The organism is Tumebacillus algifaecis (assembly GCF_002243515.1).
Taxonomy (GTDB): domain Bacteria; phylum Bacillota; class Bacilli; order Tumebacillales; family Tumebacillaceae; genus Tumebacillus_A; species Tumebacillus_A algifaecis.
Window position 1 is genome coordinate 3,915,163 of sequence record NZ_CP022657.1, and the last position, 57,671, is coordinate 3,972,833.

The window sequence follows — 57,671 nt, forward strand, 5'->3', positions numbered from 1 at the left end:
CACGCCTTTCCCAACCGACAGGGCGAACTGATGCATTTCGACCCGATGCGCTGCATGTTGCTCGAACAGTACATTCCGGGCCGCGAAGTGTCGATCGAGATGCTGATCACCGAAGACCGCTGCATCCCTCTCCTGGTGCATGACAAGGTGGACATCTCCGAAGACGCGCGCTGTGTCTACGAAAATCTGGCCATCGTGCCGCCGGTGCGGTTCACACAAGAAGAATGCAACGCTCTGGAAGCTTGTGCTGTGCAGGCCGTCCAAGCGGTCGGATTGAAAAACACCGTCGCCCACGTCGAACTGCGCTACGGAGAAAACGGGCTCGGCCCGCAGGTGTTGGAAATCAACCCGCGCATGGGCGGTGCTTACATCATGGAAAGTCTAAAAACGATGGTTGGAGTCGATCACAATACGACCCATGTCGAACTGATGACCGGCACCTTTCAACCGAAAGCAACGTATGACGTTCTGCCAGAGTTGCACGCCATGATGGTGCTGTACGCCCCACACGGAGGTCTTTTTCAAGCGATAGATGGTATCGAAGAATGTCAAGCCTTGCCCAGCGTCCTGAAGACGATGCAACCCTTTCCTGTCGGCCACATCATCCACGGGGATGACGAAGAAGTCAGCCTCTTGCTCATCTGGATGAAGGGCGACTCAGCTCAGCAGATTGCAGAGACCGGACAAAAGATCCGCGAGATCGTCACCTTCAAGATCGACCCGAGCGATCAAGCAAATCAGCCTGTCACGTAAATCAAATCCTATACGTATTGGAGGTCTTACCGTTATGAACCGACCGCAAGCAATTGTCTTTATCGATCATGCGCAGGCCGTGCTCTTGACCCTTCGCGCCGCCTATGCCCAAGATCAGGGCTATCGAACCTTCCTCATCGCTCCGCCCTTCGAGCCCGGCCCACTCTCTGCCATGCAAAACTATGAACGGGACAAGCGCGACGGGAAACCGATCTATGAACGCATGTATATGACCGAAGATTTTGACATGGATACGCTGCGCTCCTACATCGCCGAAATCGAGCAAGAGGCTGACATCGCAGCGTTTATTACCGGCAATGGCCCGTTCTGCAAAGACGGTTTGGTCGGCGCCCATGCCGCGATCTTGGCCGAAGAGCGCGGCCTGCCATCCCAAGGCAGCGACGCGCTCTACCTCGCCAACAACAAATACTTGATGCGCGACGCCTTCCGCGCAGGCGGACTGAATACGATCGACTACGGACTCGCCGTCGATGAAGAGTCGGCCATCGCCGAGGCCGCACGCATCGGCTATCCGGTGCTGATGAAACCGATCAACGGAATCGCCTCACACTTGATCATGAAGTGTAAAAACGAAGACGAACTGCGCACCCACTTCCGCCATGCGATGGAAAAACTGCCCGGTTCGACCTTCCAATCCTTCTACGAAGGTGCACACTCCTATCCGACCAAGGATGGCGTGCTGATCCACTTTGACCCGATGCGCTCCCTGCTGCTTGAACAGTACATCCCAGGCCGTGAAGTGTCGGTAGAAGTGCTGATCACCGAGGACCGCTACGTTCCGCTGATCATGCAGGACAAAGCGATCGTCACCGAAGAGGAACGCTGTGTCTATGAGGACATCATGATCACACCACCGATGCGCTTTACCGAAGAGGAGTGCCGCGAACTGGAAGCCTATGCAGTTCAGGCAGCGAAAACGATCGGTTTGAAGAACTCGATCGCCCACATCGAACTTCGCTACGGAGAAAACGGCCTCGGCCCGCAGGTGTTAGAAATCAACCCGCGTTTAGGCGGCGGCTACACACACGAAGTCCTGCGCACGATGGTCGGCCTTGATTATGTATCGGCCTATATCGAACTGATGACCGGAACCTTGCAAGCAAAGGAATCGTATGAACGCAAAACAGAGCCCCACGGGTTCTTCACCCTGTTCGCACCACACGCGGGCTTTTTCGAATCGGTCGAAGGTCTCGAAGAATTGAAAGCTATGCCGGGTATCTTGAACACGATGCATCCGTTCGCTGTCGGAACCGTCATTCCCGGCGATGAAGAAGAGGCCATGCTGTTGTTGGTTTGGATGAAAGCTGAAACCTCCGAAGAACTCCTCGCCACCTACAAGCGGGCCAAGGAGATCATCAAATTTAACATCGATCCGACCAAAACTTCCGTACCGCTCACGTAGCTCGATCCGAAACATGAAAAACCCTCTCCACCGTGGAGAGGGTTTTTCTTATTGCGACACTTAGTGCAAGATCGTGGTGCTGTCCTCGTCGTGCTCCTGCACAGTCTCTTCCGCCTCGCTCACCCGTTCTGGTGGCAGGGGTGCCTCATCTGCGGCACGAATCACACGAATCGGGTTGCCGCCGACAAACGAGCCCGGTGCCACGTCACGATTGACTAGCGACCCAGCTGCCACGACCGCGCCGTCCCCGATCGTGATGCCGGGAAGCAGCGTTGAATTGGCGCCGATCATGACGTTGTCCCCGATGATCACGCGGCCGAGACGATATTCGTCGATCAGATACTCATGGGCGAGAATCGTCGTGTTGTAACCGATGATCGTGTTGCGCCCCACCGAGATCAACTCCGGATACATCACGTCCACCATCACCATCAAGGCCAGCGCCGTCTGATCTCCAACCTTCATGCCCAAAAACGTGCTGTAGAGCCAATTTTTCAACTTGAGAAAAGGTGTGTAGCGGGCGAGCTGAATCACCACGAAATTCTTCATCACCTTCCAGAAGCTGACCGTTTGATAGATCTGCCACAGGGCGTTCGTCCCTTCGACAGGATAGCGTACCGTCTTGCGCATAGGTCACCTCGTTTCGAGCAATATCTTTTGCAGTTCCTGCATGTCATGAATCATGTAATCCGGCTTGTGTTCGCGCAATCCGGCCTCCCCGCGCAGACTCCACGCCACGGCGGCGGTCTTCACACCGGCCGCCTGACCGCCGAGGATGTCATACGGCGAATCCCCGACCATCAACGTCTGCTCCGGATCGGCCCCTAACAGCCGCATCGCCATCAAAAGCGGGTCGGGATGAGGCTTATGCTTCTCTGTATCATCTGCGGTCACAAAGGCGTCAAAGTATCGACCGATCCCGACCAATTCCCAGCCCATCTGCGCGGTCAAGCGCATTTTGGACGTGACGATCGCCATTTTGATTCCCGCCTGATGCAATTTTTCCAACACCTCATTCACCTGCGGAAATTCGGTGACCAGCGCATCATGGTGCTCAATGTTGAACTTCCGGTATGTCGCGACCAGTTCCTGCGAGCGTCCCGGCACGAATCGTTCCATCTGATCGATCAGCGCCTCGCCCATATGCGGCAGCACGTGCTCGCGGGTGTATTGGCCTGGCACGTGCGTTTCCAACGCGTGTTCAAACGAGCGCAAGATCAGTTCATTCGTATCGAGCAGCGTTCCGTCTAAATCAAAGAGTACATAGCGGTATTTCATCTGTCTTTCCCTCCTGGTGCACTTGTACAGCTACATTTCAATTTGGCCTTTGGACACCGTCTGCCGTCCTGCTTGCCTGCGCCAAAGACGAGCCAGCAGGAAGGTCAGCACCAATGCGGAGACCAAGCGGATCGCGAGCAGGTACCAGCCGTTAACTCCCAGCGGCAGGAAGATCAACGTATCTTCGACCACAGCGTGACAGAGCACGAGAAATACCATCAGCAGGTAGAGCTCGCGTTTTTCCATCGGCTTTTCCCGCGTCGCTTCCAGAATCACGCCCGCGCCGTAAGCGAGCCCAAACCAGATGCCTGCCAGCATCGGAATCGCCGCATGTTCTGACAAACCGAGCATCCGCATCAGCGGCGTCATCTTCACCGCAAGCTTGTCGAGCACCTTGCGCTCTTTCAATACCTGAATCAACATCATCAGCGGAATGACGATCAAGGCCAACTGCCAGACCGCTTTGAAAATCGTCCCCCCAACTTCGCCAAGCACGGACAACAGCGGCATCTCCCAGAGATAGGCGAGATGCGTGTACGTGCCTGCTACGGCGCCGACCTGATTGCCGAGCGCCAGATGGAGCGTCACACCGCCGATAAACGCCATGCCAAACCGCACGAGGACCACGATGGCGCTGTTCAACCCCAAGCGCTTCGCAACCGCCGTTTCCACGAACAGGTTGTGGCAAAATGACAACATCACACAAAGGATTAAAATCTCCGGCGAGTTCAGCGCCAAGGAAAACATGGCACCGATCGCCGCGTATAAGTTCAATGTAAATCCTAATGCCAGCACGATGGCAGCTTCACCTGGCAGGCCGAAGAGCCCCATCAGCGGCGCAAACAGATGAACGACCCACTCGATGACGGGCGTGTGCTTGAGCAGCGAGACGAGCAACGTGATCGGCACAATCACTTTTCCCAGAATCCACGTCGTTCGGAGTCCCGTCAGCCAGCCGCGGTAGATAACGCCTTGCAACACCCTCACCCCACTGTACGTATAGCCTCAAGTAAACTTATGGCTCAATTATAACATAAAGAGACCCGCAACTTGCACGGGCCTCTTCACGAAGACTGCTTGTTTCTTACATATACGGGCTCGGGTTGATCTGCGCGCCATTGATGCGCACCTCATAATGCAAATGAGCGCCTGTTGACCAACCGGTGGAACCGACGCCGCCGATGTACTGGCCTTTGCCAACCGATTGGCCAGGTGACACAGCCATCGAACTCAAATGACCATACAGCGTCACAATCCCGTTGCCATGCGAAATTCGTATGCAGTTGCCATAACCGTCGCCTGCATCGCCCACATAGCTCACCGTTCCTGAGTTGGATGCATAGACGGCCGTTCCGGTCGATGCCGCGATGTCGATCGCCAAGTGCGGGCGACCGCCGCGGTTCTCGCCATAGTACGACGAGACGTACCCGCCGCCGACCGGATAGGCCCAACTGCCACCACCGATCGCTGTCACAGGACCGTTGTAGAAGCCGTAGGTCGGCTTCTTCTTCGTGCCCTTGGCGATGATCTCTTTGACCGGAGCGGCAAGTTCCTCTTCCTTCAGGATGTCCTCTTTGAGGACGATGCCATTTTTCTTGGTGATTTTCACAACCTGCTTGATCTTGCCTGTCTCGCCTTCCTGCACGACTTCCTCTTGACCTTCAAAGATCGAGCTATCATCGCGATACTCAACCTCATAGTTCTTGGTGATCTCGCGCGTCACTTCACTGATCGTCTGCACGCTGATCAGCGGTTCTTTGGCCACAAGATTGATCTCCTGACCTTCACCGATCGCGTCGATGTTTGCGATGTTCGGATTGGCATCATGCAATTGCTCGACCGACATCATGTTCTTAAGCGCAATGTCCCACAGCGAATCACCGCGCGACACTACGTATGTTTTCTGCTCGATGACACCTTGTGCGATCAATTGGAAGGCAGCTTCAAAAGAAGTGACCTTCTGCACTTCGTCCTGCACCTTAATAAAGTCTACCGTTTCCGCAAGGGAGACTTGCTCCTGCTCATTCGGATTGACGTATTGATCCTTCAATCTCGCGATCAGCTTTTCAGCCGTCTCTTGGTCTTGAACCGTCACCACATCACGACCATCGACGCGAACAACGACAACTTCCGCATACTCCTTGGTCGATTCGATGATCGCGTTGGCGACGTGAATCTCATTGGTCACACTCACATGCTGATGAACTGGCTGGAAGATCACTTCCGCCTTCATTTCCGTGCCGAGCGATTGAATTGTCGATTCGATCGACGCTTTATCCTCGATCACTCCGTAATACTGGCCATCTATGTACACACGATAAACATGCTCTGTAGCGGCAACTTTTTCCGAGAATGTATATACACCGACCGAAGTCAGCAACAAGACTGCTAAAGCGGCCATCGAGTTGCGAAGATGGAACGTGCCTTTTACCTCCGCGACACAATTTGCCTTTACCTGTTTCCAATTGATATTTTTGATGTAATTTCTGACTCCTGTAACGCTGCCAGCTACGATTTGACGACCGCGGTCGTTGAGTACTTCTGTCAGCTTACCCATGATATCCCTCCCCAGGAACGAACAACCGCCTAAAAATACGAACTTTAGTTCGCATTTACCCATTGCTTTAGACGGACATTAAAGATTATAAAACCCGATAGTCTGTATTCGACAATATCCTACACGTTCCTTCCGTACTTTTTGTAAAAAATATAATTTGTTACCTACTCATAAGAACCAGAAAACTCCCTCAATCGAGGAAGCTTTCTGAGTTCATCGTCTTCATCATCTTGTCTGACAAGTCTCGCGCCGCATTGTAACCCATCAGTTTCAAGCGCTGATTCATCGCGGCAACTTCCAAAATTACCGCTAAATTACGACCAGGTCTTACAGGCAATGTGAGCAACGGGATGTCGATATCGAGGATGTTGATCGTCTCTTCATCCAATCCCAAGCGGTCATAAGCGACATTGTCTTCCCACATCGTCAGTTTGATCACCAGTTCCAAATCTTTGTGCGTGCGAATCGCGCCTGCCCCGAACAGCGTCATCACGTTCAGCACGCCTAAGCCGCGAATCTCGATCAGATGGCGGAGCATTTCCGGAGACGTACCTTCCAACTGGGTATCGGCGATGTTGCGGATTTCCACCGCATCATCGGCGACGAGGCGATGACCACGCTTGACCAGTTCGAGCGCCGTCTCACTTTTTCCAATGCCGCTGGAACCGGTGATCAGGATGCCGATGCCGTACACATCGACGAGCACACCGTGCAACAGCGTCTCCTTGGCCAGCTTGCGGTCGAAATAGGACTGCAAGCGTCCGGTCAGCTTGGTCGTGGACAGCGCCGTGCGCAAGATCGGCAAGCGATTTTCCCGCGCAGCGTTCATCAGCGCTGCAGGAACTTCCATCGCCCGGGCCAAAATCAGGCATGGCGTCTGTTCATACGAGCAGAGCAGATCGGCACGCTCCTTTTGCTGGAGCGCGCTCATCCCTTCAAAAAAAGTGACCTCGGTGCGCCCCATCACCTGCACGCGCTCCGCCGGGTGATAGGTAAAAAATCCGGCCAGAGCAAGCCCTGGACGGTTGATATCTGAAACGGAGATCAGGCGGCTCATGTCCGCCCCTTCATTGATCAATTCCAACTCAAAGTCGCTGCGCAACTCTTCGATGGAGATCGTCTTTGGCATCATGCTTGCTCACCGTACGCGTTGCGGCCCCACTCGATCGTCTTCGCCAAGCCCTCGCGCAGCGAAGTCTTCGGTTGCCAACCCAGTTCGGTGACCGCCATCCGATTGCTCATCGTGCTGTGATAGATGTCACCGATGCGGGCCGGGCCGTGTACAGCTTCCAAAGGATAGTCGGTCAGGTCTTTCATCGTGCTGTACAGTTCGTTGACCGACACCTGAGTCGCGGTCGAGATGTTGACAGTTAGGTTTTTGTCGGAAGTCAGCGCGATCAGGTTGGCTTCGGCCACATCGCCGATATAGATGTAGTCGCGAGTCGCCCCGCCATCCCCTTCGATGTTGACCTGTTGGCCCTTGATCATCTGTTCCAAGAAGATTGACACAACGCCGCCTTCACCAAATCGCCCTTGGCGCGGGCCGTAGATGTTGGCATAGCGAAGGATCGTATAGTTGACGCCGTACAGCTCACCGTACATGCGAATGTAGTCTTCGTTCACCTTTTTGCTCAAGCCGTAAAACGAAAGCGGGTTGAGCGGATGTTGCTCATCGATCGGCAAGTATTCTGGCGTCCCGTACATCGCAGCAGACGCTGCGAAGATAAATTTCAGCCCAAACTTACGGGCCGCTTCGAGAACTTGAATCGTACCCATGATGTTGATCTGAGCATCGAGCCCGGGGTCCTTGATCGAAAGCGGCACTTTGATCTGAGCCGCTTGGTGCGAGATCGCTTCGATGCCTTCCGCTTCGATCATGCTGTGCAGAGCGGGGTCGTTGATATCCATCTCGTAAAATTTGGCTTTGGGGTGGAGATTGTCCCTTGACCCGGTGGAAAGGTCGTCCACAACTACGACATCATGTCCAGCCGCAATGAATGTGTCAACGATGTGCGATCCGGCAAATCCGGCACCGCCCGTCACAAGAATCTTCATCGTAAGTAATCCCTCCATCGTCCGATTAGATTTCCTTTTACAGGTATCATATCTTGTTTTGCCCAAAAACAAAAGGAGCGGGATTCCCGCTCCTTTTTCTCACAGACTAGCATAATGGTGCCGGAAGAGACGTAGATATAGCAACAAGCAACTAGTGTTCTGTTCCTTTGGAACCGCCCATCGTGCTCTCCACCGAGTGGGTGATTAGCTTTTGCGTGCGTTCTACAAATTCCTGAACCGTCTCTTCAGCTATGGACGAGTGATCGCCGACTTGCTCCAACGCGCCGAGCATCAAGTTGATCAAGCGGACCATCGATTCGGTATCATCTTCAAGGACGAGCGAAGTATCGTCATTGCGCATCACTTTCATATTGAGATAAGGGCCGCCGAACTCTGGCTTGGTGACGGCAAAGCTACACTTGTGCCAGCCGAGCGGATAGTGCACGCGACGGCGGTACGCTTTAAACACAGGGCCGTAGCGAGCGACCAAGTAGCGTAGAAACTGGACGGTCTGCTCGTCATATCCTGCATCGCGCAACTCTTCGATCTCCTCGTGTGTATCGAGCAGACGAAGCGAGGCCACGACAGCCTGAGCGATGTCCGGTCCGGTCAAAATCGACAGACCTTGTTCGATGTCGTGCGCTTCCATCTGGGAGCGGGACAGCTGTTCATGAATCACCGATTCCATCTGCGAACGAAGCTGGGGCTCTTCCTTGAGTCGTTTGGAAAGCTCAACCACGCCTTGATCAATATAGCGCACAAACTCTTGCGATAAACGCTCATGCTTCCAGGTTCCCATCTACAAACTCCTTATCTTCCGATCGTTTCTTCACAACATGCTACTAAAGTGGCGCGCAAAACGCAAGTGCCTCTACTTTTTACATTATTAATACTACTTTCCGAATAATGAGGTGTCAACGGAACATGATAGAGAAACTTTTCATTTTAATCGTTCTGCTCGGCAGTTCCCTACTGACCGCAGCGGTGCTGTATGGGCTAGCCAAACGAGGCCGCAACTTGAGCCGCTTCCGGGAGCGGCAGCAATTTTACAGCGACCTGCACCGCTTCAGCGTCACGATCGTCACCACTTTCGCTCTCTACCTGCTCTACACCCGCGTCCCACTCTGGGCGATCCTGCCCCTGCCTGACGCCATCCCGCTGTTTGCGACCACCGTCTTCCCGATGCTTGCGCTCTGCCTGCTCGCAGGCCGTTGGTACGTCGGCTGCACAGCGGCCCTCCTCCTGCAATGGTTCGTGCTCGCCGTGAACGACCAGGCCCATTTTTTCCTGCAAAATGCGGTGCTGTCCTTGATCGGGCTCGGCCTGTATCTGCTCCATCACCTCAGCAGTCGCTCTGCAAAAAAACGTCAGCATGAATTCTTACGTTTAATCCGCGCGTTGAGACTCAAAAAGCAGGCTTCCTAAAGAGCCTGCTTTTTGACTGACGCCTACGACTGCACCGCGATCTTGGCCTGCTCCTTGGCGCGCGCTTTGTCACGCACCAGAATCGGTCCGAGGAATTTCCCGGTCCACGATTCTTCGATCTTCGCGATCTGTTCCGGCGTTCCAGAGCCGACGATGGTACCGCCCTTGTCGCCGCCTTCAGGACCGAGATCGACCAGATAGTCGGCCGTCTTGATCACATCGAGATTATGCTCGATGACGACAACAGATTCGCCTGAATCCACCAATCGTTGCAACACGTTGAGCAAACGGTCAATATCGGCCGTGTGCAGACCGGTGGTCGGTTCATCTAAAATGTACATGGTGCGCCCTGTGCTGCGGCGATGTAGTTCGGAGGCCAGTTTGACCCGCTGCGCTTCGCCGCCGGACAGCGTGGTTGCAGGCTGTCCCAAACGGACATATCCCAGACCCACATCGAGCAGCGTCTGCATCTTGCGCGCGATCTTTGGCACGTTTTTGAAAAACTCGACGGCATCCTCCACCGTCATGTTCAACACGTCGGCAATGCTCTTGCCTTTATATTTTACCTCTAACGTTTCACGATTGTATCGCTTGCCTTTGCAGATCTCACACGGCACATAGACGTCGGGCAAGAAGTGCATCTCGATCTTGATGATCCCATCGCCTTTGCACGCTTCACAGCGTCCGCCTTTGACGTTAAACGAGAAGCGCCCTTTTTTGTACCCGCGCATCTTCGCTTCGTTCGTCGCCGCAAACACATCGCGCACATCATCGAAAACGCCCGTATAGGTGGCCGGATTGGAGCGCGGGGTCCGCCCGATCGGAGATTGGTCGATGTCGATGATCTTGTCGAGCAGCTCCAACCCTTCGATCGACTTGTGCGCGCCAGGTTTCGTCTTGGCCCCGTTCAGATGCATCGCCAACGATTTTTTCAAAATCTCGTTGACCAGCGTCGATTTGCCCGAGCCTGACACGCCCGTTACACACGTGAACAACCCGATCGGAAACTTGACGGAGATGTTTTTCAAATTGTTCTCTTTGGCCCCGTTCACCTTGACCCACTTGTCGCCAGGCTTGCGGCGCTCCTCCGGCACCGGAATGAACTTCCGCCCGCTCAGGTAAGCTCCGGTCATCGAATTCTCATCGGCCATGACCTGCTCTGGCGTCCCTTGCGACACGATCTGCCCGCCGTGCACGCCTGCCCCAGGCCCGATGTCGATGATATAGTCGCACGCGAGCATCGTGTCTTCATCATGCTCGACGACGATCAGCGTGTTGCCCAGATTGCGCATGTGCACCAGCGTGTTGATCAAACGCTCGTTGTCGCGCTGGTGCAGCCCGATCGACGGCTCATCCAAGATGTACAGCACGCCCATCAGCGACGACCCGATCTGCGTCGCCAAGCGAATCCGCTGTGCCTCGCCTCCGGACAGCGTGCCTGCCGAACGCGACAAGTTGAGATAATCGAGCCCCACATCGCGCAGGAAGCCGAGCCGCGCTTCAATCTCTTTCAAGATCAGCTTGGCGATCGTCAGCTCCTTTTCAGATAGGGAAAGACCGCCAAAATAGCCAAGCGCATCGATGACCGACAACCCGGTCACATACGAGATGCTCTCCCCGCCGATCGTCACCGCCAAGCTCTCCGGGCGCAAACGCTTGCCTTTGCAGGCCGGACACGGCTTGGCGCTCATGTACTCTTCGATAAACTCACGCACATAGTCGGACGTCGTCTCCCGATAGCGGCGCTCCAAGTTGGTGATGACCCCTTCGAATTCCATCTCCGCTATCTTCGACTGACCAAAATCATTTTCATACTTGAACTTGATCTTATCACCTTGACTGCCGTAGAGAATCTTTTTCAGCTTCTCTTCCGGCACGTCGCGAAACGGCAGTTTCGTATCGACCTCGAAATATTTGGCCGCCGCTTCGAGCAGCTGCGGGTAATAGTTGGAAGTCCGCCCTTGCCACGGTTCGATCGCATCTTCTGCCAGCGACTTCGACCAGTCAGGAATCACCAAATCCGGGTCGATTTCCATGTTCGTGCCAAGACCAGCGCACGTTTCACAGGCCCCAAAGGGCGAGTTGAACGAAAACATGCGCGGGGCCAGTTCGGGCACGGAGAACCCGCACTCCGGGCAAGACAAGCTGGAGGAGAACAGCATCTCTTCTCCGTCCACGATGCCCACGATCACCGTGCCTTCTGCCAGCTTCAGCGCCGTCTCCAGCGAATCGGCGAGGCGGGTCTGCACTTCGTCTTTGACCACGATGCGGTCAACGACCACTTCGATCGTGTGCTTTTTGTTTTTCTCCAGTTTGATCTCGTCGCTTAACTCCCGCAACTGACCATCGACGCGGACGCGGACGAATCCCTGCTTAGAAATGTCTTCGAACACTTTCGTATGCTCGCCTTTGCGGCCTTTGACGAGCGGGGCGTAGATTTGAATCCGCGTGCGCTCTGGGAGTTCCATGATTCGATCGACCATCTGCTCCACCGTCTGGGACGTGATCTCGATGTTCGGGTGGTTCGGACAATGCGGCCGCCCGACGCGGGCAAACAGCAAGCGCAGATAGTCATAGATCTCGGTGACCGTTCCGACCGTCGAGCGCGGGTTGCGCGAGGTGGTCTTCTGGTCGATGGAGATCGCCGGAGACAGCCCGTCGATCGAGTCCACATCCGGCTTGTCCATCTGTCCCAAGAACTGTCGTGCATAGGCAGAAAGCGATTCCACATAGCGGCGCTGGCCCTCTGCATAGATCGTATCGAACGCCAAAGACGATTTGCCCGAACCGGACAGTCCGGTCAAGACGACAAACTTGTCGCGCGGGATCGTCACATCAACATTTTTCAAATTGTGTGCGCGCGCACCTTTGACAACAATGTTCTCTTGTGCCATTTCCTTCCTCTTTTCCACGATGTATACGAACAAACATTCTCTAACTCCTATATTGACCCATTTTCTTCAAAAAAGCAACGGACGATAAGAAAAATCAAAAAAACCCCAACCTATAAATTAGGCTGGGGTCCTTATTGAATGATTATTTGGTCTGACCTAACTACAGATGTTGCCGCCACGGATGATCACATTTTTCATAAAATGCCACCTCGGTTAGCAAGTTTCGAATTGGTATCTTAATTATAGCTTACATCTCGATTCTTGACTAGCAGTATTTTTAACTTCAGGGAAAACCAATAAATAACACGGTATTAATATATCTCTTAACATTCGATGTCACCCTTCATTTAACCGATCGTTTCACCAGCTGGGGTCCCACTTTGTTATGCCTGCTTACCTGCTACCTCGATGCAAGCACTTGCCCTCTGCAACTGCGCTCCCCATTTCGGCAAAAAGAAAAACGCCGCAGGATTCCCTACGACGCTTTCAATTCCAAAATGATATCGCGCAACTCGGCCGCACGCTCAAACTGCAATGCTTTGGCCGCATCTTTCATCTCTTGCTCCAGACGAGCGATCAGTTGCTCTTTGTCCTTTTTCGACATCTTCTCTACATTCTGCTCCACCTTGAGTTGCTCTTTTGCATCGGTGGTTTTCACAGCTTCGATGACATCGCGGACTTTCTTGTTGATCGTTGTCGGAACGATTCCGTGGGCCGTGTTATATTCGATCTGGATGCCGCGGCGACGTTCGGTCTCTTTGATCGCAATGTCCATCGACTTGGTGATTTTGTCCGCATACATCACCACTTCCCCGCCTGAATTGCGCGCCGCTCGGCCGATCGTCTGAATCAACGAGCGCTCGGCGCGGAGGAAGCCCTCTTTGTCCGCATCGAGAATCGCCACCAGCGACACTTCCGGCAAGTCCAGCCCCTCCCGCAACAGGTTGATGCCGATCAGCACGTCAAACGCACCGACGCGCAGGTCGCGCAGAATCACCATCCGCTCCAACGCTTTGATATCAGAATGCAGGTAGCGCACTTTGATCCCCAAGTCTTTGAAATAGTCGGTGAGGTCCTCCGCCATCTTCTTGGTCAGCGTGGTCACCAACACACGCTCATCACGGGCGATGCGCTTGTTGATCTCTCCGACCAAATCGTCGATCTGCCCTTTGATCGGTCGAACGTGGATCATCGGGTCGAGCAAGCCGGTCGGACGGATGATCTGCTCGACGACAAGCGTGCTGTGCTCCTGCTCGTACACGCCAGGGGTCGCCGTGACGTACACGGCCTGCTGGAAGCTTTGTTCAAACTCGTCAAATTTCATCGGGCGGTTGTCCTTCGCAGACGGCAAGCGGAAGCCGTGATCGACGAGCACATTTTTCCGCGCTTGGTCGCCGTTATACATCCCGTTGATCTGCGGAATCGTCACGTGCGCCTCATCGATGATCAGCAAAAAGTCGTCCGGGAAGTAGTCGAACAGCGTGCTCGGCTTGCTGCCCGGCGGACGCCCTTCCATATGCATCGAGTAGTTTTCAATCCCGGAGCAAAAGCCGATCTCCGCCATCATCTCCAAGTCATAGTTGGTGCGCTGCTCCAAGCGCTGCGCTTCGAGCAACTTGCCGTTGTCGCGCAGCTCGGTGAGCCGCACTTCCAACTCGGCACGAATGCTCTCCATCGCATCTTTCAACTTGTCACCCGAAGTCACAAAGTGCGATGCCGGATAGATCGCCACATGAGCGCGCGTCCCGACGATCTCACCTGTCACCACGTCCACCTCGGTGATTCGATCGATCTCATCCCCGAAAAATTCGACCCGCACCGCCTGCTCGGAGCGTTGCACCGGGAAGATTTCCACCACGTCGCCTCGCACGCGAAACGTCCCGCGAGTGAAGTTGATGTCGTTGCGCTCGTACTGCATGTCGATCAAGCGCCGCAACACATCGTCGCGACCTTTTTCCATGCCGACGCGCAGGGACAGCACGAACTTGCTGTACTCGGTTGGCGAACCCAAGCCGTAGATCGAGGAAACGGAGGCCACCACCACCACATCGCTGCGTTCAATCAAAGAAGAGGTCGCGGAGTGGCGCAGTTTTTCGATCTCGTCATTGATCTTAGCGTCCTTTTCAATAAACGTGTCAGAAGAGGGTATGTACGCTTCCGGCTGATAGTAATCGTAGTAGGAGACAAAATATTCGACGGCGTTGTTAGGAAAAAACTCCTTAAACTCTGCCGCAAGCTGTGCGGCCAGCGTCTTGTTGTGTGCGATGATCAACGTCGGCCTGTTCACGTTAGCGATCACGTTCGCCATCGTAAAGGTCTTCCCCGACCCGGTCACCCCGAGCAACGTCTGATGACGGTTGCCTTGATGCAATCCATCGACCAACTTCTCGATCGCCTTCGGTTGATCGCCTTGCGGTTTATATTCAGAAACCAGTTCAAAGTTGCGCTGTTCACGAATCACTTCCATGTTCGACACTCCTTCCGAATTCCATTATACAATATCCCGCAAACAAAAAAGGCAAGATCTGGTGATCTTGCCTTTCCGCTTGCTCAGTTGTTATTGAATCACATTGTTCTTATCAAACGGAGAGATCGATGCTGCTTTGTGTTGGCGCAGAACGATCAGGTTGACACGGCGGTTCGAGGCGCGATTGGCCACGGTGTCATTGGGGCTGAGCGGCTTGGTGTCCGCATAGCCGACCGCGTGCAACCGTTTGTCCGGAACGCCTTTCCCTTCGAGGTCGTGCAGTACGTTGATCGCCCGCGCTGCGGACAGTTCCCAGTTCGACGGGAAGCGGGAATTGTTGATCGGCACGTCGTCGGTGTGACCCTCCACGGCGATCTCATTGGGCACCACTTGTAAGAACGGAGCCATCCCGCCCAAGATGCGTTGGGCCTCCGCTTTCAAGTTCGCGCTGCCCGATTCAAACAGTGCGGCATCGTTCAAGGTGATCTGCACCCCGCGCGCGGTGTCGATCACGTTGATCTGACCTGCGAGGTTATTGTCATGGATGAACTTCTCCACCTTTTTCTTCAAATCTTCCAAACGCTGTTGTTCCTGCTCCTGGGCTCGCTGTTCGGCAGTCGCCCCTTGCGCTTTTTCCTTGGAATCCTGTTCGCCGTCCTTCGTCGTTTTCGAAATGATCCCCGTGTTCCCCATCGAGTCGATCTGCACCTGATTGCTCGGATGGAGTGCCTTGTTCAAAGACACCGACAAAGAGTCAAATTTCGCTTGGTCGATCGAAGACATCGCGTACATGACGACAAAGAAAATCATCAGCACAGTGATCAAATCCGCATAGGTGATCAGCCACCGCTCGTGGTTCTCATGGCCCCCGCTATGTTTTTTACGTCGTCTCGACATTGGCTTCCCCTGCCTCCGCTTTCGGTGCACGCAAGTTCGGCGCCAGGAACGCCTTCAGCTTCTGACCGAGAATGTTCGGGTTTTCACCCGCTTGGATCGACAAGATCCCTTCGATCATCAATTCGCGGATCAACACTTCCTGTTTGGTCCGACTTTTCAGTTTGGTCGCCAACGGGAGATAGATGACGTTGGCAGATGACACGCCGTACAAGGTAGCGATAAATGCGGTTGCAATCTGCGGCCCGAGGTTCTCAACGTCAGACAAGTTCCCAAGAACGTGTACCAATCCCATTACCGTACCGATAATCCCCATCGTCGGAGCGAAACCACCCGCTTGATCAAACGGCAGTACCGCTTTTTCATGACGGGATTCGATAAATGAAAGCTCCGTTTCCAAAATGCTGCGTACCAGCTCCGGGTCAACGCCGTCCACCACGAGGCGGACACCGTTTTTGAAAAATTCATCGTCGTACGTCTCGATCTTTTCTTCCAGCGCCAAGATCCCTTCCCGTCGGGCCGTCGTCGCCAGAGCGACCAGTTCCTCAATCGTCTCCATCGGGTCACGCGGCTTGTAGGTGAAGGCGATCTTCAGTAATTTCGGGATCTTCTTCAATTCTTCGAACGGAGTTGCCAGCGTCACCGCGCCGAACGTACCGCCAAATACGATGATAGCTGCAGTTGGCGAGAGCAGTGCTGATAAGTGACCGCCTTCGAGGAGGAACCCGCCTCCGAGCGCCACCAAGCCCAGCAGTAAGCCAACGATCGTTGTGATATCCATGTTACGTATCCTCCCAGATCTGTTCTACAGTTTAGTGGTATGAAGATGGTGCTTGCTTTCCGCCCCCAACCAGGCGCCCCCACAACCATCGCCACGGAGAGATCGAACCCAACCGCACATACTGGCGGGCTTGATCGTCCGGCACGAGGATAATGCCTAGTTGATGATGATCCCCCATATAGATCGGCGTTGCGGCAAACCTCGGCTCACCTTCAGGAGTGAGCAGTTCCAGTTTGGCATACGCCGGATTCTGATTAATTGCAAAATGCAGCTCATACGGCGAGCTGACTTTCATGCCGTTGACTTTGACGATCGTCTCCCCGGACATCAATCCAATCTCTTCGGCTGGTGATTTCGGCAACACGGAGAGAATTTTCAACCCTTGCAGCGGACGTACATACAGCGGTTGCCCACTCTGCTCCTCACGCACTTCCCAGAGGATTAACAGTTCGTGAGCGATCGTGCAGAACAAAGCGGTCAGCCAAAGCAGCGGTGTAAAATAGGAACCGCCGATCGACAGCCCGAGCAAGATCACACTGTAACCGAGCAGATAGTTGGACGTCCGCCGCGCTGTCTTTTGCGGCGTTTTGGTCAGCGCAGCCCCAGAGAAACCAAGGATCGCAGGCACGGGCACAACCATCAGCCCAGCTCCGAGCGCACCAAGCGACATCAGCGGCCACCAGTCAGGTACCGCGACACCGGTCCCTGTTCCTGTCACCACAAATGCGCCCATCGGAATGACCCAAAACTTTTGCAGGATAAATCCGCCGATCAACCGCCCCCGCTTGCCTTCGACAAATACTGGAAGCGGCGCCTGCGCGCCATGAAAGCGAACAAGCAACGCCTCGACGAGGTGCAATACGGCAACCAGCGCCATCAGTGCAGGAATCTGTAGGCCCAGCAGATCCTGATAGATGTTGTAAAGCCACGCAGGACCGCCAGAAAACACAGGCAAAGCCTGCAAGATCAGGCTGACCACCGAAAGGAGCCCCCCGGCATAGGCAAAACAGACATAACGCACATTGAGAAGCGCCAACACAAGTGCGACCACCCAGACGTAGATCAGATCGACCGGAGACAGCACCACGCCGACCACGCTGAGCAACAGCGTTGCCAACACACCGCCGCCAATGCCAAACAGCAGCGAGCGCAGAAACTGGTCGGTGACCGAGGTGCAGCGCACGCCGAACATCCGGCGCTCCATACCGTTTTGACGCACATACTGCATCAAGACGAGCAGTAGTGCTACATAAAAAAGAGGATGTGCCACGACTTTGGCCAGGCCTGAGAAAACGGTGATGAAAATGGATAGCTCAGTCATACTCACACGCGCTCCTTTTCACGTAAAGAAAAACAATAATATACATTTAAAAAATACCCGAAGAGCCTTATGCTCCTCGGGTACAATACTTCGACATCATTCGCCTGCACTCCTGCTGTTTTTGCTTATGGAATCAATTTACGAAGCACACGTTGCGCCATCTCCAACTGCGTATCGTTTTTCTTCAATTTTTCGTGCAGAAGTTCCATCATTTTGGTCGTTGTCTTTCCTTGGATCGTCCCTGTCGCTTCGATGTTGTTCGCCTTTTGGAACGCGGTGACCGCTTCGGTCGTCTTGTTGTCGAAGAAACCGTCCACGCGGCCTGGGTGGAAGCCGAGTGCATCGAGCATCGTCTGCGCCGCTTTGACCTCATTGGAAAACTGCTCTTGCTTCAGCTCTTTTTCCGGGTCGATCGCAGGCAGACTGGCGTATGCTGGCAATTCTACCTTGTAGTCCGGCTCGATGCCGTTTTTATGAATCCAGTTTCCATCCGGAGTCAGCCACTTGGCGATCGTGTACTTGATGTCTGAGCCGTCCTCAAACTGCTTGGTCGTCTGCACGGTGCCTTTGCCAAACGATTTCGTGCCAACCAGCGGCACACCGCCCGATTCTTTCAAGGCGCTGGCCAAAATTTCGGCTGCCGAGGCGGTGCCTTCGTCGATCAGCACGACGATCGGCAGGTCGAAGGACTTCGCATTCGACTTGTAGGTATCTCGCTCCCCGTTGCGATACTCAACTTGCAGGATCATCTTCCCTTCCGGAAGCAGTTCATCCACCATTTTTACCGTCATGTTGAGCAGTCCGCCCGGATTTTGGCGCACGTCGATGATCAGACCTTTCATGCCTTGCGCTTTCAGATCTTCCAGCGCTTTGGAAAATTCGGTATAGGTCGTCTCAGACACCTTGGTGATCTGAATTTTGCCCATTTGCTCTGGCAACATCTCCGAGTAGACCGTCTCCAGCGGAATCGTGTCGCGGATGAGCGAGATGTTGATTTCCCCCTGTACGCCAGGGCGTTCGATGATCAGTTCGGCCTTGGAACCTTTTTTCCCGCGGATGTGCACGACCGCTTCCGATGCGGTCATGCCATCCAGCACTTTGCCGTCTACCGAGCGGATGCGGTCGTTCGGCTTGACACCCGCTTTTTCGGCCGGGGAGCCTTTGATCGGCGAGACGACAACAATTTTGCCTTCTTCTGCGCGAATCTCCGCGCCGATGCCCTCGAAGGAGGACTCGATGTTTTCATGAAATTGGGCCGCTTCTGTCGGCGCCATATAGGTGGAATACGGGTCGTCGAGCGACTTGATCATCCCTTCGATCGCCCCGTTCAGCAGTTGATCGCTTTTCGCTTCTTGGTAGAACGATTTTTGGAGCGTGCTGTACGTCTCCATCAGTTTTTGAAATTCGGGCGTCGCGGTCGTGCTCTCGGGAAGAGCGCTTGTCCCGTCGCCACTCGTCAAGAGTGCGGTCACTCCGCTGCTGATCACGATCGCTGCGATCAGCGCCAGAATTAAATAGCGGCCTCGTATGTACATCGTCTTCTGCACCACCTTGTCTCTGTTGTCTGCCAACAAATATTCATTTTATTATACTCCATCCGTTAGATGATAGTACAACACCCTTCCTGGGCAGGAAGGGTGTTTGCAAAATCGTAAAATTTTAGAGATACGTATACGGATCGATATCCTTACCGTTTTGATAGACACCAAAATGCAAATGCGGTCCGGTCGAGCGTCCCGTGGAGCCCATCTTGCCGATAATCTGACCTTGTCCGACCTGTTGACCGACCGAGACCAGCACGCCGCCGTTCATCAAGTGTCCGTACAACGTCCAAAGATCACCGCCGTGGTCGATGATGATGCAGTTGCCAAAGCCAGTTACCCAACCGGCCGTGATCACGATACCACCTTGTGCAGCCGAAATATCGGTGCCCGTGTTGGCCGCGATGTCCATGCCGTTATGACCAGCGCGCTGCCCGGTGAACGGGTCGATTCGATTGCCCCAGTTGGAGGTGATCACACCGCCGCTTGGCACAGGCCAGGAGAACGGACCGCTGAGCGCAGGTCCGTTGCCGCCTGTGTTCGGATTTTGCGGGTTCTGAGTGCTTTGCTTGCGACGTTCTTCGCTGATCTGCTGTTGGATACTATAGATCGCATTGATCGACGCTTCCTGAATGTTACGCTGTTCCGATTCGATTCGCTCCTGCTCTTCTTTGTTCGCTTCGAGCTGTTTGGCGATCTCCTCTTTTTTCGATTTCAGGCTATCGAGCTGCGTTTTTTGCTCAAGTTGGGTGGCTTGCATGTTGACGAGCGTGTTTTTCTCATCTTCCAATTTCTTTTTCATTTCTGCGATCAGATCGCGGTCCTCTTTGTTCTTGCGCAGGATGACCGTGTCTTGTGCAAAGATCATCTGCAATGCATTAAATCGCTCCAGGAAGTCGGAGAAGGAAGTGGCACCAAGCAGCACCTCAAGGTATTGCACTTCCCCTTTTTCATACATCAGCCGCAAGCGCTCTTTGAGCAACTTATCCCGCTCAGCTACGCGCTTTTCGGCCTCTTCAAGCTCGCCTTGCGTGCGCTCGATCTGCTGACCTTTTTTGTAGAGCTCGGTCTGCAGACGAGCGATCTCGCCTTCTTTTTCATTGATTTGTGAGGAGAGCTTTTCAATCTCCGAGGCGTTGACATTGATCTGCTTTTGAAACTGGTCTTTCTTCTCTTTTGCCGCCTTCTCTTTCGCACGGGCGTCGTCGAGTCTGTTCTGCTCATTTTGTTGCTGTTCTTGCAGATCATTGAGGTCGGCCACTGCGACTTGCGGCACGATCAGGGCAAGCGCAAGCGCAGAGGTGATCCCCCACGTAAGGCGTTTGTGAGACTTGAATTGCATGTTCATGGTCTCCCTTCCCAAAGCGACAAATGTTTAGCCCGCATCGGCTGCGGACAAACTGAAATCATCAAGTAAAAAGAGCATATGCTCGTGTACTTATGATTTTTCTATAGTTAGATGCGCAGGAAACGACTGATCGACATCACCGAGCCGATCATCCCGATCAGGGCCCCGATCGCAAGCAGAATGCCAGCGACGGTGAACATGAGCGGATCAAAATCGGCAAAACGAAAGAGCATGATACCCGGCACGCTTTTCGTCAGATAGTCATAGCCGATACCCAGCGCCAGAATTGGCAGAATTGACCCGAACACACCGATCAACAGACCTTCGATCAAAAAGGGCCAGCGGATGAACCAGTTGGTCGCCCCGCAGAGCTTCATGATCTCGATCTCTTTGCGGCGAGCGAAGATCGTCACCTTGATCGTGTTGTTGATCAAAAACAAAGCGGTGAAACACAGACCGATCACAAAAACGGCTCCGGCGTTGCGCACCAGCTCGGTCACATTGAACAGTTGATCGACCGTCTCATTGCCGTAATCGACCTTTTCGACATGATTCAACGTGCGGACTTTCGTGGCGAGACTGGCCGTTTGCTGCGGGTCCGACGCTTTTACCCAAAAGACGTCGGGCAACGGGTTGTCCTGTTCGAGTCCATCGAGCAGTTGACCGTTGTCAGCAAGCTTATTTTTTAAGGAGGCTAAACCCTCCTCTTTGGGAACAAATTTTATTGACGCCACACCGGGCAGATTTTTCAGTTGGCGCTCCAACTCGACCACTTGCGCCCGGTCCGTATTTTCCACAACCGAAACGCTCATCTCGACTTGGTTTTCCAACTGATACGAAAACTGTTGCACGTTGTAAGCGAGCAAGAGGAACACGCCGAGCAACAGCAGAGTAACAGTGACAGCAGACAGGGATGCGAACGTCATCCACGCATTGCGGGTCAAGTTCTTCAACCCTTCACGGCAATGACGGCCAAACGTGCTAATTTTCATAGCCGTAGACCCCCCGTTTCTCGTCACGGACGATCTGACCTTCTTCGATGGCGATGACTCGTCGTTTCATGGTGTTGACAATCTCTTTGTTGTGGGTCGCCATCACGATCGTCGTGCCGCGTCGGTTGATCTCTTCAAACAGGTCCATGATCTCCCAAGACGTTTCCGGGTCGAGGTTCCCCGTCGGCTCGTCCGCGATGATGACAGCCGGGGAATTGATCAGCGCGCGCGCAATCGATACGCGCTGCTGCTGACCGCCTGACAACTGGCTCGGGAGTGCATCCGCTTTATCGCTGAGCCCGACCAGTTCCAGCACTTCGGGCACGCGAGTTTTAATCTTGCGCTTCGGCGCTTCGATCACCTCTAGCGCGAACGCTACATTTTCGAAAATGGTCAGATTGGGCAAGAGTTTGAAATCCTGAAAGACGACGCCGATCTGACGGCGCATCAAAGGAATCTTGCGCTCTTTGAGCCGCTCGATGTTGAAGCCGTTGACGTAGATCGAACCGTTGGTCGGACGTTCTTCGCGATACATCAATTTAATAAACGTGGATTTACCGGCGCCGCTAGGGCCGACCACGTAGACAAACTCACCCTTATCAATCCGAACGCTTACACCTTGCAAAGCAACAGATCCGTTCGGGTATTGCTTCCAAACGTCGTGCATCTCGATCATCGTTTCACACCACTTTCTAGTCTGAGATTGTCGGCACGTGCCGCTTTGACGATGTCGAAAAAAGAGACAGTTGGTCATACACCACTCCCTCCTATTCGACGCGACCGTGTCAGTTCCTGTAATAAAATGCTGGAAACATAAGAAAAACACCCGAGGAGGGTGTTTTTTCTTAATAGGTTCATTCCGTTCCTAGCGCTCTTCGACCGTTTTACCCGCGATCACACCTGCATCTTCTTTTGAGCCCAGGCGCGTTTGGATAAACAGCACGACCCGCTTGATCCCAAGCACGGAGATGAGGATGCCGATCAGGACGAGGACGATCGTGCCGCCTGGCGGGATGTCTTGATAAAACGACAGCGTGAGCCCTGACAGGACGCCGAAGAGCCCGATCACGACGGCGAGCACGACGGCCAGCGTAAACCCTTTGCTGAGCCGAAGCGCGATCGCCGCCGGAAGCACCATCAGCGACGAGACGAGCAAGACGCCGACGATCGGCATCGAGACGGCGACGACCAGACCTGTCAACAGTGAAAAGGCGAGTGACAGCCAGCGCGTCGGGATTCCGCTGACCTCGGCCGTTTCTTCATCGAAGGTCAGCACGTACATCGGGCGCCACAGGAAAAAGAAAAAGAGCGCGCACAAGAGCAGCACGCCTGCCATCACCAGCAGGTCGGTCGAGTTGACCGCGATGATCGACCCGAACAGATAGGAGGTGAAGCTGCGGCTCACCCCTTGGTTCATGCTCATCAAAACGAGTGCGGTCGCGAGGCCCCCCGACATCAAGATCGCGATCGACAGCTCGCTGTAAGATCGAAATGAGCGACGCAACGTATCGACCAAAATGGCACCAAACAGCGCCGCAGCCATTCCGGTCAGCATCGGATAATAGCCGAGCAACACACCGAGCGCGACCCCGGCCAGCGAGACGTGAGACAGCGTTTCGGCCACCAACGATTGGCGGCGCAACACGATGTACACACCGATCACCGGAGCGATCAGTGCGATCATGCCACCGGCCAGGAAGGCATTTTTTAAAAAGCCGTATTGCAGCATTTCAAGCACTTATCTCACTCCTTCCGCTTGCTCTTGGCGCAGGATCGGCTGCTGATCATCATAACAGCAATATAAAGGAAGCGACTGCGGACGACCGCTCAGGTCCATGCGCTCACGGAACTGTTCCGGCGTGCCGTCGAAGCGAATCCATTTGTCGAGGACGAGCAGACGCGACAGACGCGGCAAGGTCTCTTCCAAGTCATGCGTGACCATCAGGACGGTGCGGCCATGCGCCTTGACCTGATGGTGAAGCAGGTCGTAAAACATCGTGCGGGCGGTGACGTCCATCCCGGTCGTCGGCTCATCGAGCACGAGCAGATCGGGCTCCAGCACCAGCGTGCGGGCAAGACAGACGCGCTGCTTTTGCCCGCCGGACAGCTCGCCGATCTTGCGCTTGCGGTGTTCCCACATCCCGACTTGGCGCAACACCTGCTCGACGCGGGCGACCTCCTCCTTGGGCAGAAAGCCAAACCAGCGTTTGCGGGTGAACAGACCTGAGCGCACCAGTTCATAGACGGTGCTGGGGAACCCTACATTAAAGGAAGCGATTTCCTGCGGGACGTAGCCGATGACGACCGGTTTGCCACTTCCGCTTTGTTTGTCGATCACAATCGAGCCGCGCTGAGGTTGCAAAAGCCCGAGCAAAAGTTTTAACGTTGTGGTTTTTGCGGAGCCGTTTGGCCCGGTCAGCCCGATAAATTCTGACTGACGAATCGTCAAGTTCAACCCTTCCAACACCGGCGTGGGCCCATACCCAAAGACTACCTCGCGCATTGCTGCCAGTTCCATCTGCAATCCTCCTCTCCTCTATCGAATCTAGTTTCGGTGTCAGCATGCGCACCCGAATCGCTTGCTCCGCACGTCTTCGCTGTACCACTGTTCTATGTGTACGCGGCGGAGCAAGCGAACAATTGCGCCTGCTGCTATTATTTGGTCAGCGCTTTTGTCAACGCCTCAAGATTCTGTTTCATCACGCCAATGTAATCAAGTCCGCTTTTCTTCTCCTCTTCGGTCAGACCTTCTAACGGATTGAGCACCGCCGTGACCGCTCCGACCTCTTTGGCGACCGCTTCGGCCACTTTTGGCGAGACGAGCGTTTCAAAGAAGATCGTATTCACGTTGTGCGATTTGGCGAAGGCGACAATGTCTTTCATCTCCGACGCGGACGGCTCCTGTTCCGGTGAGATGCCTGCGATCGGCACCTGTTTCAATCCATAGCGGTGTGCGAGATAGGCAAATGCGGTGTGCGACGTGACAAACTCTTTCGATTTCACCTGTTTCAAGCCATCTTGGAACGACTGATCGAGCGCTTTCAATTCCTTGAGATAGGCTTCCGTGTTCTTTTGGTATTCCGCTTGATGTGCGGGGTCAGCCTTTTGCAGCATCGCGGAGATTTCCTGCACTTCATGCTGAGCTAGTACCGGGTCGAGCCAGATGTGCGGATCGAAATTGCCATGATCGTGATCATGCGCATGATCGCCATCCTTGTGCCCTTCGTGTCCTTCTTCTTCGACGCCTTCCATCAGATCGGCGCCGTGCGAAGCTTCGACCACTTTCAGATTCTTGTTGCCTACCGTTCCCAGCACACTATCGACCCAAGATTCAAACCCTGCACCATTATATACGAAAATGTCCGCTTCGGAAATGCGCGCCACATCTTTTGCAGTCGGTTCCCAGTCGTGCGGCTCCGTACCGGCCGGAACGAGCACAGTGACGTCCGCAAGGTCGCCTGCTACTTTTTTGGTAAACTCGTACATTGGGTAAAAGCTGGTGACGACCTTTATTTTATCGGAAGTGGACGAGTTTCCAGGGCCGGAATTCGGCTTTTCAGCACATCCTGTCAGGATCAGTGAAGCGGCGACAAGACTGCTTGCCGTTAGTTTCCACCATTTGTTCATTTTGCAAACTCCCCCTAAAACGTAATCATTACGAATTCGATGTTTCCACTATACTCCTTTCGTATCCGTTTGTAAAACGTAATTCTTACGATTCTTGCCACAAAAAAGAACACTCAATCACTGTCACGCAGATTGAGTGCCTTTTTTTGCTGGATTTTGCGATTGCTTACTGATTGAGCGCTTCCTTGAGTACGGCGAGATTTTCCTCCATCACCTGCAGATATCCTTTCAGCTTATCCGGCTCCATTTTGCCCTCGTACGTGTTTAGTGTCTTCGCTTGGTAGCCCATCTGGCCGAGGAACTCCTGCACGCGCGGTGCGGCTTCCCCTTCAAAGAAGATGTTCGCAGCGTCATGTTTTGCAAAATCGACTTTGACCGCATCCATTTCATCAAATTTGTCCTGCGGGAATTCGTTGATGGCAATCGACGTCGGAACGTAGTAGTTCAGACCATAGCGTTTGGTGAGATATTGAAACGCCGGGTAGGGCGAGACGATTTCCTTGCGCTTCACTTTGGAGAGCGTGTCCGCATATTCTTGATCGAGTTGATCGAGTTTGTGTTTGAACTCCTCGGCGTTTTTCTGAAATTCCTCAGCATAAGCGGGTGCTTTTTTCGAAAGGGCCGTGGCGATCGTATCGACCTCGACTTTGGCATTTTGCGGGTCGAGGTAGTGCCACGGGTCAAAACGTTTCTTCACTTTGTCATCTTCGCTGGCGTCCGGGTTGTAGTAACGCAGCAAGTTGAGCTTGTCCAGACCTTGCGACGCGTCGATGACGAGCAGATCATCATTTTTGATCTTCACGGTCGCATACATTTGATCCCACCAGCGATCTTCCACACCGTTGCCGTTCAAGATCATGACATGCGCTTGCTCCAAGTCGCGCATCTCCTTCAGCGTCGGGGCCCATTGCCAGAAGTTCTGTCCGGGCGGCATGTACGTTTGCACGTCCACCTTGTCGCCGCCGATCTCCTTGGCAAAACTCGCTTGGGCTTGGAGTGTCGAGTACACGACCACCTTCTCGCCTTCTTTGACCGTTTTGCCGACTTTCGGACCGTCCGACTCCGAGCAGCCCACCGCCAACACAAGGCTTAGCCCAAGTCCGATCGCCATCATTTTCTGCACCATTCGTTTCATCGAAGTGACCCCCTGCATCTCTCTAAACTCTATTATTTATTCGAAAATTCGATCTCTTATAGGCATTGTATTATAAAAAACGACTGGAAGTCTATAAGGGTATTTTACAACAGTCTGAACGAATTGTGACTAACTACATTTCGCGGTACGATGAAGCTATGAAAAACAAGATGATTTGGACAAATGTGATCTGGGCAGTTGTATTGCTTGTGGTGTTGGGGTTTGAAGCGGGAAGTTGGCTGAAGCAATGGAACGCGAAGCACATCTTGGATGACCCGCTGTTGCAGCAGCAACTGGGTGGCGTGCAAATCGAGCAGGTGGAAAACGTCGAATATCTTGGCAAAGGAGGCTATCGGTTGCAGGCCGGAGCAAAGGAAATGATCGCCGTGCAGACCTATACATCGGTGATGAATTATCGGTGGGATGTGTACGAGTAGGAGGTGGGTGATTGGCGGTGGAGTGGGGGTTGTAGGAGGGAGTATGGAGTGAGGACCTTGGGCAGTCGCGTGGTGACTGGAATGTGAATGTGCCGATCTGGAAGTGTGGAAAAAGACCTTCGCCTGGGACTGTACCTTGGCGAAGGTCTTTTGATTTGATATGTGCTTTTAGTTTTCGATTGAGTGGGTTTGCCGTGGTTACAAGCGAAGAAAGTCATGAAGTATCGTAAAGTTCATTCCTTGTAGTCTCCTGTGTGACGGGTCTGTCATTGTTACAATCTGACCAAGACCGTAACGTTGCCAATCGTTTCCTTCTTTCAGTCCCCTAACTAACAGGTCTGCCATTGTTACATTTAGATTGGTCTTATTGCAGACAAAAGAGTCCGTGACCTTGCAGTCCCCTATATAACGGGTCTGCCATTGTTACCGACCGAATCAGGCACAAAAAACAAGGCGTAGCTAGGATTCAAGCACTCTTTGAATCGGACGGCGTTCTGCCTTTTTTCGAGGATCGGCTTTTTGCTTCAAAACAGGGGGGGATCCTCGAAACTGTGGTTTTCTTGAAGTTATTATTTCCCTCCTCAGTATATCGTATTCCTTCCTTGGACAGAATAACTAAGTTATCGTGTCACAGCAACGCGAGACATTCGGACGGCCTTCGAAACCGATCAAGAAGGCGATATTTTTTATGAGAACACTGCAACTCTCGAAAAATTTTTTCTGATCGCACGCTGGGTATGTTCTCAACAAAAAGACGACCAACAAAGGTCGCCGTAGATGATTCCCAACCGTCCAAGCCTTCCAGATGCACCTTCGCATCCGTTTCTGTACCAGTTTCGAACTCGTATCCACACCAGTAGTCTATTAGCTCTTCTCTCTCATTTAGTATTTGATGAGTATAACGATCTTCTAACCAAAGAGACTATCACTCTTGATGCCCTTTCAAACGCTGCTACAGTAGCAGTCGCGGTAAAGCACCAAGGAGTAAACCAGATTTCCTTTGGCACCAAAAAACCAATTCCAGACACAACCAACAAAAGTAGTGCCCATCGTATTACAGATGCAAGATACTTTAAGATCATTTGGTCTGTTTGATCGATTGCCAAAATGTAACCCACAACTTCATGAGACGAGATAACAACCATAATTGAAAGAACACTTGCAAGAAAACCGATTGCTATTGCTGAGAATGTTACCCCTGCTGACATCAGATTTGTGTAGGCGGTGTCAGCGACCTTACCATTTGTAACCATGTAGTAGGCGATTAAACCAGATACAACACCAACGATCCAGGCCTCTAACTTCTCTAAGAGACTGAGGCTCATTTTGTCAGTACCTCCTCATCATCTGATCAAAAAGAGAGCATTAATTTCCTCCTCCCGTTCGCCCCACACTTTGATTAGCTCTCTTGACATGCGATCGTGGGTAAGCGGTTCTTTTCGGCTAACATCTAATTCTACATTTTCATGGATACGATCTTCAAGAAGATCGATCCACTCAAGTCGTCCTTTGTAGTCATCCTCTTTTGCCCTTACCTTAAATTTTCCAATGTAATCCTGTTCCTTGACAGCAATGCGCGCTGCTTCCTTAATCGCGTTAACGATCATACTCGCATTTCTTTTCCTTCCCATTGACAATGTAAGGGACATTGTCTCTGATCCCGTGTCTTCAAGGTTATCAATCCACTTGTTCAGCACTTGATTTTTCCTTAATTTCGATGCGATCTCCGGATTGTCAGGTAAAGCCAACCTAACATCTACTTTTCGTATGATCTGTTGACGTTCCAATTTTTCAAAAGCATCTTCCCCAACGATTGCTAAGAACTCTAACAGGATCTCCTTAGTCAAACCTTTGCTGTCCTTATATAGCTTTCGCATGTATTGATTGAATCCTTCAATGCGAACGCCATAGTAATTCCGTTGGTATAAAATAACATTTGTGTTTTCGTTGTACATAAAACTTGTTTCCTCACCAATTCCTTGGTCAGGATTCAATCCGAGATCTTCGAGCCCAGCTTGACCTTTTGTTGCTTTTTTCGGAAGGAAATCCATTCGGATCTTTACAAGGTGTCCAAGCCAATTTCCATCGGTCAAGCGTTCTATTTTTTCAAGTCGGATCGGGTAGTCCTTCACATTAAACTCACGATCCTCCAGATTTGCGGCTTTGGCTACCTCCAGCATTTTCTTAAACTTTACCCCAGAAGGCAATGAAACTCTGTAAAAGTCAATCAGAATCGATCTGTTTGCCATATTCGAGTTAACACCTCTTGTACAATGATTTTCTATAATAATACAAGTTAGTTAACCACGAAGCAATGATCATTTTTGTTTATGAATTTTATTCTGACAAGAACTGCATACTCATACTAAATTGCTCAGTGTCAGCCCCAGTTCCCATACATCCTATTTATTCGGGTCAAGTCACCTCCTTTCAAATTCACAGTGATTGGGAATATAGAGATAGGCTCTATTCAGTCAAAAAAAGAGCTCCCTTGATGGAGTGCCCATTTTTTCCTCAATCTAATTCACTTAGAATAGTTTCGTACTCAATTTTTTTCTCGCTATTGTCCTCAAAAAACTTAGTTACCTTATCTACAAATTTTGACCCCGTTATTTGTAGGATATCTCGCAATTCCTCAACTACATATTTGTCAAATTCCATTTCGCTTAGAGCTGAAAGAATCATTTCAGAATTACGGTCAGCGTACATTTTATTGTTTTTGTTCTTTTTTGAAAGTCGCTTCTTCATAAACACGTACTCCCGGTAGTGTTCCAGGAAGTTTATTTGTTTTAAAACAAGATACTGTATATCTGTTGGTGGAGTTTTCGGTAGATTCTTCATTAGTTTGACGATAAATTCTGAATAATTAAGTTCATCTAGCAGTTGCTTTCCGATAATGCTACACACTACTCCCCAAGTATTTGGTCCTCGATGTCTTTTCTCGAACATATAACTTACCCAGAATTCTCTTAACCGCTGTGAAGAATTAGCAACTGCATTAATCTTGTCCGGGTGAGAATGAATAAACATCACCATATCAACCTCGTCCAACCAAAGCACATTAGACAAAGCATCAGACAATTCACAATCCCGTAAGTCAAAAATATCGTTAATAAACGAATGGAATCTATCATCAAGATAATAATCTTCATCTAACTCGGCAATAACTTTCACCATATCTTTAAAAAAATCTTCAAATTGGTGTTTTTGAACACTCGATCGAATTTGACTCACAAGATGACTGTGACCTTTAAGTCTAGATGTTTTCGTGAAGTCGAAATGATCCTTAATTTCCTGAAGTAGCACCTCTTTACTTCCAGGAAACACAAATTTCGGAAGATTCGATATTAAAAACAACCAGAAAGATTCAACGTATGCATAATCAATCGAGTTAGATTTTGCATGTGCAGAATCATTTCTTCTAGCTCGCCAGAAACTAACCTGATCTCTCACATCGCTAGGTATATCAAACATTGGTTTTTTTTTATTTTCGATATAACCCTTAAGATGAGTATCCCAAATATCATCGTTAACCAGTTTTCGCCTTACATCTTCCCATTCTTGTTCGGCATAACCATTTGGTGGTACTTTTGTCCCTAAAATCCTGTATCTTAAAACGGAAGAAAAGAACAGAAATGAATAAAGTAACGCAGCTCTGTAAGCCCCTGCTTTATAACAAAGGATCGACTCCCCCATTAATAGTTTCGACTCGGTGTCGAAACTATGTTCAGTTACCCATTCCTCAATGCGCATTGGTCTCAAAACACTATCCCCTTTCATATAAATTATACAATAACATATTATTAACATCAACTGATTATCACTTATTATTTAGACCACTTGCTTTGCTCTGCTGATCAATCTGCAAGTGGTCTTTCCATCGTTTACTCCCTCTGGCGACAGTTTACCCTTTCTGCTTAAACTGGAACAGAAGCATACCAAACTCCAAAAGTTGATCAAAGCCATGGCGTGGTTTTGAAAACAACGACTTCATCTTTTGTCATGAAGACGGAAGATTCTTTGATCCAGACAAAATCAGCAACTGGTTTAAGAAGATCATGGAGTAGCTAGGTTGGAGGTATCGGCTTCACGATATCCGTCACCCACACGCTTGCTAGTTGATCATGGACAACGTGCACAGCCACCGGATGGGTCACTCTTCCACATCGTTCACAATGGACGTATACGGACACCTCATCTCTGGACATGCAAGAGGCGGCTGCAAAAACTCTGTACAAAAGCACAAAAAACAGGTCGATTAGCGCATTTCGTTAGCAACAAACCAAAAAACCACCAAGAAAGCCTTGTAACATCAAGGTTTTCTTGGTGGTTTTCGAACGTTCTAGCGTGACTTTCAGTCCCCTATCTAACGGGTCTGCCATTGTTACTGACGATTGAAAGGATGTGAGAACGTGGGAACAATTCCTTTCAGTCCCCTACATAACGGGTCTGCCATTGTTACGAACGATAACCAGTCAATTCTAAAGTCTAGCAGCTCATCTTTCAGTCCCCTACATAACGGGTCTGCCATTGTTACCGACCGAATCGAGCACAGAAAAAACGAGGCGTAGCAAGGCTTCACGCGCCCTTTGATTCGGACTGCATCTTGCATTTTTTCGAGGATCGACTTTTTGCTTCAAAACAGGGGGGGATCCTCGAAACAGGTGTTTTCCTGAATTTATTGTTTCCCTCCTCAGTATACCGTATTCCTCCAATGGATAGAATATTTAAGTTTACCTTGCACATCCACTCGATAAATCCCCAACCCTTCCTCGCGGTGCGCTTGTGTCTGGCGAGGAATACCTACTACTTCACGCAGAGCATTTAGAGCGTACTTGAAACACTTGAGCAGGCCGTCGATATTCGCACCACGCCAAAAAACTCCTCATAAGTTCGAGGACAAGCTGTGCGACTGCCAGTGTCAACTTACCCTAGCATCATACGGACTTTGGAAAATGGTCAAGAACTTCGATACCGTCTTCGATCAAATAAGCATTTAATTTTGTTGAACGCTCGCTCCCCTTCTTCAAATACATGTTTCTCTGTTTATCGCATAATGAAATTGCAGAATGTCGCGGCGTAAAAGTGCAGACTTTGCCCGCGACATTTTGGCATAAAAAAAGCACTTGCCAACATCGATCTACTAACTTACCCTACGGTTTGCGACGACCAAGGGGGATCGAGAGGATGTTGAAAGTGCCTGAACAACAGTATATCAAATTTTTGCGCGAACACGAAGGGTGTTCGATAACCGAAATTGCAGAACGAATGAACTTGAATTGGCGAACTGCCAAAAAATATGCGGACAAAGACGATTGGAACGAGACGGTGGGAAAACGATTCGGTCGTTACCCAGTTCTCGGTCCGTTTCTCGAAATCATAGATACGTGGCTATTGGAGGACGAGGCTCTTCCCCGCAAACAGCGCCACACCGCTCGGCGGATCTTTAACCGTCTCAAAGCGGAGTATGAATTTACTGGTGGCGAACGAACGGTACAGGAGTACGTGGCTAAATGGCGGGCGGCTTACGCCCATGACCGAGCGAAGAGCTACGAACGGCTGGAGCATCCAGGTGGCGAAGCCCAGGTAGACTTTGGAACCGTACAGGTTGCGCAGAACGGGAGGCTCGTGGAACGTAAGATTCTTACCGCGTCCTTCCCATTTAGCAATGCGGCCTTCGCTTTCCCCGTTCCATCTGAGAATGGCGAGTGCTTTCTCGAAGCCTTGAAGCGGCTGTTCGGACAAATGGGCGGAGTACCGCGACGCATCTGGTTCGATAACCTCGCGGCTGCGGTTGCATCTATCGAGAAAAACGGAGAACGAAAGCAAACTGATGCGTTCACAAGGTTCTGTGCTCATTACCGCTTCGAGCCTGTCTTTTGTAATGTGGCGAGAGGCAACGAGAAAGGCAATGTAGAGAACAAGGTTGGTTACGGAAGGCGGAACTGGTGTGTCCCGATCCCAGTCATTCAATCGCTCGATGAACTCGCAGTACATCTTGAAATGGAGGCACTGGAGGATCGTCAGCGCATTCACTATTCGAAGAAGGAGAAAGTGGACGATCTATGGCGACAGGAGCAGAAAATGCTCTATTCCCTGCCGCTTGAACCGCTAGAGGTATTTCGTTTGGATACAGGTCGATTGAACAAATTTCGTGAACTGTCGTTCGAGAACATCAAGTACCCACTCCCGCAATGCAAGGCAGAGCAGCGCGTGTTGCTCAAGATTAAGTGGGATCTGATCGAGGTATTGGACGAGTCGTACAGCAAAATCTTCGAGTTCCCTCGGCCTTATACGGACAAGACGATGGAGATCGAGTGGAGAGCTGTGTTAGATGGACTCAAGCGACGCCCTCGCTCCGTCAGATATTCGACTTTTGTGTCGATGATGCCAGAAACACTGAAACACTTCCTGAGGGAAGTTGAGTCGGAGACGTGCAAGGCACGCCTGTCCCTTGTGAGGCGTTTGTTGGAGAACTACACGATGGGGGAGATCGCTAAAGGCCTGCACGAACTCATGCCTTGGGATTCTCGCGTCGAAACAGCGTTGGAGCACGCTTTGTACAAACAACGATATCCCGAGTTTCATCCTGAACCGTTCCAAGAGGTACACACCCCATCGAAGATTCAAGGCTATCATCCAGGTGACTTGGCCAATTACAACGATCTGTTGGGGGTGACATTATGAATCGAAAAATGTTGGCGCAGGCGTGCAAAACGCTCCATCTGGCACATGTAATGAACCACTACGAATCGGTTCCGTTCGAGAGTCGTACTGACTTCTTGCTGGCAATCCTGCAGTCAGAGATCCAAGGACGTGAGTCCAGTAAAATGAAGAGATTGATGAAGCGCGCCGGATTCCCTCAATTGAAAACGTTCGAAGGATACAACTTTGAGGAGATCACGTTTCCGAATCATTGCACGGAGCAGTCTCTACGTGAGCTTAACTTCCTGAAACATAAAGAGAACATCTTGATGTTGGGAAAGGTGGGAACTGGGAAAACCCATCTGGCAATTGCGTTAGGGGTGGAAGCCTGTCGGCAGGGGCTTGATGTGAGGTTTTATCGCGTCTCGGAGCTTGTCGCCAAATTGCAGGAAAGACATGCGAGCGGGACGCTGACGAGATTTCAAAAAGAACTGATGAAGTGCGATCTGTTGATTTTGGATGAGGTGGGCTTCGTGCCGTTTCACCAAACGGGTGCTGAACTTCTGTTTCACGTTATCTCGGAATGCTACGAGCAGCGAAGTCTCATAGTGACCTCCAATCTGGAGTTTGGGCAATGGAACAGCGTGTTTGGTGATACTAGATTAACGAAAGCGCTGGTGGATCGTTTAGTTCACCACGCGCACATCCTGAGTTTTACGGGCGAGAGTTATCGCTTGCGTCATGCTCTGTCGAGCATAAATTCATGAATTTCGATGTTGGCGGTGCTATGCACAAAATGGCCGCGATACTCTGCACTTTTCAGTTGCGAAACACAGTTTCTCCTTGTATGTATGAGCCGAGGGGATTCAAAGCTCCCCACGACCCCACTTCAAAAGCACGGTTGCATTTTCACACATTTATTACTGGCGCAACGAGTGCTACATGCCGATAAACGTATTTTTGCTAAAAGGACCCCAATTTGCGTCATCAAAACCTCTCCGTCCCTCTTCATTCACAAAACAAGGGAGTACGTGATGCATAAGACCCGTTATGGCATTCAATCGAAAGGTCATGACGAATCTCATTTTCGAATCATCGACAGGTCGAATGATTGCGGAATCCGGACGTACCGAGTTGGAATCGGTCAGCTCATAGTCCATCCCCTCTGTTGAGATCCCTGTGGGAATGGGGTACTCGATGTTACTTCGTATCTAATAGTTGGATACATTTGTTGCAGAGGCCAAATCGGTCCGCCGATCATAGTGAAGGAATAGTTGATTGGGAGCAATTTGTCTTGCCTCCAGCAAGAGGGGATGAGGAACCTTTTGTCTGTTGATGTGAAAAAAGAACATTTGATTTATGGATTCGATTTGCCGTTGCTGATCGGCTATCATCTGTCGGTCGTACTCTTTGCACCAATCTTCCTCAAGGCAGGCGGCATCTCGATTCCATTCATCATGCAGATCAAAACGGCGGCTCATGCGATTGCCTCCTTCGTTCGAACTCGACAATCTTATCGTATTTTCAAGGAATGTCCAAAGTGCTTGAATTTCATAAACAAAAAGAACAGGCCGAACCGCCCTACGCTGATTCATTCCAAAAGAGCTGAAGATTCGTATAAACACACTGGATACACGAACGCAGACGAGATCAAGGTGGCACCTGCATTAGTTCAAAAATTGGTCAACGCAGATGAAGTCATATGAAAGTTTGATAAGTCATCCATGACCTCCACTGAATAAACAGTTACTGAAATTTTAACCCATTGCGATTTATAATTACCTCAAGAGCTGCTACAGATCATAGCGATCAACACTTGCTCCCTCGTTTTGGAGGCTTCACAAGAAGATCGCATGTATGAGTCTACACGATGCGTCCATCGGGATAGACAAGTATTGCGGAACATCTGCTCAGTTTTCATGACAAGCAGACAAACGCAGAAGATTTGAAAATGAGCAAGTAGCTCCTTGTAGTAGCATTCGCGGCTGATCTACGCCAGAAAAAAGGTCAGCGCCATCGATCCAGCGCGAATTCAGCTACTAGACTGTCCTGGTTGGCACAACTGATTTCACTTTGCATCCATTCAGTATGAAGTTTCATTTGTTCAACGAATACTCCGACATGTGATGCAACCAAAACATTTATCTATTTTAGGAGGTTTCAATCATTATGGTACAAGTAGCAAACTATCAAGCGGCAAAAGATATCCAACAAGGGCAACTCGTCGGCAAAGTCACAACCGACACCACATGGGACAACGCAGCAAGCACCACCTGTAACACTTGGGTGAACCCGACGGAGGGCGGCTGCTTCATCTGGTCCAAAGACCATCCGGCAAGCATGCACTGTGCGACTTACAAGACGTTCAACATCAACACCACAAAACCGTTGATCTCTGCTACATTGTTCCTTGCCGTTGACAACTACGGCTCCGTCTTCATCAACGGCAAGACGGTGACAGTTGACGATCCAACTCCGGAACCTTCCAATTATAAACAAGGCCGCTACTTCATCTTCTCGAAAGAAGATTGCGAACAATACTTTGTGGCTGGTCAGAACATCATCACCATCCTCGCGTACAACTACGCTCCGACTGGCGATACGACAGACAACCCGGCTGGCGTATATACGTCTCTGGAAGTCTTCGCTTAATCCGCGTATTCTGATCAGGCATCGATTCAACTCCAAGCTGACTTGCACGAAGCAAACACTTGCGTACAATCTGCCAAGTTAGTGCATGAACAGCGCGAAACAATAGAGCATTTGTCGGCTCGTGATTGACAAAAAGTAGACCTCCCTGGTTGCTAAATCTGGGAGGTCTACTTTTTTATAACGGTAAGGTTCGATGTGCAAGTGCGATCTTCGCTATCTGTTGGGTCTCAGAAAACGATGGCGTTTTAACGTGCCTACCATCGTTACCTCATGTGCAATTATCTCATACAAGTTAATCATTTCGAACTTCCAGTCCCCTTCATAACGGGTCTGCCATTGTTACCGTTCATCGAAGCGTTCTACTCGTTCAAATGGAGTGACGACTTTCAGTCCCCTTCATAACGGGTCTGCCATTGTTACCGACCGAATCAGCCATCGAAAAACCGAGGCGCAGCAAGGCTTCACGCACTCTCAGATTCGGACTACATCCTGCTTTATTTTCGAGGATCGACTTTTTGCTTCAAAACAGGGGTAATCCTCGACAACCTATCTTCTCCAACTTATGACGATGAACTGGAGGTTCCATAGGCGAGACCAATATAAGCGCTCAATAGTTGATCGATCGTAGTAAAGACGATGTCTCCTTGAAAGAACGGGTCACTCGGTTGATTCCCCATCTGAAGAGTCACTTTCAACCCAAACTTTTTTTCAACCAGTTCTTTCGTCGATCTATGCAAAGAAGAAGCCAGCGCTCGTACCGGAAGAGCGTAGATCACACGGTCTGCGATCGGTTTTCCGATCTGTTTCGAATAGAGGAACGGAGCGAGGGCCGCCCACGTCTTGCCCGCACCAGTAGGAGCAACCAGCACCACATTTTTATCTTGCAGTACCTCGGTTGCCACCAGCTCCTGATACGGATACGGCTGATTCCCAAACGTTTGGTAGAAAAAATCGTGAAATGTTCCTCCTTCCATCCTCATCACCCGATTCGAATTCGTCCTAGGTCAAACGCCGTGTTTTTGCCTAGATGGATGATCTCGGCCACTTTCAACCACGGCAAAAACGCTTCCCATTCCCCTTCATACTGCGCCCATCCCATCATACCGCCGAGCTTCATCTTAGAATCTTGCCGTGCGGAAAAGCGGTCATAATCAACCCATCTCGTCTCCTGCCGAACCAACTGGATCTGTTCAGCTTTTTCTATTAGACCGCGGTAATTCACGGTGCTCGTGTCGATTCCATGATGATATTGAAGGAGTCCTGTCACACGGCGCAATATATTCCGAAAAATCACGTGAAATTGCGGGTCGCTCGTGTAGCGACCTTGCCATTTCATCCGCAAAGGCGTTTCAAAGAACAACGTGAGCCGCGAATGGCTAGATTGCGGTTGAATCTTTGCGATTATGTCAGCACCAGTTGCAAGGATCGGATCGTGAAGTTGGTGTTCTCCATCCATGTATAGCGTTCTGGCAGCAGCGCCACCCACATCTTCCGTTGCGACATGGATCAGTCGATATGGTTTGCGCCCTTTTCCGATGCCCTCAATCCCCAGTTCGCGAAAGGTCGAGATGAACAACGGGGCGTAATCGATTCCTCGCCCGAACAAACGCAGGCGAAGAGAAAGCAGTTCCCCCGGCTCATAGAACGTCTGGCGATCGGATGGAACTTCCAGCAAGTATGGCCTTGGGATCTGATCATAACGCCCCATAAATCCACCCGTCTCCCCATCAGGCGAGGTTTCAAAGATATAACCATAGGCACAGGTGGAGCTCGCTTCACAGCGGTCACAAATAGATTCGGCTCGCATGCATGCTCGCTTTTTGAAAATATGGCCAAAACCGCCACGGAAAGTGGAAGCCTTCCACGCTGGCAGTTCCAGTCCTTGTTTCCCAACTTGCAAGGTGAAACGATAGGTTGTAAACGTCAAGTTTTCTAGCATTTAAAATCCTCCGTCCCCTATAGCGGGTCAAATTTTGCTTGCTACCAATATCATTCCAGTTCCTATTTTCGGGTCATAGCGGATTACTATCCATTATGACCGCGATTTCAGAAAATATGATCGACTCCACATATTTGGACGACTAATCGACATTCCGGCCCGCCAGAAACGCTCTAATAAAGAGGCAAATGACTGGGTATAAGGGAGCAATAACTTCGACATGCCTCATGTCGGTGATACAGAACAAAAGACGCTCACCATAAGTAAGCGTCTAACTCTACCAGTCACTCAACGATCCACGAGTCATCACTGCCATTTCCATCCTGCACCTCAGGCAGCGCAATTTTCACTAAATATTCAACGAGGTTATGTCCCTGCATAACTCCTTTTGACTATCTCCGTTAAAGACTTAACCCCGATCAATAAGCCGGGGATTTTGGAGTATTACCACCAGAAAACATATCCATTTCCACTGGTCTTAATAGACGAACGGTTATAAATTCTAAGTTTGTACGTTCCTGCAGGAACATCCAAAAAACTAAACGATGTTGCAGTATCCGTGTAGGTACCATTGATACGAATTTCTGATGTAGTTGTTCCGCAACACAAAACAGATACTAATTTATAGCCCATTGAAACAGAACCACTGTAATGGGAATACTGTACGAGTTTGACGGGGACATCTTGCTTGCCACTAAGTTTGTACGATTCCCAAGTGTCAATCTACGTTGCGGAGTCCAATCCAACCTAATTCTAATTCATAGACGTGTAAAAATCAGGGGCGACGATTGAATCCGTTAGGGTTTCGCTGCTTTTTGAACCTGCTGAAGGAAAGGTCTCCTCACTGATCGGTCTAGGCGCCGTAAAATGCTCAGAGTAAAAACCACCCTTAGCTTGTGCTTCTAACTTTTTATCTCTTTCACGGTCTACTTTGGGCTCTGGCAATTTGGTAAGATCCATCTTCAATAATTCTGCTCTCTCATTCTCCGGGATCGGCATTGGATCGGTAACGCCGTAGCTTTTTTCCTGAGTTGCAGTCGGAGTTGCTCCCGCAGTAATTGGGATCGATGTCAGGACGCAAATTGCAAGTACACTATAGTAGTTTTTTTGATCATACTTGTTCACCCCTCCATTGCATTCACAGCGTTCACATCTAAGTTTTCCCATATATCATTACTACACACACAATTTATTTCCTCTATCATTCTTTATTAAGTAAATATTTTGTCAATAAGATAAATCAAATCGTCTGACCGAAGGACTCCACATTACCCTTCCTAACAGGTCCCCTATTGTTACTACATTCGACTGTGCAGCACTCACTCAATTCCGACAACATCATTGCCCACCGCGCATCATTGCCCATTGTGCAACGATGTGTTAATGTAAATTCTAGTCGATCTATTCGTATCCAAACAAGAGAGGTAGATGCGCTGTACGATGAACAAAAACAGCTTGCGTTTTATCAAAAAGGAGGCGACCGCACAAGCATTGGCGAACGCGGCGTTCGAGCTTGCACTTGAACGGGGGTTGGACGGCTTTGTCGTTGAAGATGTGGTGCAACGCGCCGGTTACTCCAGAAGAACGTTTGCGAACCACTATTCTTGTAAGGAAGAAGCTGTGGTGATGGCGGTTGAGCCTATGAATGACATCAACGAATTTGAGAACTTGCTCGATGAACTGCACGAAAACACGTCCCCGGTTGACGCCCTTTACCACTTTATGAAGATGCAGCTTACAGCAGAGCTGCTATGGAAAATGCGCCATCTCTCGTCGCTCTCCAAACGGTATCCGACGCTCGAGCCCTATAGACTCAGCGTTCTCCACCAAATGCAAGCGTCGGCTCAGAATTTATTAAGCCAGTTATTTCACGGGCGTTACCCCGAGGGGTACGCGCATCTGCTTACTGGAGCAGTTGTAGGGGCATCGTTGCCTATCATTGATGGAAGCTTCAACGTGTTGCTACCGGATCAATCGACGTCCGATAACCCTGAGGCAATGACATTCGATCAATATTGGGACACGATGTTCAGTTACTTGCGAAACGGTTTTAAGTTTTGACCCCTCACGATTTCTAGCAAAAGGAGACTATCACTTTCATGTCTACATTCTTGTACAGATTAGGGAAGAAAGCATACGACAAACCCTGGTACTTTATCGTCGGTTGGACCTTGATCCTCGGGGTTATCATCGCCGCACTCAGCGTGAATGGCATACACGTAAGTTCTGATATGAAAATTGAGGGCACCAAGTCCCAAAAGGTGCTGGACATGTTGGCGGAAGAACTTCCGGAAGCTTCTGGCGGACAAGCAAGTGTTGTGTTCACAGTGCCCGAGGGTGAACGTCTGGATTCACCAGAACATTTGACCTCGATCAGCAAAGCCGTTAACGAAGTCTACAACATGGACTATGTGATTAATCCCGCCGAAATGGCCGCCAAAGCGGGCGCATCGCTTGCTGGATCTCCTCAGAGCGCTGGAACCGATCAGGCTACCGCGACTGAACGACCTCCGTACGGCCCCTTGATGGCCAATGGCGTTCCGGTTCCTGGTGTGATCATTTCCTCCGATGGCAACATCGCCATGTTCCAATTCCAGTTCACCGTACCGCAGATGTCAGTGCCCAAGACCGTCATCGATTCCGTTATCGAGGCCCTTACTGCCGTTGAGGATGGCACCGACATTACAGCGTTACCCAGCGACTCGATCAAGGGCAAACCCGCAGTGTTCAGCTCAGCTGAGATTATCGGATTGGTAGTTGCCGCTGTTGTTCTCTTTATGACGCTTGGCTCAGTTGTTACTGCTGGCCTCCCGCTCCTCACCGGAATCTTGGGTGTTGGCGTTGGCGTTGGCGGAGCTTTTGCGATTTCCAAGTTCATCAATATTGTTGACATCACTCCTGCCTTGGCCCTCATGGTCGGTCTGGCAGTCGGAATCGACTATGCACTATTCATCGTGAACCGTCAGCGCCGCCTGATTCTCGAACAGGGGCTGAGCGCACGCGAGGCGGCGAGCAGAGCGATCGGCACTTCTGGCAGCGCAGTATTTTTCGCTGGCTTGACAGTCATCATCGCCTTGTGTGGCATGCTCGTGATCGGGATTGAATTCTTATCCACGATGGCGTTAGTCGCTGCAGCGACCGTCCTCATCAACGTGTTCATTGCTCTGAGCCTGCTACCTGCACTGCTCGGTTTGGTCGGTGAGCGGATCTGCTCGCAAAAAGCGCGCGAGAACAGTCGCGTCCATGCGACCAAAGTTCGGCGCGGGGTCGCAACGAGCTGGATCAAGGGGATCGTGAAGTATCGTTGGCCCTTAATTGTCGGTGTCATCGCGATTCTCGGTGTGGCGACGATTCCGGTAGCCAATATGGAACTGGGCATTCCGTCTGGTGCCACAGCGAACTTTGATACGACAGTAAGACAGAGTTACGACGCGATTTCAGATGCTTTCGGGGAGGGATTTAACGGTCCGCTTCTCTTAGTTGCCGAGCCCAAGGGTTCCGACAAAGTGACAATGGAAATGCTCTACTCTCTGCTTCAAGATCTCCAACAGCAAACTAACGTTGCGCTGGTGACACCGTTGGGCGTCAAGGAGACTGGGGACATGGCCATTCTAAGCCTCATTCCGAAAACGGGACCTACCGACGCAGAGACCAAAAACTTGGTGCAAGACTTGCGTGATCCCGATTCGAGTATCGCTCAGAAATATGGCCTCACGCTTGGGGTTACAGGGTTCACCGCGATCAACATCGATATGTCGTCCAAGCTAGCGGAGGTCTTCCCGCTCTATATCGGGGTTATCGTCATCCTCTCGCTCATCATTCTTCTGTTGGTATTCCGATCCATCATCATCCCGATTAAAGCCACGCTCGGCTTCCTGCTTAGTGTGCTTGCCACGTTCGGGATCACAACAGCTGTGTTCCAGTGGGGATGGCTCCACTCTCTATTCGGCTTTGACACGGGCGGTCCGCTGTTGAGCTTTATGCCGATCATGGTCACCGGTATACTGTACGGGCTGGCGATGGACTATCAGGTCTTCTTGGTCAGTTCGATGCGCGAGTCGTATGTTCATGGGCATCGGGGCGTTGCGAGTGTCGTTCACGGATATGAGCAGGCCAGCCGCGTCGTTGTGGCTGCAGCTGTAATCATGGTCGCCGTTTTCGCCGGGTTCTCCTTTGCCGAAGATGTGATGATCAAACAGATCGGTTTTGCGTTGGCGGTAGGCATACTGCTCGATGCCTTCATCGTCCGGATCATGTTGGTCCCGGCTGTCATGGCGATCTTTGGCGACAAAGCGTGGTGGCTACCGCAATGGCTGAACCGTCTGCTACCAAACCTAGACGTCGAGGGTGACAAACTAATCGCCGCTCTTAACGAAAAAGAAGGCACTGACGATACGTTGAAACCATTGAAGACCCACTGATGAAGCTCGCAGTTGAGATTCACACAGCGATACGACTTGATTTTTCGTGATGCTGGGGCTGGAATTGGAAGGTAGGACAGGTTACACATCTCCTTCGCCCTACTTTTTGTCCGCTCAAATCAGGAGCGTTGAGAGAAAACAAAAATAGCACTGGCATTGGTCTTACCCCTGTCACGTAGTCTGTGCGTAAAAAACCTATGATTTTACGCGGCGATCGCTTTAAGGTACTCTACCGAAGAGCGGTCGCCGAACTTTTTCTGTAAGCGTCTGTTGTTATCGAACATCTAGAATTTTCAATAAATTACGAAGCTACTTTCGATACCCGAAAATGCAAAGTGTACTTTGGAAGGAGTGAGGCTGTACATGGAATGCTTGGGATGTCGAATCGCTAACGGTGTGGAACCCGATTTGAACATCGTTTATGAAAATGAGCTAATTACCTGCGTGCTTGATATCGCTCCGTTTAATGAAGGACATATCCTAATTCTTCCGAAAAAACATTACTGGGATGTCGAAGAAATGGATTCAGAGACAGCGTATGCTGTCATGGATGCTGCGAAAAAAATATCCATCGTCTTAAAGACCCTGTTTAAACCTGACGGAATAAGCACATGTCAAAACGGTGGAAAATTTAACGACCTTACCCATTACCACATGCATCTTATTCCAAGGTACGAAGGTGACGGATTTTCTTGGAGTGAACCATTGCACCCGCATGGTGCCGAAAAAAGATTACGCCAAACCAAAGAAAAAATTCTCGTAGCACTAAATATTGAATGAAGGAGTCTCTAGAGGCTCCTTTTTTATTTTGTGGTGAATCAGTTTTAATTCAACGTGTTTTTTAGAAAAACGACTTTTCAGAAGACGAATTAGCCACGCATGGTCGAGAAACTATACCACGCCACTGATTGCCTTTTACTTATTTTGGACCATCTAAAGCAGAGGGTCTGTTCCAGAAAATTTGGATGATCGCCCCTTGAGGACAACATTGAAGGAAGTCCATACTGGCAATACCACTTTTGGAATCGATGATACTCTAAGTCCCCTTTAGTACGGATCTTCCATTGTTACTGAGACGGGTTGCAAGATCCACTACATGGAGGCAATGGTCTGACCGCAAAATTTTATGCATGAAGGGAACATGAAGAAAATTCTATGAAGTCTTATCAGTCATAGGTATCCTAGCAGTACACAGAAACCATGTAACAAAATGAAAGTTCAGACGGTGAGATTTTGTATTTCACACGAAATTATGGATTTATTATAACAGTCATTGAAAAATGTGATATATATAGGAAAATAATATCAAAGATGTCGTAAACACCAAAAATCCAATTAGCTTCTTCTTGGTAAACAACTTTTCTTGCTCGAAGATACTTTTAAGAATCATAAAACCTACACCTGCAATAATTGCTTGGAATATGCCGTTAGACATTCTGTTCCCTTCTTTCTATTTTTAAGGACTTGAAAACGTCTCCAAGGACAAGATTCCTTTGACCGCCCTATGCCGAAGCATGTTCAGACTGCATGGTAATCTCGTTTCTAGTAACACTTAATGTGATATGACCGCGCGAGGATCAGGTGATCATCGTGCTATATTACAACTTCCGAATGGGGGAAACTCTGTGCTGCGCAAGGTGAACTTTATTTTATCACTCCTAACATCCGGTCTACTTTTTCTATTTTTTATGCAAGTGGACAATACCCATTGGTTGTGGACCAGTAGTGATGGACAGACAGTAAGTATGCAACTTTCCTTTTTTTCCTGTACCTTATCTTCTGACCTACAATCAAAAACTCTTTATAATTTCGGAGCATACTCCTTACTCTTGTTGGTAGCGACCACCTTGCTCTCAGTAGTCAAAAAGAAATAGGGCTCTGGTGCAAACCCTGCATGCTTGCGTTTGCGGACATTAAGCGACAGGGGAAAGATGGTCATAAAGAGCTAATCAGCCCCGTAATAGTGAGCATTCACCTCAGAACTTTAAAAGCCCCCAACGGAATGTTGGGGGCAGCGACTGTCCCAGACTTATCAAAACGGTCACAGAACGAGGGTTCTGGCTACTTCTTTACAAAAATGGCTTCTCCCAAAACAACAGCTTTTGTTGAGGAATCAATTTCATTTTTACTAGTAGCGATCTCTGATACTTTGTAAGGCAGTTCCGTGCTTTCATTTACCCTAAAAGTGCTCACCACAATATGCCCCACTCCCCACAAACTCGTCGGCAAAAAATAAGGTACCGCTTCCCAAAACGAAAGCGGTACCTTTTCTACTAGCTTCCTTACCTGTTCTTACTTCTTGTCATTATCGTCAAAAAGGTCGCCGCACTCGGGGCAGAACTTCGGCGGTTGTGCGGGATTTTCGGGTAACCAGCCGCATTTATCGCATTGATAGCTCAGTTCCCCGGCAGGCTTCTGACTGCCGCACTCGGCGCAGAACTTGCCTTTGTTCACCGTTCCACAAGAGCAGCTCCAGCCGTCTGCTTCCGGTTTCGTCTTGCCGCATTCGGCACAGAATTTGCCTGTGTTGACCGCACCGCAGGAACAGTTCCAGCCGTCGGCGACAGGTTTGGTTTTTCCGCATTCTGCACAGAATTTACCTGTGTTCAATGCACCGCACGTACAGGTCCAGGAGGCTGCCGAAGATCCCGCCTGCTGAACAGGTTGTGATGCTTGTTGCTGCTGCGCTTGTTGTTGCGCCTGTCCCATCGCGAACAGGCTCTGTGCGTTCATGCCACCTGCCTGCTGAGCCATACCGAAGCCCATAAAGCCTGCCATCGCACCGCCCTCGTTGGAAGCGGCCGCTTTCATCGCATCGGCTTGCGCGCCGACCAGAGTTGCCGCCGCCATGTTCGGATCACGCATAATCGCACTCTTTTGGAGTTGCTTAATCATGTCTTCGTCTTCTTTGGAAGCGGTGACCGAGTTTACGCCAAACGATGCGATCGCCAGACCTCTCGTTTCCGCCCATTTCTTGGACAGCACTTCGTTCAGTGCATCGGCCAGTGCCAAGGTATGTCCGGGCAAAGAGCTGTAACGGATGCCCATATCGGAAATCTTGGCAAAGGCCGGCTGCAAGGCGGTCAGCAATTCGCTCTTGAGCATGCTGTCAATATTGGCACGGTTGTACACATCATCGACGTTGCCACTCACATTGGTGTAGAACAGCATCGGATCGACGATCTTGTACGAGTATTCGCCGTTGCAACGGATGGAAATGTCGATATCAAGACCGATGTTTCGGTCTACTACGCGGAACGGAACAGGGTTGGCCGTGCCGTATTTGTTGCCTACGATCTCCTTGGTGTTGAAGAAATAAATTCGTTGGTCTTTGCCAGTATCGCCACCGAAGGTGAAACGCTTGCCGATCGTTTGAAAGGTCTGTCTGATGCTCTCTTTAAGATTACCGGAAAAGATGCTCGGTTCGGTGGATGCGTCCCAAGTGAATTCACCCGGTTCTGCGCAAAACTCAACGACCTTGCCCTGCTCAACGATGATCATGCACTGGCCATCATTTACGGCGATAACAGAGCCGTTGGTGATGATGTTATCTTCGCCTTTGGTGTTAGAAGAACGCTTGGAAGTGCGCTTTTGCCCTTTGGCGACAAGGATGTCAGCATCAAGCGAATCACAGTAGAAAAACTCTTTCCATTGATCGGCAAGTACCCCGCCTACAGCTCCCAATCCTGCTTTAATCAGTCCCATTCGAACCACTCCTCAACGTAAGTTTCTTTTTTCTATTGTGTCCTCTTGCTTAAAACTTCCCACCGCCACCGCCGTGTGAATTGCCGCTGCTACTGCTATGCGTACTGCTTCCTCCACTGTTTGACGAGGACTCTACTTTTTGTTTGGTCGTTGTCGTATACAAGAACAAATCTTTGTCACTCGTCACTTTAAAACTGCCGTCTTTTACATAGTTCAGCGCATAACGCTGTTTGTTTGCCGTTTTCATCTTGGACTTCATGATCCCTACGACAATAAATGCGATGGCGGCTGAAATCGCAACGGTGAGCAAGGAGAGGAACAAATAATCGCCTGAAGTTATGACCTCGTGATCGGTGTCAAAAGGCGTTCCAGTCGCCGCTTCTGCTAAGAACATGTCAACATAGTCGAGGTACTTGTCGAATGCCTTGTAATACTCGCCTTCGCTCAACAAGCCCACCACATTGTCGCTGATGTATCGAATTCCGTAGTCGGTGAACGCCTTGATGCCGTAACCAGATGTGGAGGTCCAATAGTCTCGGCTGTCCATCGCGAGCAGGAACAGCAGTCCGTCATGGTCGGGGCCAAAGCCAAAACCGTTTTCATCATAGTAATCGTCAGCATACTCCATCGCGCTCTTTCCGTTGAGCGAATCGACGGTCACGATCGCCACATCGAAGTTATAGGTTTCAGCAATGTCTTGAAGTCTCTTTTCCAGCAATTGCTTCTCGCTAGCGCTCAGCAGATTCTCATTGTCATATACATTGGCCGCAAGGGCCGGGAACGTATAGAAAGAGAGCAGAAGCACGAAGAGAAAGAGTGAAGTAAACAGTTTTTTCATGGTTCAACCCTCCTTATAAGAACACGGTCAGCAAGCCAACGGTACTGAGCACAGCGGTAATGCCGGCAACATAGCCCCAATACTTGCCTTTGGAGATGGGAAGTTCACCGATAAATTTCCCGGTCTGACCGTTCATGGCGAAGGTATAGGTTTTGCCCCCGAATTTGGTGTTCAGCATCCATACGGGCAGCAGTGCGTAACGAATTTTGCCGTCAGTCAGATCGATCGCCGTACTGCGGGGCGTGACGACAGCATAGCCCGAAACGGTTTCTGCAAACTTTTTCTCGGTGCTGTCCTTGATGCGCTGATTGGCACGCGGTTTGCTGCTTTCTGCGTCCACATCATATTTGTCCGCCAGATAACCGGAGAGGTACGCGGTTGCAAAATCAACAGCTTCCTCATAATTGTACGGTTCCAACGCTTCCATATAAGCATCATCCATTTTTTCCGAGCCGTCCACCGGAATCCGTTCGAATCCGATCTTGCCTGCTCGGTGAATCAGGAAGTGGCTGGTCTCTGTATAGCGGTAGTTCCCTTGCTTCCAAGTTCTCACTTTCTTGGCATCATAGGTGATGTTCGCCTCCGCTTCGCAGTCGAACAGCCAGAACGGAACATAGACGCCTGTGATTTTCTCGATCCTGTTGTTCGCGAGGAAAAGGCTTGGCAACAAGCGTTTGCCTGAGCAGAATTTTTTCAATTCCGCTTTGGCCTGTTCTTTCTCGATCTTGAACGGAATCACCAGATCGGGCTTCAACGCACCGGACAGTCTGCCGGAAAGAATGGTTGCGCTATCACAATATGGGCAAAACGTAGCGGCGGTCGTTTCCTCTGCCACGATTTCAGCCCCGCAGGAATTGCAAAGATGAACGCCCAGGTTCGGATCTTGCCACTCGTCGCTTTCATAAGTGTCCCAATCCGGATCTTTCGAAGCTTCCTCCTGCAAGACCTCGTCGTACTTTTTGAGCACTTCGGGATCAAACGTACTGTCGCAGTATTCACAAAGCATTTGACCAATTTGGCTGTCAAATTTCAATGTGCCTGAGCAGTTGGGACATTTGTAACTCAAAATATCCATCTTCTTTTGTCCTCCCTCTCCTTCTTACTCAACATACTCTTACGTAAATACCGTGTGAAAGGATTCACCTATTACTAAATTGTATGTTTTGTATTTCCGAAACCATCAATTCGGCGTGTGCGGATTGGGCTACTTGTACCCGCTCCACAAGTTGCTGATCAATGGTTTCCCGTTAAGACGAACCAACAGTCGGGATTTTTTTGAAACAATCATCCGATTAGGGGTATCTGATTCCGGCGCCTTTTTAATATATTTAAAATTGACAATTTTTTCATGGTACAAAAGACCTAATTCATACATCAAACGTGATGAAAACAAGGCGTTATGATGTCTTTATTTTTTTATCAACACACTTGATGATCTTGCTGTAAAAAGTGTGTATGCGAACCTGTGTTGCGACGCGCACTTAGAGCAAGTGTGGGAGAGCCAATTCGTGTTCTGAGAGTCAGTGCACACCGAATCGGTCCGAAGTGTTCGAAGCCAATTTTGACCCCACGTTTCCACGACTGTTCCTCCTCGCTTCTTGTAAAACAGGAAAGGCAACCCCAACGGGTCGCCTTCGAAATTATCCGCTTTTTCCAGTTCGGCTACTGTTCATGCTTACCGTGAGTACCGAACTTCATGACCGCGATTCATATAGAAAAAAGGAATGGCCAACTGCCTCTCCCACCTGTGTTCCGTTTGTTGACGTCTGTAGTAACAACATAAGAGACAAGCTCCCCGACTCACGGGCCTGCCTTTGTTACATCATGATACAGACGCGAAAGTTCTGCAAGGTATTGCTTTTCAGTCCCCTGTAGAACGGGTCTGGCTTTGTTACCAAACATCCGAGACTATAACGTTGCTGCATCCGTCGCCTTTCAGTCCCCTATCTAACGGGTCTGTCATTGTTACGTGGCGGTTCGGCAAAACACAGAACTTCCACCTGCTCTTTCAGTCCCCTATATAACGGGTCTGCCTTTGTTACGGAGGTTTGAACTCGCCAAAGGACAGTGGGTCGGTTCTTTCAGTCCCCTAAATAACGGGTCTGCCATTGTTACCGACCGAATCGGGCATCGAAAAAGTGAGGCGTAGCAAGGGTTCACGCGCTCTTTGATTCGGGCTGGATCTTGCTTTTTTTCGAGGATCGACTTTTTGCTTCAAAACAGGGGGGGATCCTCGAAACTGTGGTTTTCTTGAATTTATTATTTCCCACCTCAGTATACCGTATTCCTTCTTTGGATAGAATAGCTAAGTTATCTTATCGAAGCAACGCGAGACATTCCTGCGGCCTTCGAAACCGATAAAAAAGGCGTGATTATCACAGAAGACACGGCAATTATCGAAAAACCATTTCAGGTCACAGGATCGGTATGTTCTCAACAAAAAGACGGCCACCAAAGGTCGCCGTATATGATTCCTAATCTTCCAGATGCAACTTCGCATATGTATCCGTCTCAGCCTCGTACCCGCACCACATCCAAATTCCTTGCCGCGTCTTGCTCTTTTAATAGCAGTATCGCTGTTTCAAGTTCGCTTGATCGTACCATTCTTATTGCCATCCTGAATTTACTTGCGTTTTCTAGTTCGAAATTCACCTCTTATAAGAGATATTCAAATGGAACATCAAGTCGAAATGCCAAGTCATCTTCTTCGATAAATATTTTGTTGTCGGCCCCTCACCGTTACAAAACAGCTAGCTCAGCCTATTTCAATGTGTTAAGAGAACGGGACTGGTAATTTTCAACACTAAGGCGCTAACGCTGATTCGATCCCGTATGATTTAAGATCATCTCCACTGAGTTTGTAATATCTGTTTTCGTAAAATAAATACGTGGCCTGCCCTTTGGGATAAACAAGAAGTTCGGCAGAAGTTTGTTTTTTGTTGTATTCCATTCCTTCTCGGGACGTTGAAAGGACAATTTTGTAAGGGTACGTATTTATGCCCTTCACTTCACTTGTCTCTGATGCCTTAGCTAGGGTTAGTACGATACCTCGGATAATGTCTCCTTTCAATTCCACGAGTGACTCCTTGTAAGTACCATCCTCACCAAGTTTGTACACTTGGACATGATCGAGATAGTCAAATTGCATATCATAGGTTTTGTTGATAGCCACCTCCAAATCTGATTTTAGAGGTGATGAGTCGCTGCATCCAAGAACGAAAATTGCGGTGAAAAGCAGTAAAACCGTCTGGAAGCTAATTCGCATTTTACTCCCCTCCTTCGAGATAAAAATGAAAGAGAGTGGAAGCCCGCTCTCTTTCAACTTTAACTTAGCAAGAGTAATCGTGCCACCACTTCACATACAATCCCCAAGATCCCGTTGGCCAAATGTATGAAAGAATCTCTGGATTTGGCTCGGGAACTTGAACAATAGCATGATACTTATTCGCGGTGTTAGTGTCAGCAAATACCGCCTGATAACGGAATGCACAGGATCCGCAATTATAGGCACTCACACATTTGGTATAATCACGTGCAGGATTCCAATCCGCAGAACCACCAGCATAATGAGCTGTTGCATGATAACCTTGATTTAGGAAAATCGTCTGAAGTTCAGGTAGAGAGTAGAACCAATATAACGTTTGGCGCGGTGGGCACGGATGTGGATTGTCAGTATCCCCTCCACAACCACCATTTGCATCTGGTTGTATCACACCAAAGTTCGTGTTTTGTACTACCGGCGGTGCGTTCTTCCCCTCAGCAAGATAGTAGAAGTAATCATTAAAGCTTCCTTCGAAATCATCTGAAAACTCCACTTCCGCCATGGTCTTACCAGAAGCAATTTCCGTGATCATGCGATTTTGTTCCTGAAAGTATTTTTCAGCAGTTTGAATCGAACTTTTCGGGACTTTAGCTGCTTTTGCTGCAACAATGTCTACGGTAACAATATTATCTTCATTCAATGATACATAAGGCATGACACTGCTTAATTGTTCATCAATCTGTTTTCCTTTTTCTCTCTGCTCACTTGTTTGTTTCTTCTTTAGTTTTGACTGTTCTGTAACAAATTGGGATTTCGAAAAATTATCGTTTGAGGCTAGGGTGAGTTGACTTTGACTGCTGAAACTTATCATTCCTGACAGCAAAATCGCCAAAGTAATACTAGAGATTATTTTTTTCATGATAAACCCTCCTTCCAACATATAGTAACTCATAATTTCCATATTGCAAATATAATATATTATTTTCATTATTATTTTACCGAAATGCAAAAGCCGTAATGGGTTATATCACCTCATGGTAGACAAGAGAAAAAGGACATCGATAAGTTGGATCTATCCTTGTTGAACCGAGGGGATTTCATGTAAAAAATTGGAACAAAGAATAATCGTTACAGTATCGAGATCAAGCAAGTTGGAGGCTGCCCAACTTGTGTTGGAAGAGGGGATGAGTTACCGTGCAGTTGCGCGAACGTCTTCGACCTCCTGCGCGGCCAGATCACTTTAACTCCATTGAAGAAGAACTTGAGTACTACAAAATGGAGAATGCCTAATTAAAAAACGGAATCCAAATCTACATAGGGAAGGAAGTTGGGAAAATCGGGGCGGTTTAAGTGTTCCGTGAGTTGAACTAACAATTTACGACCGATGCTCCGAATCAGGTCTGGATGGCTGACATCACCTACGTCCCGACCAACGAAGGTTGGCTGTATGTGGCCAGCATCATGTGACTTGTGCACGCGAAAAATCGTGGGGTTCTAGGCTGATGAACGTATGACAAAAGGCCTTGTCCTACGAACGTTAGACCAAGCCTACAAACGTGAGAAGCCGACGACACCCGTCCTTCACCATTCAGTCCCCTATCCATCGGGTCTGCCATTGTTACCTCTTTGTCGGAGCGGACTTCGGGCTGTTCGTGCTCGGCTTTCAGTCCCCTATATAACGGGTCTGCCATTGGTACAACCTTAGCGATCTGAGCATCCATGGAGTCCACAATGTACTTTCAGTCCCCTATCCATCGGGTTTGTCATTGTTACGACCAGCAATTATTAATACTGCGGTACATTTTCATGATTTCAGTCCCCTATCCATCGGGTCTGCCATTGTTACTACGTGAAACAAATATGGACGCTGTGTTAATCGAGATCTTTCAATCCCCTAACTTACGGGTCTGTCATTGGTACCGACCGAATCGGCCATCGAAAAGCCGAGGCGTGGCAAGCCTTCCCGCCATTTCTGATACCGACTGGCTTCGGCTTTTTTTCGAGGATCGACTTTTTGCACGAAAACAGGGGGGAATCCTCGAAAAGGTCACTTCTTGATGCTATGATTCCCACTCACAGTATACCGCATTCGATCCTTGGGAAGAATATCTAAGTTTTTCTCTCCATCATCCCACGGCACGGCTGGCAGAAGTCGAAAATAGCGTATAACGATCTACCTCTACCTGCGCTGGTCCTTTTTTCTTTTGCCAGTTGACAGGATCATCCTGACGATGATCCAGGTTATGGTAGCCCCGATGCCGGAGTACGTAAGCTCACCGGTAAACCAGTAATGCGATACCGTCCAAGCTACGCCAAATGCGAGCCCGCCAGCAAGCGCGATGTAAAATTCCTTCCAATTCATCTCCTCACCTCATCTTATGGATACCATCAACTTACAAAAGTTGCAAGCAATACCTTTCGCCCGCTCATCCAAAACAAATCTGTCGCACGCCCTTCCCGTGCGATCATTGATACCCCACACTGCTTAACTGACCGATCTTCTTCCGAGCAGAAAAGGGCAACCCAATGGATTGCCCGACGATGATACTTCAATAGATCTATTCTCTCTCCATTGCTTCTGCACCCTCTTATTTAGAAAGAACAGACCCACTCTGCATTCCGAATTCCCCAGTTCTGCCATCGGGCCACAATCAACTGCTCACGCGCCCCGCTACTCTTCCTACAAACTACTCTTCCTACAAACTACTCTTCCTACAAACTACTCTTCCTACAAACTACTCTTCCTACAAACTACTCTTCCTACAAACTACTCTTCCTACAAACTACTCTTCCTACAAACTACTCTTCCTACAAACTACTCTTCCTGTACAGACCTCAGCGCGTCATCGAAAAATTGGGCGCCTTTGCCGATCCATGCACAGATGTTGCTGCGATTGCGAATGGTATGACCTTCTCCTGCTAAGACATACAGTTCATGCCCATGACCACCAAGTTTTTCAAACTGAACGTTCACATCTGCAAGCGGTAACTGCAAGTCGTGTTCACCGTGCACTTGCAGGATCGGAAAGTCAGGTGTCCATAACTCACCTTCAACTGACGGTTCCAACTCTTCACTTGTAAAGGCGTACTCGGCAAAGCGGCGGACGACAGGATCGCGGCTGTTCTTGAGCACCGTGACATTCAAATACGAACTCATGATCAACAGCGCCCCGACCTCATCTCCGAGTGCTTGCGCGGTACGAGTCGCGAGATACCCACCGTAGCTCTCCCCGTACAGCCCGATCTGTACAGGGCTGGCCCATGAACGGTTGATCGCCTCACGAATGCAATCGATCACATCCAGTACATCCAACTTCCCAAATTCACCCGGTTTTAGCGGCGGCAACGGCCAATTGCGCACCGTGCTTCCGCGCGGATTGACGAGGATGACTCGCATCCCCAGACTCTGCAACAGTTGAATCCACGGCGACCAAGAGATGTCCCATGCTCCTGAAGGCCCGCCGTGCAACAAGAAGACGGCCCGCTTCTGCTCTTTTGCTGGCGGATAGACCAGACAGGGCACCGCATATCCCCGCTCCGTTTCGATGCCGATCACTTCTGGGGGAGCCGTTTGCGAAAAGTCCTGTTGACGCGTCAGGCACTGGAGTTCATTTTGCTCCGGTTGCCAGCGATACAGGGCAGGCGGCTGTTGACTGCTTGCTACTTTAAAATATAGTGCACCTTCTCGCCAGCGCGGGATCGAATGTGCAACTCCCGGCAACAGGTCGAACGGAACGACTTCTTTGCTTTCCAGATGATAGGTGGCAAATCGCGTCCCCGGCCATTCATCCAGTGTCAGCAAAAGCGACCGTCCATCCGGATTCCAGATCGGTGCTTCTGCGAGCAGCGGCAAATTCAATCGAACGTGCTCCCCGCTCTCCACCTCGATCTGCACGGCATCTAAGCGCCTGCCCACACGCACCAAACAGATCAAGGCGGATTCTTCCAGATTCCATTGGGCGGAGACCGGCGTCATGTTGCCTTCCCCGCTCAACAAAACGCGCGAGCTTTTTGTCTCCGGGTCGCAAAGCACCAACTCGGTATATGGACCTGTCGTTTTTCGCGTCACGATGATGGCGCGGCGGCGTGGTGCGACCGCCACATAGAGTTGGTCCGCTTTTTGTTCGTTCGGCAAATCGAGCAGCTCAATCGGCTCCTCGTCGTTGCGATGATGGACCAGCACCAACTTTTGCTGTCCGTCCGCGTTGACCCGCAGGCCAACGATATGCTCTTCGCCGTAGACGCTCGGTTGGATCGGATAGGTCAGCGGGGCCAGCGCTGGCAAATGTTCGGTCTGGGTGTTCAAATCATGACAGACCACTTGGTAGCCATTTTCCGTATGTTCGAGGAAACCGACAAACTGAGACGTCCCAAATGGGTACATCTGATGTGTGGAGCGCTCGACCATTGGCGTATCGGTCGCATGTATATAGACGCGGCTCCCGTGCTGCGTATTGCACCCGAGCAACAGGGTCCCGTCCGTCGTAAAAGAAAAATGCTGGAGCCAAACTGCCTTTTCCAGCTTCTCTAAGTAGTTAGGGATCATGGTTCTCACCTCTTTGTGATTTATACAAAAAGGAAAGGATGAGATCGGAATTCCGACCCCATCCTTTCCCCCAGTTCTTAGAGGTACTCAACCGGTTTCAGCACGTCAAATTCTTCCATGAGCTCTTCCATTTGCTCTGCAGTCAGTTGTTCTTTGTTCATCATTATCACCTCCTTTCAATGGGATGGAAGGTTACTTAGTCGCACAATTGATACAGGATGGATGTTTGGTCAGCGGTTCTACGCGAAACTCCATGTTCGTATCGAATTTCCAACAAGCGTTCACCGTGACTGGTTTCTCATAACCGCTCAGAAAGCGCATCACTTCAAATCCCGCCACACCACTGACGATCGCAGGGAAACTTACGACACTGCCCACCGTGCGTTCAAAGAGGAAGTCGCCTTGATTGAGGATCGTGTCCATAAGGTTCGGGTACTTGTCCGTGCGGAAGGTGAACTCGCAGAGTGGACAAGCCTGATCCGAATCTGGCACCGCAAGCGGTCCGACTTGACCCCCGATCGTAAACAGGTATGGCACTTTGGCTTGCGTACATGCTTCGGAGATCCATTTTGTGATCAGAAAGACCGGTTTATCGGCGCATCCGAGCACAAGGTCCACGCCGTCCAAATGTGGCAGGAGATCCTCCGGCCCCGTCACGAATTGGGGAATGGCTTCCACTTTCGTGTGCGGCGAGAATTCTTTGGCATACGCAACCGCGCAATCGACCTTCAATTTCCCCGCATCTGCTGGCTTGTACATCGCCGTGCGGTTCAGGTTGGAAACTTCCACATGGTCCCCGTCGAGCAGTACGATGTGCCCGATGCCCAGACCCAACAATTGTGTGGTCATCCAACTACCCATGCCGCCGACCCCGACCACCAACACTTTCGAGTGACGAATCCGTCGCATATATTCGTAGCGGTTGGTCTCCTCCGTCTCGTAGCGGGAGAGATAATCCATCATCCGCGTCCAACGCCCAACTTCTTCCGCGGTCAGCTCATGCTCCACATCCATGTCCTCAAAGAATCCCAGTTCCAGGAGTCGATCAAAATGGGGCTTGAACGTGTCCCAACTCGTCGGGTGCTGTTCTTCTGTCACCTGCCGAAAATGGTCTTCCGAACCGCCAGCGATCCAGTGCTTCACACAATGATGAAGAGCATCGTTGTTTGGTGTGATCACGACCATTTCATCGTTCAAGCGAAGGACGAAATGTTGTCCTTTCGAGAGAACATTGACTTGTTCCCGTAGTCGTACCCTTTTCACATCGCTACCCCTTCCCATGTAATGTGACTGCAATTAGCGCGCTTCGCGCACCGCTTTTTGAGAGGTGATGAAAACGCCCGCTGCGACCAGCACGAAGGCCGCCACAATCAACACTTTGCCCACGCCGTAGCTGGCAGCCAGCCCCCCCATGACCAAGATACAGAAGGGGATCAGTGCCGATGCTACCGATTGGATCGCCGAGAAAACGCGACCTCTAAACTGCGGATCGATGCATTGCTGCACATACGTATTGACGCTGATCGCCGCAGCACCGGAAGGAATGCCCATCAAGAAGAAGGCGATGACCATGATCCAAGTCGATGTCGTCATCCCGATGATGATCAACATCGCACCTTGCAGGAACAGGTTGAGGCAGAAGACCAAGCCTCTTCTGTTGTTCAGACCAAACCGTCGGACGATCGTAATTCCGATGACGCTGCCGAGTGAGAAAAACCCGATTAAGATCGCAAAGAGCTTCGCATTTTGCCCGTTCGCGGCGAGCAAGATCGGCAACAGATAGTACATCGACAGCATGACGCCTTCCAAGATCGGCAACACGAGAAACTGTGGGCCCAGCACAGGTTCACGCAGCAGAAAGCGAAGTCCTGCCCACGCATCTTTCCAGATGCTGCTGCGTTCAGCCCGCTCCTTGGGGGCGATATTCTTCACGCTCTTCAGTTGCTTGATCATCTTTTGCACCATGACGGCCGAGAAAAGGAACGTCACCGCATCGATGGATAAGATCCATTCAATACTGATAAAGGGAAGCAACATTCCGGCTAATGCAGGACCGATGACACGGACGACAGTAGCGCTTGACATGTACCAAGCATTCATCCGCATCAATTGTTCCTTGTCATCTCCGGCAATCTCTGGCATCAGGGTCTGTACGGACGGGTTGAACATCAACCCGGCCAGCCCGATCAGCGCGGTGACCGCATAGATCACCCACAGATTTGGCTCCATAAACAGGAGCATCAGTACGAGCGCGCCCGAGATGGCAGCTCGTGACAGATCGGTGATCAACAGCAGTTTCGAGCGATCGAAGCGATCGACGATAGCCCCTGCGAACAAAGCCGCAAGCGCCATCGGCAATGCCATTGCGATACCCAAACCTGCTTGACTATAAGCACTGCCAAACGCCTCGTGGACGAACCAGATCATCCCGACCTGATGCAAGTCATCTCCCAGCCAGGAGACGATCTGCCCGATCAATAAGAACTGGAACACCGTCGAGAGGGCAAGCATTTTATTAAGAGTTGATACTCGATTAACCTTAATGGCAGTATCACCTCCGGGAATTACAGGTTAATATATTGTATTTTCTGACTTAATTATAGCACTGTCGTTTTGTTTTTGTATAGATTAATCAACAAAATTACAAAAATATTTTTTGATTATTTGGGTTTTGTTGTTCTAATATATTGATCCTTCCAATTAGGAAATATATAAATGCTCATTTGTTCTCTTGT

At 50.2% G+C, this 57,671-nt stretch carries 46 protein-coding genes (1 of these 46 running past the window's edge); 10 read left to right on the plus strand and 36 right to left on the minus strand.

What is annotated here, in order from left to right; all coding sequences use genetic code 11:
• Positions 1-753, plus strand: partial view of an ATP-grasp domain-containing protein gene (locus CIG75_RS17330; RefSeq protein WP_157729622.1) — the 3' portion only. It extends 639 nt beyond the left edge of the window; the window shows 753 of its 1,392 coding nt (coding positions 640-1,392); its start codon lies beyond the left edge, outside the window; it ends in the stop codon at positions 751-753.
• Positions 754-787: 34 nt separating this feature from the next.
• Positions 788-2,176, plus strand: coding sequence for an ATP-grasp domain-containing protein (locus CIG75_RS17335; RefSeq protein ID WP_094237783.1), 1,389 nt, complete (start codon positions 788-790; stop codon positions 2,174-2,176).
• Positions 2,177-2,236: 60 nt separating this feature from the next.
• Here the strand turns inward: CIG75_RS17335 and CIG75_RS17340 are convergent, their stop codons facing one another.
• From CIG75_RS17340 to CIG75_RS17370, 7 genes are all read right to left on the minus strand, one after another.
• Positions 2,237-2,806, minus strand: coding sequence for an acyltransferase (locus tag CIG75_RS17340; RefSeq protein ID WP_094237784.1), 570 nt, complete (start codon positions 2,804-2,806; stop codon positions 2,237-2,239).
• Positions 2,807-2,809: 3 nt separating this feature from the next.
• Complete coding sequence (ppaX, locus tag CIG75_RS17345; RefSeq protein ID WP_094237785.1) at positions 2,810-3,454, minus strand: pyrophosphatase PpaX; 645 nt, start codon at positions 3,452-3,454, stop codon at positions 2,810-2,812.
• 30 nt (positions 3,455-3,484) lie between these two features.
• Entirely contained in the window at positions 3,485-4,435 is a 951-nt protein-coding gene (locus tag CIG75_RS17350) for a nucleoside recognition domain-containing protein (RefSeq protein ID WP_227874272.1), read from the minus strand.
• Positions 4,436-4,538: 103 nt separating this feature from the next.
• Positions 4,539-6,011 carry a M23 family metallopeptidase gene (locus CIG75_RS17355; RefSeq protein WP_172844479.1) on the minus strand — a complete coding sequence of 491 codons (1,473 nt, stop codon included), beginning with the start codon at positions 6,009-6,011 and terminating at the stop codon, positions 4,539-4,541.
• Positions 6,012-6,201: 190 nt separating this feature from the next.
• Entirely contained in the window at positions 6,202-7,140 is a 939-nt protein-coding gene (hprK, locus tag CIG75_RS17360) for an HPr(Ser) kinase/phosphatase (protein WP_094237788.1), read from the minus strand.
• Complete coding sequence (locus CIG75_RS17365; RefSeq protein ID WP_094237789.1) at positions 7,140-8,066, minus strand: NAD-dependent epimerase/dehydratase family protein; 927 nt, start codon at positions 8,064-8,066, stop codon at positions 7,140-7,142. The genes hprK and CIG75_RS17365 overlap by 1 nt, the downstream gene beginning before the upstream one ends.
• Before the next feature lie 151 nt (positions 8,067-8,217).
• Positions 8,218-8,865 carry a hypothetical protein gene (locus CIG75_RS17370; RefSeq protein ID WP_094237790.1) on the minus strand — a complete coding sequence of 216 codons (648 nt, stop codon included), beginning with the start codon at positions 8,863-8,865 and terminating at the stop codon, positions 8,218-8,220.
• Positions 8,866-8,990: 125 nt separating this feature from the next.
• Here CIG75_RS17370 and CIG75_RS17375 point away from each other — a divergent pair, with 125 nt between their 5' ends.
• Entirely contained in the window at positions 8,991-9,491 is a 501-nt protein-coding gene (locus tag CIG75_RS17375) for a hypothetical protein (RefSeq protein ID WP_094237791.1), read from the plus strand.
• A gap of 23 nt (positions 9,492-9,514) precedes the next feature.
• Here the strand turns inward: CIG75_RS17375 and uvrA are convergent, their stop codons facing one another.
• From uvrA to CIG75_RS17440, 13 genes are all read right to left on the minus strand, one after another.
• Entirely contained in the window at positions 9,515-12,385 is a 2,871-nt protein-coding gene (uvrA, locus tag CIG75_RS17380) for an excinuclease ABC subunit UvrA (RefSeq protein ID WP_094237792.1), read from the minus strand.
• A 475-nt stretch (positions 12,386-12,860) separates the two neighbouring features.
• Positions 12,861-14,852: an excinuclease ABC subunit UvrB gene (uvrB, locus tag CIG75_RS17385; protein ID WP_094237793.1), complete on the minus strand. Its 1,992-nt coding sequence runs from the start codon at positions 14,850-14,852 to the stop codon at positions 12,861-12,863.
• 90 nt (positions 14,853-14,942) lie between these two features.
• Positions 14,943-15,749: a flagellar motor protein MotB gene (locus CIG75_RS17390; RefSeq protein ID WP_094237794.1), complete on the minus strand. Its 807-nt coding sequence runs from the start codon at positions 15,747-15,749 to the stop codon at positions 14,943-14,945.
• Entirely contained in the window at positions 15,733-16,527 is a 795-nt protein-coding gene (locus tag CIG75_RS17395) for a flagellar motor protein (RefSeq protein ID WP_094237795.1), read from the minus strand. The genes CIG75_RS17390 and CIG75_RS17395 overlap by 17 nt, the downstream gene beginning before the upstream one ends.
• Before the next feature lie 31 nt (positions 16,528-16,558).
• A complete protein-coding gene (locus CIG75_RS17400; RefSeq protein ID WP_094237796.1) occupies positions 16,559-17,848 on the minus strand; it encodes a PDZ domain-containing protein in 1,290 nt (429 codons plus the stop codon).
• Positions 17,849-17,973: 125 nt separating this feature from the next.
• Positions 17,974-19,419, minus strand: a complete 1,446-nt coding sequence (locus CIG75_RS17405) for a S41 family peptidase (RefSeq protein WP_157729623.1) — start codon at positions 19,417-19,419, stop codon at positions 17,974-17,976.
• Between the two features lie 88 nt (positions 19,420-19,507).
• A complete protein-coding gene (locus CIG75_RS17410) occupies positions 19,508-20,731 on the minus strand; it encodes a murein hydrolase activator EnvC family protein (protein ID WP_157729624.1) in 1,224 nt (407 codons plus the stop codon).
• Positions 20,732-20,844: 113 nt separating this feature from the next.
• Complete coding sequence (gene ftsX, locus CIG75_RS17415) at positions 20,845-21,729, minus strand: permease-like cell division protein FtsX (RefSeq protein WP_094237799.1); 885 nt, start codon at positions 21,727-21,729, stop codon at positions 20,845-20,847.
• Positions 21,719-22,405, minus strand: a complete 687-nt coding sequence (gene ftsE, locus CIG75_RS17420; RefSeq protein WP_094237800.1) for a cell division ATP-binding protein FtsE — start codon at positions 22,403-22,405, stop codon at positions 21,719-21,721. The genes ftsX and ftsE overlap by 11 nt, the downstream gene beginning before the upstream one ends.
• Positions 22,406-22,594: 189 nt before the next feature.
• Entirely contained in the window at positions 22,595-23,458 is an 864-nt protein-coding gene (locus CIG75_RS17425) for a metal ABC transporter permease (protein ID WP_094238483.1), read from the minus strand.
• A gap of 9 nt (positions 23,459-23,467) precedes the next feature.
• Complete coding sequence (locus tag CIG75_RS17430) at positions 23,468-24,247, minus strand: metal ABC transporter ATP-binding protein (protein WP_094237801.1); 780 nt, start codon at positions 24,245-24,247, stop codon at positions 23,468-23,470.
• Between the two features lie 137 nt (positions 24,248-24,384).
• Entirely contained in the window at positions 24,385-25,356 is a 972-nt protein-coding gene (locus tag CIG75_RS17435) for a metal ABC transporter substrate-binding protein (protein WP_094237802.1), read from the minus strand.
• Positions 25,357-25,522: 166 nt separating this feature from the next.
• Positions 25,523-26,491 carry a metal ABC transporter solute-binding protein, Zn/Mn family gene (locus CIG75_RS17440; protein WP_157729625.1) on the minus strand — a complete coding sequence of 323 codons (969 nt, stop codon included), beginning with the start codon at positions 26,489-26,491 and terminating at the stop codon, positions 25,523-25,525.
• 158 nt (positions 26,492-26,649) lie between these two features.
• Between CIG75_RS17440 and CIG75_RS17445 the strand changes: the two genes are divergently transcribed.
• Positions 26,650-26,928, plus strand: coding sequence for a hypothetical protein (locus CIG75_RS17445; RefSeq protein ID WP_094237804.1), 279 nt, complete (start codon positions 26,650-26,652; stop codon positions 26,926-26,928).
• 878 nt (positions 26,929-27,806) lie between these two features.
• Here the strand turns inward: CIG75_RS17445 and CIG75_RS17450 are convergent.
• The 3 genes from CIG75_RS17450 to CIG75_RS17460 form a co-directional block, all read right to left on the minus strand.
• Positions 27,807-28,253, minus strand: coding sequence for a hypothetical protein (locus CIG75_RS17450; protein WP_094237805.1), 447 nt, complete (start codon positions 28,251-28,253; stop codon positions 27,807-27,809).
• Between the two features lie 18 nt (positions 28,254-28,271).
• Positions 28,272-29,177, minus strand: coding sequence for a DUF6731 family protein (locus tag CIG75_RS17455; RefSeq protein WP_094237806.1), 906 nt, complete (start codon positions 29,175-29,177; stop codon positions 28,272-28,274).
• Positions 29,178-29,442: 265 nt separating this feature from the next.
• The gene (locus tag CIG75_RS17460; RefSeq protein WP_094237807.1) at positions 29,443-30,690 is read right to left on the minus strand and encodes a hypothetical protein; all 1,248 of its coding nucleotides are present in this window, start codon (positions 30,688-30,690) and stop codon (positions 29,443-29,445) included.
• Positions 30,691-32,115: 1,425 nt separating this feature from the next.
• On the opposite strand from CIG75_RS17460, the gene istA reads away from it, so the two are divergent.
• Together istA and istB are read left to right on the plus strand one after the other, a co-directional pair.
• A complete protein-coding gene (gene istA / locus CIG75_RS17465; RefSeq protein ID WP_094234919.1) occupies positions 32,116-33,615 on the plus strand; it encodes an IS21 family transposase in 1,500 nt (499 codons plus the stop codon).
• Positions 33,612-34,340 carry an IS21-like element helper ATPase IstB gene (gene istB, locus CIG75_RS17470; protein ID WP_094234918.1) on the plus strand — a complete coding sequence of 243 codons (729 nt, stop codon included), beginning with the start codon at positions 33,612-33,614 and terminating at the stop codon, positions 34,338-34,340. The genes istA and istB overlap by 4 nt, the downstream gene beginning before the upstream one ends.
• A gap of 444 nt (positions 34,341-34,784) precedes the next feature.
• On the opposite strand, the gene CIG75_RS21315 is transcribed toward istB, so the two are convergent.
• On the minus strand, positions 34,785-35,054 hold the full coding sequence (locus tag CIG75_RS21315) for a hypothetical protein (RefSeq protein WP_227874273.1): 270 nt from the start codon (positions 35,052-35,054) through the stop codon (positions 34,785-34,787).
• Positions 35,055-35,742: 688 nt separating this feature from the next.
• Between CIG75_RS21315 and CIG75_RS17480 the strand changes: the two genes are divergently transcribed.
• Complete coding sequence (locus CIG75_RS17480) at positions 35,743-36,225, plus strand: hypothetical protein (protein WP_094237808.1); 483 nt, start codon at positions 35,743-35,745, stop codon at positions 36,223-36,225.
• A 560-nt stretch (positions 36,226-36,785) separates the two neighbouring features.
• Here the strand turns inward: CIG75_RS17480 and CIG75_RS17485 are convergent.
• The 3 genes from CIG75_RS17485 to CIG75_RS17495 form a co-directional block, all read right to left on the minus strand.
• Positions 36,786-37,199: a DEAD/DEAH box helicase gene (locus tag CIG75_RS17485; protein WP_157729626.1), complete on the minus strand. Its 414-nt coding sequence runs from the start codon at positions 37,197-37,199 to the stop codon at positions 36,786-36,788.
• 5 nt (positions 37,200-37,204) lie between these two features.
• Entirely contained in the window at positions 37,205-38,164 is a 960-nt protein-coding gene (gene cas6, locus CIG75_RS17490; RefSeq protein WP_094237810.1) for a CRISPR system precrRNA processing endoribonuclease RAMP protein Cas6, read from the minus strand.
• A gap of 753 nt (positions 38,165-38,917) precedes the next feature.
• On the minus strand, positions 38,918-39,289 hold the full coding sequence (locus CIG75_RS17495) for a hypothetical protein (protein ID WP_094237811.1): 372 nt from the start codon (positions 39,287-39,289) through the stop codon (positions 38,918-38,920).
• Between the two features lie 315 nt (positions 39,290-39,604).
• Between CIG75_RS17495 and CIG75_RS17500 the strand changes: the two genes are divergently transcribed.
• The 3 genes from CIG75_RS17500 to CIG75_RS17510 all read left to right on the plus strand — a co-directional run bounded on the left by CIG75_RS17500 (position 39,605) and on the right by CIG75_RS17510 (position 43,365).
• Positions 39,605-40,225 carry a TetR/AcrR family transcriptional regulator gene (locus CIG75_RS17500; RefSeq protein ID WP_094238484.1) on the plus strand — a complete coding sequence of 207 codons (621 nt, stop codon included), beginning with the start codon at positions 39,605-39,607 and terminating at the stop codon, positions 40,223-40,225.
• A 38-nt stretch (positions 40,226-40,263) separates the two neighbouring features.
• Positions 40,264-42,585 (plus strand): MMPL family transporter, encoded by a 2,322-nt coding sequence (locus CIG75_RS17505; protein ID WP_094237812.1) that lies wholly within the window; start codon positions 40,264-40,266, stop codon positions 42,583-42,585.
• A gap of 363 nt (positions 42,586-42,948) precedes the next feature.
• Positions 42,949-43,365, plus strand: coding sequence for an HIT family protein (locus tag CIG75_RS17510; protein WP_094237813.1), 417 nt, complete (start codon positions 42,949-42,951; stop codon positions 43,363-43,365).
• A gap of 1,512 nt (positions 43,366-44,877) precedes the next feature.
• Here CIG75_RS17510 and CIG75_RS17520 read toward each other — a convergent pair.
• The 9 genes from CIG75_RS17520 to CIG75_RS17565 form a co-directional block, all read right to left on the minus strand.
• Positions 44,878-46,290, minus strand: coding sequence for an SPFH domain-containing protein (locus tag CIG75_RS17520; RefSeq protein ID WP_094237815.1), 1,413 nt, complete (start codon positions 46,288-46,290; stop codon positions 44,878-44,880).
• Positions 46,291-46,339: 49 nt separating this feature from the next.
• On the minus strand, positions 46,340-47,128 hold the full coding sequence (locus CIG75_RS17525; RefSeq protein ID WP_094237816.1) for a TPM domain-containing protein: 789 nt from the start codon (positions 47,126-47,128) through the stop codon (positions 46,340-46,342).
• A gap of 13 nt (positions 47,129-47,141) precedes the next feature.
• The gene (locus CIG75_RS17530; protein ID WP_094237817.1) at positions 47,142-48,203 is read right to left on the minus strand and encodes a TFIIB-type zinc ribbon-containing protein; all 1,062 of its coding nucleotides are present in this window, start codon (positions 48,201-48,203) and stop codon (positions 47,142-47,144) included.
• Between the two features lie 1,728 nt (positions 48,204-49,931).
• Complete coding sequence (locus CIG75_RS17535) at positions 49,932-50,393, minus strand: hypothetical protein (protein ID WP_094237818.1); 462 nt, start codon at positions 50,391-50,393, stop codon at positions 49,932-49,934.
• 64 nt (positions 50,394-50,457) lie between these two features.
• Positions 50,458-51,309: a hypothetical protein gene (locus CIG75_RS17540; protein WP_094237819.1), complete on the minus strand. Its 852-nt coding sequence runs from the start codon at positions 51,307-51,309 to the stop codon at positions 50,458-50,460.
• Positions 51,310-52,569: 1,260 nt separating this feature from the next.
• Positions 52,570-52,752, minus strand: coding sequence for a hypothetical protein (locus CIG75_RS17550; protein ID WP_094237821.1), 183 nt, complete (start codon positions 52,750-52,752; stop codon positions 52,570-52,572).
• A 453-nt stretch (positions 52,753-53,205) separates the two neighbouring features.
• On the minus strand, positions 53,206-54,936 hold the full coding sequence (locus tag CIG75_RS17555; protein ID WP_094237822.1) for an alpha/beta hydrolase family protein: 1,731 nt from the start codon (positions 54,934-54,936) through the stop codon (positions 53,206-53,208).
• A gap of 192 nt (positions 54,937-55,128) precedes the next feature.
• On the minus strand, positions 55,129-56,199 hold the full coding sequence (locus CIG75_RS17560) for a HesA/MoeB/ThiF family protein (protein WP_157729627.1): 1,071 nt from the start codon (positions 56,197-56,199) through the stop codon (positions 55,129-55,131).
• A gap of 33 nt (positions 56,200-56,232) precedes the next feature.
• Complete coding sequence (locus tag CIG75_RS17565; RefSeq protein ID WP_157729628.1) at positions 56,233-57,429, minus strand: MFS transporter; 1,197 nt, start codon at positions 57,427-57,429, stop codon at positions 56,233-56,235.
• Positions 57,430-57,671: the final 242 nt, after the last annotated feature.

Bases quoted from the DNA above. Each gene is read 5' to 3' on its own strand.
- CIG75_RS17335 (WP_094237783.1), top strand. From the start codon at position 788: ATGAACCGACCGCAAGCAATTGTCTTTATCGATCATGCGCAGGCCGTG.
- CIG75_RS17340 (WP_094237784.1), bottom strand. From the start codon at position 2,806: ATGCGCAAGACGGTACGCTATCCTGTCGAAGGGACGAACGCCCTGTGG.
- ppaX (WP_094237785.1), bottom strand. From the start codon at position 3,454: ATGAAATACCGCTATGTACTCTTTGATTTAGACGGAACGCTGCTCGAT.
- CIG75_RS17355 (WP_172844479.1), bottom strand. From the start codon at position 6,011: ATGGGTAAGCTGACAGAAGTACTCAACGACCGCGGTCGTCAAATCGTA.
- hprK (WP_094237788.1), bottom strand. From the start codon at position 7,140: ATGCCAAAGACGATCTCCATCGAAGAGTTGCGCAGCGACTTTGAGTTG.
- CIG75_RS17365 (WP_094237789.1), bottom strand. From the start codon at position 8,066: ATGAAGATTCTTGTGACGGGCGGTGCCGGATTTGCCGGATCGCACATC.
- CIG75_RS17370 (WP_094237790.1), bottom strand. From the start codon at position 8,865: ATGGGAACCTGGAAGCATGAGCGTTTATCGCAAGAGTTTGTGCGCTAT.
- CIG75_RS17375 (WP_094237791.1), top strand. From the start codon at position 8,991: ATGATAGAGAAACTTTTCATTTTAATCGTTCTGCTCGGCAGTTCCCTA.
- uvrA (WP_094237792.1), bottom strand. From the start codon at position 12,385: ATGGCACAAGAGAACATTGTTGTCAAAGGTGCGCGCGCACACAATTTG.
- uvrB (WP_094237793.1), bottom strand. From the start codon at position 14,852: ATGGAAGTGATTCGTGAACAGCGCAACTTTGAACTGGTTTCTGAATAT.
- CIG75_RS17390 (WP_094237794.1), bottom strand. From the start codon at position 15,749: ATGTCGAGACGACGTAAAAAACATAGCGGGGGCCATGAGAACCACGAG.
- CIG75_RS17395 (WP_094237795.1), bottom strand. From the start codon at position 16,527: ATGGATATCACAACGATCGTTGGCTTACTGCTGGGCTTGGTGGCGCTC.
- CIG75_RS17400 (WP_094237796.1), bottom strand. From the start codon at position 17,848: ATGACTGAGCTATCCATTTTCATCACCGTTTTCTCAGGCCTGGCCAAA.
- CIG75_RS17410 (WP_157729624.1), bottom strand. From the start codon at position 20,731: ATGCAATTCAAGTCTCACAAACGCCTTACGTGGGGGATCACCTCTGCG.
- ftsX (WP_094237799.1), bottom strand. From the start codon at position 21,729: ATGAAAATTAGCACGTTTGGCCGTCATTGCCGTGAAGGGTTGAAGAAC.
- ftsE (WP_094237800.1), bottom strand. From the start codon at position 22,405: ATGATCGAGATGCACGACGTTTGGAAGCAATACCCGAACGGATCTGTT.
- CIG75_RS17425 (WP_094238483.1), bottom strand. From the start codon at position 23,458: ATGCTGCAATACGGCTTTTTAAAAAATGCCTTCCTGGCCGGTGGCATG.
- CIG75_RS17430 (WP_094237801.1), bottom strand. From the start codon at position 24,247: ATGGAACTGGCAGCAATGCGCGAGGTAGTCTTTGGGTATGGGCCCACG.
- CIG75_RS17435 (WP_094237802.1), bottom strand. From the start codon at position 25,356: ATGAACAAATGGTGGAAACTAACGGCAAGCAGTCTTGTCGCCGCTTCA.
- CIG75_RS17440 (WP_157729625.1), bottom strand. From the start codon at position 26,491: ATGAAACGAATGGTGCAGAAAATGATGGCGATCGGACTTGGGCTAAGC.
- CIG75_RS17445 (WP_094237804.1), top strand. From the start codon at position 26,650: ATGAAAAACAAGATGATTTGGACAAATGTGATCTGGGCAGTTGTATTG.
- CIG75_RS17450 (WP_094237805.1), bottom strand. From the start codon at position 28,253: ATGAGCCTCAGTCTCTTAGAGAAGTTAGAGGCCTGGATCGTTGGTGTT.
- CIG75_RS17455 (WP_094237806.1), bottom strand. From the start codon at position 29,177: ATGGCAAACAGATCGATTCTGATTGACTTTTACAGAGTTTCATTGCCT.
- istA (WP_094234919.1), top strand. From the start codon at position 32,116: ATGTTGAAAGTGCCTGAACAACAGTATATCAAATTTTTGCGCGAACAC.
- istB (WP_094234918.1), top strand. From the start codon at position 33,612: ATGAATCGAAAAATGTTGGCGCAGGCGTGCAAAACGCTCCATCTGGCA.
- CIG75_RS21315 (WP_227874273.1), bottom strand. From the start codon at position 35,054: ATGAGCCGCCGTTTTGATCTGCATGATGAATGGAATCGAGATGCCGCC.
- CIG75_RS17480 (WP_094237808.1), top strand. From the start codon at position 35,743: ATGGTACAAGTAGCAAACTATCAAGCGGCAAAAGATATCCAACAAGGG.
- CIG75_RS17485 (WP_157729626.1), bottom strand. From the start codon at position 37,199: ATGGAAGGAGGAACATTTCACGATTTTTTCTACCAAACGTTTGGGAAT.
- cas6 (WP_094237810.1), bottom strand. From the start codon at position 38,164: ATGCTAGAAAACTTGACGTTTACAACCTATCGTTTCACCTTGCAAGTT.
- CIG75_RS17500 (WP_094238484.1), top strand. From the start codon at position 39,605: ATGAACAAAAACAGCTTGCGTTTTATCAAAAAGGAGGCGACCGCACAA.
- CIG75_RS17505 (WP_094237812.1), top strand. From the start codon at position 40,264: ATGTCTACATTCTTGTACAGATTAGGGAAGAAAGCATACGACAAACCC.
- CIG75_RS17510 (WP_094237813.1), top strand. From the start codon at position 42,949: ATGGAATGCTTGGGATGTCGAATCGCTAACGGTGTGGAACCCGATTTG.
- CIG75_RS17520 (WP_094237815.1), bottom strand. From the start codon at position 46,290: ATGGGACTGATTAAAGCAGGATTGGGAGCTGTAGGCGGGGTACTTGCC.
- CIG75_RS17525 (WP_094237816.1), bottom strand. From the start codon at position 47,128: ATGAAAAAACTGTTTACTTCACTCTTTCTCTTCGTGCTTCTGCTCTCT.
- CIG75_RS17530 (WP_094237817.1), bottom strand. From the start codon at position 48,203: ATGGATATTTTGAGTTACAAATGTCCCAACTGCTCAGGCACATTGAAA.
- CIG75_RS17535 (WP_094237818.1), bottom strand. From the start codon at position 50,393: ATGCGAATTAGCTTCCAGACGGTTTTACTGCTTTTCACCGCAATTTTC.
- CIG75_RS17540 (WP_094237819.1), bottom strand. From the start codon at position 51,309: ATGAAAAAAATAATCTCTAGTATTACTTTGGCGATTTTGCTGTCAGGA.
- CIG75_RS17550 (WP_094237821.1), bottom strand. From the start codon at position 52,752: ATGAATTGGAAGGAATTTTACATCGCGCTTGCTGGCGGGCTCGCATTT.
- CIG75_RS17555 (WP_094237822.1), bottom strand. From the start codon at position 54,936: ATGATCCCTAACTACTTAGAGAAGCTGGAAAAGGCAGTTTGGCTCCAG.